This is a genomic window from Pseudaquabacterium terrae (assembly GCF_013266755.1).
Taxonomy (GTDB): domain Bacteria; phylum Pseudomonadota; class Gammaproteobacteria; order Burkholderiales; family Burkholderiaceae_C; genus Pseudaquabacterium; species Pseudaquabacterium terrae.
Map to the genome: position 1 here is coordinate 1 of NZ_JABRWJ010000021.1, position 47,423 is coordinate 47,423.

General features: G+C 65.6%; 37 protein-coding genes, 1 pseudogene and 1 other annotated feature. Of the genes and pseudogenes, 27 read left to right on the forward strand and 11 right to left on the reverse strand.

The features are described 5' to 3' along the window. Positions 1-1,168: 1,168 nt before the first annotated feature. From HLB44_RS35195 to HLB44_RS35220, 6 genes are all read right to left on the reverse strand, one after another. Entirely contained in the window at positions 1,169-3,166 is a 1,998-nt protein-coding gene (locus tag HLB44_RS35195) for a glycosyl hydrolase 53 family protein (RefSeq protein ID WP_173135117.1), read from the reverse strand. Positions 3,167-3,804: 638 nt separating this feature from the next. Beyond that, a complete protein-coding gene (locus HLB44_RS35200) occupies positions 3,805-4,035 on the reverse strand; it encodes an AbrB/MazE/SpoVT family DNA-binding domain-containing protein (RefSeq protein WP_173135120.1) in 231 nt (76 codons plus the stop codon). 101 nt (positions 4,036-4,136) lie between these two features. Next, positions 4,137-4,328 carry a hypothetical protein gene (locus tag HLB44_RS35205; protein ID WP_173135122.1) on the reverse strand — a complete coding sequence of 64 codons (192 nt, stop codon included), beginning with the start codon at positions 4,326-4,328 and terminating at the stop codon, positions 4,137-4,139. Positions 4,329-4,741: 413 nt separating this feature from the next. Continuing rightward, positions 4,742-6,430, reverse strand: a complete 1,689-nt coding sequence (locus HLB44_RS35210) for a SagB/ThcOx family dehydrogenase (protein WP_173135125.1) — start codon at positions 6,428-6,430, stop codon at positions 4,742-4,744. Between the two features lie 46 nt (positions 6,431-6,476). Beyond that, positions 6,477-6,638: a CBS domain-containing protein gene (locus tag HLB44_RS35215; RefSeq protein ID WP_173135128.1), complete on the reverse strand. Its 162-nt coding sequence runs from the start codon at positions 6,636-6,638 to the stop codon at positions 6,477-6,479. Between the two features lie 461 nt (positions 6,639-7,099). After that, positions 7,100-7,372 (reverse strand): antitoxin, encoded by a 273-nt coding sequence (locus HLB44_RS35220; RefSeq protein WP_173135131.1) that lies wholly within the window; start codon positions 7,370-7,372, stop codon positions 7,100-7,102. A 758-nt stretch (positions 7,373-8,130) separates the two neighbouring features. Between HLB44_RS35220 and HLB44_RS35225 the strand changes: the two genes are divergently transcribed. Then, positions 8,131-10,023, forward strand: coding sequence for a tyrosine-type recombinase/integrase (locus HLB44_RS35225; RefSeq protein ID WP_173135134.1), 1,893 nt, complete (start codon positions 8,131-8,133; stop codon positions 10,021-10,023). A gap of 945 nt (positions 10,024-10,968) precedes the next feature. Here HLB44_RS35225 and HLB44_RS35230 read toward each other — a convergent pair. Further along, positions 10,969-12,003 (reverse strand): ParB/RepB/Spo0J family partition protein, encoded by a 1,035-nt coding sequence (locus HLB44_RS35230; RefSeq protein WP_173135138.1) that lies wholly within the window; start codon positions 12,001-12,003, stop codon positions 10,969-10,971. Positions 12,004-12,007: 4 nt separating this feature from the next. Further along, positions 12,008-13,189 (reverse strand): AAA family ATPase, encoded by a 1,182-nt coding sequence (locus tag HLB44_RS35235; RefSeq protein ID WP_246312658.1) that lies wholly within the window; start codon positions 13,187-13,189, stop codon positions 12,008-12,010. A gap of 571 nt (positions 13,190-13,760) precedes the next feature. Between HLB44_RS35235 and HLB44_RS35240 the strand changes: the two genes are divergently transcribed. The 15 genes from HLB44_RS35240 (at position 13,761) to HLB44_RS35310 (ending at position 30,200) form a co-directional block, all read left to right on the forward strand. Next, entirely contained in the window at positions 13,761-15,215 is a 1,455-nt protein-coding gene (locus HLB44_RS35240) for a replication initiation protein (RefSeq protein WP_173135144.1), read from the forward strand. A gap of 219 nt (positions 15,216-15,434) precedes the next feature. Continuing rightward, a complete protein-coding gene (locus tag HLB44_RS35245) occupies positions 15,435-16,547 on the forward strand; it encodes a hypothetical protein (protein ID WP_173135147.1) in 1,113 nt (370 codons plus the stop codon). 3 nt (positions 16,548-16,550) lie between these two features. Continuing rightward, positions 16,551-16,910, forward strand: coding sequence for a hypothetical protein (locus HLB44_RS35250; protein ID WP_173135150.1), 360 nt, complete (start codon positions 16,551-16,553; stop codon positions 16,908-16,910). Then, positions 16,907-17,116 (forward strand): hypothetical protein, encoded by a 210-nt coding sequence (locus HLB44_RS35255; RefSeq protein WP_173135153.1) that lies wholly within the window; start codon positions 16,907-16,909, stop codon positions 17,114-17,116. The genes HLB44_RS35250 and HLB44_RS35255 overlap by 4 nt, the downstream gene beginning before the upstream one ends. Positions 17,117-17,193: 77 nt before the next feature. After that, the gene (locus tag HLB44_RS35260; RefSeq protein WP_173135156.1) at positions 17,194-19,503 is read left to right on the forward strand and encodes an N-6 DNA methylase; all 2,310 of its coding nucleotides are present in this window, start codon (positions 17,194-17,196) and stop codon (positions 19,501-19,503) included. Positions 19,504-19,589: 86 nt separating this feature from the next. After that, entirely contained in the window at positions 19,590-20,651 is a 1,062-nt protein-coding gene (locus HLB44_RS35265) for a PDDEXK nuclease domain-containing protein (RefSeq protein ID WP_173135212.1), read from the forward strand. Beyond that, the gene (locus HLB44_RS35270; protein ID WP_173135159.1) at positions 20,648-20,956 is read left to right on the forward strand and encodes a hypothetical protein; all 309 of its coding nucleotides are present in this window, start codon (positions 20,648-20,650) and stop codon (positions 20,954-20,956) included. The genes HLB44_RS35265 and HLB44_RS35270 overlap by 4 nt, the downstream gene beginning before the upstream one ends. Further along, positions 20,953-22,311: a restriction endonuclease subunit S gene (locus HLB44_RS37670; protein WP_173135162.1), complete on the forward strand. Its 1,359-nt coding sequence runs from the start codon at positions 20,953-20,955 to the stop codon at positions 22,309-22,311. The genes HLB44_RS35270 and HLB44_RS37670 overlap by 4 nt, the downstream gene beginning before the upstream one ends. Beyond that, positions 22,308-25,379 (forward strand): type I restriction endonuclease subunit R, encoded by a 3,072-nt coding sequence (locus HLB44_RS35280; RefSeq protein ID WP_173135165.1) that lies wholly within the window; start codon positions 22,308-22,310, stop codon positions 25,377-25,379. The genes HLB44_RS37670 and HLB44_RS35280 overlap by 4 nt, the downstream gene beginning before the upstream one ends. A gap of 527 nt (positions 25,380-25,906) precedes the next feature. Beyond that, the gene (locus HLB44_RS35285; RefSeq protein WP_173135167.1) at positions 25,907-26,464 is read left to right on the forward strand and encodes a site-specific integrase; all 558 of its coding nucleotides are present in this window, start codon (positions 25,907-25,909) and stop codon (positions 26,462-26,464) included. A gap of 608 nt (positions 26,465-27,072) precedes the next feature. Continuing rightward, the gene (locus HLB44_RS35290; RefSeq protein WP_173135170.1) at positions 27,073-27,345 is read left to right on the forward strand and encodes a hypothetical protein; all 273 of its coding nucleotides are present in this window, start codon (positions 27,073-27,075) and stop codon (positions 27,343-27,345) included. Beyond that, entirely contained in the window at positions 27,342-27,707 is a 366-nt protein-coding gene (locus tag HLB44_RS35295; RefSeq protein WP_173135173.1) for a helix-turn-helix domain-containing protein, read from the forward strand. The genes HLB44_RS35290 and HLB44_RS35295 overlap by 4 nt, the downstream gene beginning before the upstream one ends. Then, entirely contained in the window at positions 27,707-28,723 is a 1,017-nt protein-coding gene (locus tag HLB44_RS35300) for an ImmA/IrrE family metallo-endopeptidase (protein WP_173135175.1), read from the forward strand. The genes HLB44_RS35295 and HLB44_RS35300 overlap by 1 nt, the downstream gene beginning before the upstream one ends. Beyond that, entirely contained in the window at positions 28,723-29,358 is a 636-nt protein-coding gene (locus HLB44_RS35305; protein ID WP_173135177.1) for a C1 family peptidase, read from the forward strand. Before HLB44_RS35300 ends, HLB44_RS35305 begins: the two co-directional genes overlap by 1 nt. A gap of 2 nt (positions 29,359-29,360) precedes the next feature. Next, on the forward strand, positions 29,361-30,200 hold the full coding sequence (locus HLB44_RS35310) for a thymidylate synthase family protein (protein WP_173135179.1): 840 nt from the start codon (positions 29,361-29,363) through the stop codon (positions 30,198-30,200). Here the strand turns inward: HLB44_RS35310 and HLB44_RS35315 are convergent. Both HLB44_RS35315 and HLB44_RS35320 read right to left on the reverse strand, forming a co-directional pair. After that, entirely contained in the window at positions 30,163-30,834 is a 672-nt protein-coding gene (locus HLB44_RS35315) for a uracil-DNA glycosylase (RefSeq protein ID WP_173135181.1), read from the reverse strand. The two genes, HLB44_RS35310 and HLB44_RS35315, sit on opposite strands and share 38 nt — an antisense overlap. 19 nt (positions 30,835-30,853) lie before the next feature. Then, a complete protein-coding gene (locus tag HLB44_RS35320; RefSeq protein WP_173135184.1) occupies positions 30,854-31,183 on the reverse strand; it encodes a DUF4031 domain-containing protein in 330 nt (109 codons plus the stop codon). Between the two features lie 37 nt (positions 31,184-31,220). On the opposite strand from HLB44_RS35320, the gene HLB44_RS35325 reads away from it, so the two are divergent. The 4 genes and pseudogenes from HLB44_RS35325 to HLB44_RS35335 all read left to right on the forward strand — a co-directional run bounded on the left by HLB44_RS35325 (position 31,221) and on the right by HLB44_RS35335 (position 34,397). Further along, positions 31,221-31,550: a helix-turn-helix domain-containing protein gene (locus HLB44_RS35325; RefSeq protein ID WP_173135186.1), complete on the forward strand. Its 330-nt coding sequence runs from the start codon at positions 31,221-31,223 to the stop codon at positions 31,548-31,550. A gap of 125 nt (positions 31,551-31,675) precedes the next feature. Further along, positions 31,676-32,950 carry a nucleoside triphosphate pyrophosphohydrolase family protein gene (locus HLB44_RS36895; RefSeq protein ID WP_217283939.1) on the forward strand — a complete coding sequence of 425 codons (1,275 nt, stop codon included), beginning with the start codon at positions 31,676-31,678 and terminating at the stop codon, positions 32,948-32,950. Positions 32,951-33,146: 196 nt separating this feature from the next. Then, a pseudogene (locus tag HLB44_RS38445) lies at positions 33,147-33,536 on the forward strand (Ig-like domain-containing protein); the annotation flags it as partial. A gap of 180 nt (positions 33,537-33,716) precedes the next feature. Beyond that, positions 33,717-34,397, forward strand: coding sequence for a thermonuclease family protein (locus HLB44_RS35335; RefSeq protein ID WP_343051767.1), 681 nt, complete (start codon positions 33,717-33,719; stop codon positions 34,395-34,397). Positions 34,398-35,064: 667 nt separating this feature from the next. Here HLB44_RS35335 and HLB44_RS35340 read toward each other — a convergent pair. Next, positions 35,065-36,323, reverse strand: a protein-coding gene (locus tag HLB44_RS35340; RefSeq protein ID WP_173135192.1) for an IS3 family transposase whose coding sequence is annotated in 2 segments (ribosomal slippage) — positions 35,065-36,035 and positions 36,035-36,323 — 1,260 coding nt in all. Because the reading frame shifts where the segments join, the coding sequence is not laid out codon by codon here. Further along, positions 35,929-36,045: a sequence feature (AL1L pseudoknot), on the reverse strand. (Overlaps the previous gene by 117 nt.) A 94-nt stretch (positions 36,324-36,417) precedes the next feature. Between HLB44_RS35340 and HLB44_RS38085 the strand changes: the two genes are divergently transcribed. From HLB44_RS38085 to HLB44_RS35370, 7 genes are all read left to right on the forward strand, one after another. Then, the gene (locus HLB44_RS38085) at positions 36,418-36,543 is read left to right on the forward strand and encodes a hypothetical protein (protein WP_281375270.1); all 126 of its coding nucleotides are present in this window, start codon (positions 36,418-36,420) and stop codon (positions 36,541-36,543) included. A 156-nt stretch (positions 36,544-36,699) separates the two neighbouring features. After that, positions 36,700-37,839 (forward strand): hypothetical protein, encoded by a 1,140-nt coding sequence (locus tag HLB44_RS35345; protein ID WP_173135194.1) that lies wholly within the window; start codon positions 36,700-36,702, stop codon positions 37,837-37,839. Between the two features lie 158 nt (positions 37,840-37,997). Next, positions 37,998-40,112 carry a hypothetical protein gene (locus HLB44_RS35350; RefSeq protein ID WP_173135197.1) on the forward strand — a complete coding sequence of 705 codons (2,115 nt, stop codon included), beginning with the start codon at positions 37,998-38,000 and terminating at the stop codon, positions 40,110-40,112. Positions 40,113-40,146: 34 nt separating this feature from the next. Further along, positions 40,147-41,115: an AAA family ATPase gene (locus HLB44_RS35355; protein ID WP_173135200.1), complete on the forward strand. Its 969-nt coding sequence runs from the start codon at positions 40,147-40,149 to the stop codon at positions 41,113-41,115. Positions 41,116-41,161: 46 nt separating this feature from the next. Then, positions 41,162-45,490, forward strand: coding sequence for an SAV_2336 N-terminal domain-related protein (locus HLB44_RS35360; RefSeq protein ID WP_173135203.1), 4,329 nt, complete (start codon positions 41,162-41,164; stop codon positions 45,488-45,490). A gap of 448 nt (positions 45,491-45,938) precedes the next feature. Beyond that, positions 45,939-46,475: a hypothetical protein gene (locus HLB44_RS35365; RefSeq protein WP_173135206.1), complete on the forward strand. Its 537-nt coding sequence runs from the start codon at positions 45,939-45,941 to the stop codon at positions 46,473-46,475. A 176-nt stretch (positions 46,476-46,651) separates the two neighbouring features. Then, positions 46,652-46,834 (forward strand): hypothetical protein, encoded by a 183-nt coding sequence (locus tag HLB44_RS35370; RefSeq protein WP_173135209.1) that lies wholly within the window; start codon positions 46,652-46,654, stop codon positions 46,832-46,834. Positions 46,835-47,423 lie beyond the last annotated feature (589 nt).

The window sequence follows — 47,423 nt, forward strand, 5'->3', positions numbered from 1 at the left end:
GTAACGTCCTACCTGCATGGAGGCCGCCGGCGAGCGCCGGGGGCCTGCACCATCACGGCACGGTGGCCAGGGTGGGGGAATTTACGTGTCGATCAGTGGGGGAGTTCGGGTGTCGTTCGGGGGTAGGTCGCTGACATCCCGCGATAGGTGCGCTCGGCTTCGTCGTCCTGGTGGTCGGTTTGGGCTGCGCCCGCCCCTGCTTGTTGGTGAGCCTCGGGAGGTTCGGAGGGAACGTCCGATGTGGCATTGGTGGCGGGGCTGGTGTTGGGTGTCGATGCGTTCATAGCTGTGCTGTCCCTTTCGCTGTGGGTGTGTTGGTCGAAGAACCTGCTCGTCGGAGCCGCCTCGACGCATGGCCAGCGCTGGGATGGAGGGAGACAAGGGGCGCGCCCACAGGCCGCATGCCCGAGCGCAGCGAGGGACCGGGCGCGGAGCGCGGGCTGCAAGCCCTTGCCCCTTGGCACCGGCCAGCCCTGCGCTATGCGTCGAAGCAGAGGCGGCCCGAACGAGCAGCGACCAACCCACTCACAGCGAAGCGCACAACGAACGCAGCCGACCAGGTGTTTCCCAACACCAGCCCCGCCACCGCGCAGGCCAGGCCTGCGCCCACCGCAGCGCAGCTGCGCTGACCAGGTCACCCGCAAGTGGGACCACCCAAAGGTGGGAGACTGTTTTCGCGCCCGCGGACACGACCAAGCCCAGGCCACCGGGCCCACGCCTTCAGCCGTCAGCGACCGACGACCGCAAGCCGGCCATGTCCCGCGCCGGGCTGCGGGGTTCGATCAGCGCAGGCTGATCGAAGCGCTACCGCGCCGGCCCCTACCGGCGCACCCGGCCGTCCGCCGGACGCCCGGGCAAGGGACGATGATGGCCGTCTGCACCACCGAGCGGAGGCACCCGAAGGTGGGAATACCGGCTTTAGAGGGGAAGGTCCCCACGGACCGACAGCTCGAGTACGAGGGCGTTAGCCGAGAACTGCAGCGAAGGCGCCGACAGCCCGCGTGAGCTTCAGCGAGCCGGGTCGAGACCCCGCTAGGCGAGGAGGCTCGACGCCGCCAGGCGCAACACAGCCGGTTTTCGCGGGCGCGAAAATCGCTCAACCCTAGGACGTCAGTGCAAGCGGACCCAACGCTGAAGGACCGGGCGCGCTTAGCCAGCGCGTCCGTTCTCACTGTCCAACGAGCGGCCCGATCCCGAACTCCATCATTGCCGGTGTAGCGGTGAGGTCGGGATAGAACAGGCCGGTTTGCTGCGGAATGAGCAGCGTTCCCGGGTCATTCGGGCTCATGCCTATGAAGTAGTCGGGGTACCAATACAGGAAACCGATCATGTTGGGATTGTTGTTGGCATGGCGCAAATGCTCGCGCACCCAACCGGCCTGGCCGCTGTCGGTGAACGGGAACTCAGGCATGGGCAGGGCAGCATAGGCGCCGCTCGCGCGCGGATAGTTGCCCTCACTGATCATGGTTCGCTTGCCCAGCGTGGCGATGTAGTCCGAGGTCTCCTGGATTCGCTGCATCCAGCAGTCGGTGCTGTACTCGTCCACACGCCCGGGGTAAGTCAAGTACGGATGCGAAAGTGCCGCGTAGTCGAACGGGACACCCTGGTCCACCATGAACTTGAAGAACGCCTTGATGAAGATGTCGGAGGGCACTGGCAGGCTCAACCCTGCGATGTGCAGCACGATCTTTGCATTCGGATCAGCCGCCTTGATTCCCTCGATGCCCGCTTTCAGCAGGATCGCTTCGGTCGGCCAGACCGAGGCCCTGAGGTAGTTGACGTCCAGCGTCGAGAGACCGGCTGGCGGCAGCGCGATGCGTTCGCCTGGCCTGAAACCGAGGATGCCCAGATCGATCTCGTTGCCGACGGCATAAACCTCGACGTTGATGCCCTGCGCCTTGTAGCTCGACACCAGCGCATGGGTCTCGGTCCTCAAGCGACTGGCGGTATCGGCCACCGACAGGCCCTGCCAGGCAGCCGGTGCACTTTGCGTACCGAAGTGGGCCGGCCCTTCCGTCAAGTACAGCTGAAGGTACAGGCGCAGGCCTGCCGCCGCGGCGTTCTTGAGATCCTGAGCCACGATCTCCTTGGCGCGCCAGAACTTGTTCTGGAAGGGAATCGTGCCCCATTGCGAAGGCGGCAACGCTGCCAGCTCGGGCGCGCTGTTGAACGTGACGTCGGTGCCGTACCAGCTCATGCCGCTGGCCTTCATTGCCTGCAACGGGTTGACGTTGCCCCAGCTATTGCCCCAGATGCGGTAGTTCATCGAGTCGCCGCCGGTGCCACCCGCGATGAAGTCGGCGCGCCGCTGTTGCCGACCCCGGACGTATCTGTGCCAACTGGTGGTGCCGTCCGTGATCTTGAAGTCGGAGAAAGTGGCGGTGACCTGCCGGGCCACGCCGACCGTCGTCGTCGTCAGTTCCACATAGGCGCCTCCGCTGAGGGCTGCCAGCGTGGCGGCAGTTCTCCAGTTGCCATCGATGTTGTACGAGAGCGTGGCAGTTGCGCCCGATTGAACAACGCGCAGCTTGATTGACGTGGCGGTCACGACGATGTCCGGGAAACTCTGGAACACCGGCGCGCCGTTCACGCCGCTGCTGACGGCCAATACCCGGATGACGGATTTGTCGGCTGCCTTGGCCAAGGCGATGAAATAGCGGTTGTTGTCGTCCGCCATCAGGCCGAACGATGCGTACAACTGCGCCGTGTGGGCAATCGCCGTGTCGAAGCCTGTGGCGGCGTTGACGGTAATTTCCGCCTGCACGTCACCCTTGGTCATGTACTGCGAAACCACCCTGGCCGACGAGAACGTTCCCGCTGCGCTGGTCTGCATGCGCATCCCGTTGCCTTGCGACGTGCCCCCGCCGGACGCGCTCCAGTCGAACCAGCGGCAGGTGTCGATCGTGGGAGAAGAAAAGTCGTCGTTCTCCTCGCGCGTCGCCACAGGGCAGTCGCCAGGGGCGATGCGGCAGCGGAATTCTCCGAGTGTTCCGACATACAGGATCTGGCCGCCCGACACTGGCCCCAATACGTACACCTTGGCGCCGGCAATGCCGATGTAGTTGCCCATCGCCGGGTAGTAGCGGTACGTGTAGATGTCGTACACGCCATCCGCGAACGGCCCCGAGAAGTACTGCGGATAGGTCTGCTCTGCCCAGTTGAGCAAGGCGGGACCCTCCAGCGGCGCGCTTCGCAGCGCAACCATCCGAAGTGGTGTGGCAGACAGTGCCGCGGGTCGGGACCCGCACAGACTGCTTGCCGGGAAGGCAGCGGCTTCTCCCGCGGGCAGGCGGCACAGGTCCGTGGCCGAGGTTGTCGCCCCGCGTAAGGCGGAACCGTCGACTGCCGAAGTCCCTGACATGCCGCAAGATTGCAGGCACAGGCTCGCCAGAAGCAAGATTGCGCAACGTCGCATGCAGGAATCCTCCACCTTCATCGGCAACGGTGCCGATGCCGTCGCTCGTCCAGCCGCCAGCGAAAACCGACCTGCGGGCCAGCGCGAAATCATTGAACGGGATCATGCAGCACTGCGGCAGACAAGAGCTCCCCCCTTTTCCCTGCCACGGAGTGGACCAGCCCGTCAGTCGAGGCTGTGATTCACATGTCGGTTGGGCTGCTCAGGCTGCGACGGGTCGCGTCGCGGCCCACACGCTACGACTGAGATCTGGATGCGCTTCTCGCCGCTTGGCACGAACTTAAAGGTCGCCTTTCGTTCAGCGCCGCACGCGAGCACGTCGGCGACCTCGACGGCGCTCAGCTTGAACGCATCTTCGGGGAAGGCCTCACCGTTGTAGATACGACGTCTCAGATGGGAAGCTTCATCTGTGTCGTGCTGGCGGGAACAGGCACTTCGAGCCGGCTTGATCGCTGCCGCCTCAGCAACGCCGCGTTGCGAACCTCGGCCTTGATTTCGAAGCGACCCGGTGCGGTCTCGATGAACACCACGTCGTCGCCCGACTCGAGCTGCAGCGCCTGGCGGACGCCGGCCGGGATGGTGACCCGCCCTCGGCTCTGAACCTTCGTGACGTGTGGCATCGAGGGACCTCCAGAGATGGCTACTTCGCCAGGAAGGCGGCAAGCACCGTGCCGCCCGGCGCTTCCTGATCTTCGCGCCCGCGAAACGTCCCCAACGCGCCCTACCCTTCCCCGCCGCGGCGCATACGCGCCAGTACCGCCTCCGCGATCTCAACCTCTGGGGTCAAGCCCTGCTCGGCGATCGCCGCGAACTCGAGCAGGTCGAGTCGCTCCTCGGGGCCGGACACCTCCGCTGCCAAACGCCTGGTCCATAGCGCAAGCCGCTGCAGCGCAGCTCGGTCTTGTTCGGTCACTCACACCTCTGCAAAAGGCCCATCGGAAGTCAGCTGACGATGCGCGACGAGGAAGTCCCGCTGGGGCCATTGCTGGCCACGTTTCACGCCAAGCCGCATTTTCGCGGACGCGAAAGCCGTCCCTCATCCCCCCGCAGCCACGAACTCGTCGAGGATCTTGACCTTGTCTGCGCGCGCTGCGGCTCGGTGCCGAACTCGTAACGCCCCGACCAACTCCTTGCGTGTTGCCATGCTCATTCGCCTCGTCACGTTCCGCTTGCTCCCGCCGGCCCATGCGGCGGGTAGCAAGTTACGTGAGGCAACGGGTCAGCTCCGGTAGCGGAACTGATGAGTCGATGCGCCGGCCAAGGTAATTGTCGTCAGCCAGATCGCCGACATCGAGGCGTTGTTGAAGGCTCTGGCCTGACCTTGACCTACCCCACGATCAGCCTCGGGTCGTCGACCGGCCCGCCGACTGTGAAGTGATAGAGCGACTGGAACGCCAGGTCCTCGAGCCCGAACACCCGGTGTACCGGCTCGTCGAAGAAGCAGCCGATGCCTGTGGCCCGCAGGCCCGCCGCTTCGGCTTCGAGGTACAAGACCTGCCCGATCAGCCCGGATTCCCAGAACAGCCGCCGATAGAACCAGGCGCCGTGCGTGAAAAGCGCATCCCGGTACTCGGCAATCATCCCGAGCGAGAAGGCGCCGTCGCCGGCGATGTCCTGGTGGCAACTCAGCTGTGTCGCGAGGCGCTGCGCGTTGCCGGCTTCGAGCAGGCACAGCGTCAAGTCAGCTGGACAGCCCGGCGGCGTCGACCCCTCGAACCGGGCGTGCATCGCGCGTTTCAGCCGCTCCACCTTGGCCGGGTCACGCACCAGCAGGTACAGCCCGGGCACGATGCCCTCGACCCGGTGAACGAACAGGGCGAGGTGAACGGCCGCATCCCAGGGCAGCGTGTCCCAGGGCATCGGACGCCGGCAGGGCGGCAGGTCGCAGCGTGGCATCAGCCGCGAAAGCATGCGGTAGAAGCGTTCGGCCGCGATCGGCGTGCGGCCGTCGCACGCCAGCAGGCTGCGCCGCTGCAGGATGATCTGGCCGGCCGCAGGGCCGCCGGCGCCGGCGCGGCCGGGGCTCTCGCCCGCCGGCGTATCGAGCGCATCGAAACCTTGTTCCGCGCCGGCCAGTTTGCGCGTTGCCGCGGCGACTTGGTCGATGGCCTCCCAGTGCACCGGCGCGTCGCGGCTGAGCCGGTTGGCGGCACCCTGCCAACCCGCCCGGGTCAGCTGGCGTACCAGCTCCGGATCGAGCTGCCGGGGCACCACCCGTTGCTCGCCGGCGGGCCTGCCCCCGGCGAGCCCGGCCGGCCAGACCACCAGCACGGCCGCCGGGTGCTCGCGTTCTGCACCCGCAAAGTCCTCGGCCCGGTTCAACCCGAGCAAGTCTTCGATCGTTTCGTCGGCCAGCTTTTGCAGCAGGGCAGCGCGCCAGCCCAGGGTCGCGGCGGCGATGCGCAGTGCACCGATCGCGTGTCCCACGTCATGCTGGCAATAGCGGAACGCGCGCTCGCCGTACTTCCATGCCTCGCGCCAGTGGACCGAAGACAGCCCGACCAGGAAGGCCTGCGCCGGGAATTCGCGCATCAACGCCGTGAACAGCGCTGCGCCGCAGTCGGCGCGCCGTTCGAACGCGTGCTCGCGTGGCGCGTAGTGGTACAGGCCGGGAGCGTCTGCCAGCCCGGGCAGCGCGCCGATCAACAGGTAGCCCTCGGTCGGGTGCAGGTTGCCGCTCGACGGGTTGCAGCGCAGCGCCCAGCGCGTGGCGCCAGCCTGCTTCCAGGCGGAAATTGCCAGCGCGTACTGCAGCAGGCGCGACAGCGCGTTGAGCGTCAGCGTCGCACTCACCACCGAACCGGGACAGTAGAGGTCGTCGTAGCGCGGCGACAGCGGCTCCTCGTCGGCAGCCAGCAGCGGCAGGTGGACCAGCGGCGCGCCTTCGTAGCGGCGGAACGGATCCGGCTGGTTCGCCCAATCGAGCGCGCCAGGCCCCGGCGCATAGCGGTTGAAATGATGCTTGGTCCGCTCGTGATAGCGCATCACCGTTTCGATCTTGTCGATGTCGTGCATGACGGCGGATGCCCTTGCGTTCGACCAGCCCGCGGCTTGCAGCGCGTCAGTCGCGTTGGCCGGAGATGTGGCGTTTGAGTTGGTCGATGATGAACTGCTGTTCGGAGATGGTGGCTTTGACCAGGTCGCCGATGGAGACCAAGCCGCTCAGCTGGCCGCCGTCCATCACCGGCAAGTGGCGCAGCCGGTTTGCACTGATCAGCGCCATGCACTCTTCGTTGGCTGTTGGGGGTGCACGTACATCACCGGGCTTGACCTGATGTCAGCCAGCCGCATCTCTTTCGAGGACCGCGCCAGCAGCACGACCTTGCGGCGTAACGCGCTCCGAGAACGTGATGCATCGAGGGGCCTCCCGGAGATGGCTACTTCGCCGGGAAGGCGGCAAGCACCGTGCCGCCCGGCGCTTCCTGATCTTCGCTCCCGCGAAACGTCCCCAACGCGCCCTACCCTTCCCCGCCGCGGCGCATACGCGCCAGTGCCGCCTCTGCGATCTCAACCTCTGGGGTCAAGTCCTGTTCGGCGATCGCCGCGAACTCGAGCAGATCGAGTCGCTCTTCGGGGTCGGACACCTCCGCTGCCAAGCGCCTGGTCCACTGCGCAAGCCGCTGCAGCGCTGCTCGGTCCTGTTCAGTCACTCACACCTCTGCAACGTGTCGAGCGTGAGCAGGCTCATGCGTCGGAGCCTGCAAACGGGTCGCGCGAGCTGCCGGCCGCGTTCAGGGGCCGCTCAGACAGGAAGCCGTCTGCCTCGGTAAGGGGGCCCAACTCCGCGCGCAGCTTCATGAAGTCGCTCCAAGCTGAAGGCGGACGACTGGAGAGGATCACGTCGCCGGTGTGCGGATCGCGCCGCACGAAGACGCGATCGCCCTCGAAGCGGCAGTCCGGGGGCAGCCGGACGGCCTGGCTGCCGCCGCTGATGAAGATCGGCGCGGTCTTGGTCATCGCATTTCACTCCGGGGACCATTTTCGCGGGCGCGATCAAGGTCATGCTCTGTCCGGCTCCGAACGCCCGGTCGACCCCGGGGTTGACCGGTGCCTGTGGTCAGCAACACAGGTTGTTGAACGCTAGCGTTGACTCGTCTGCGTCGAGGTGGAGAGTTTCCGGGATGGACTCCACGGACTCCAAGAGGGGTGGGAGTTGACGTCCCGCGAAGCGGTGTAACTCCAACCAGGGCGTCGCGGTTTGCCGCGAAGCTGTGGCGGCCATCCCGCCACGGGTGGCCTTCGTGAGTCCAGATAGGTTGGTGCGAAGGCCAGGGGCGGAACCTGCGGACGTTCGGGTGTTGGAACGGTTCGGCAGCTGCGCTGGGACCACTAGAGATCCCGAAAATCCTCACGCGCCTCTGGCTGCGCACCGGCGAAGGACCCAAAAGTCATCACATCCGGACCCGGCGATCGCTTTGGGCGTCAGCCTCCATCAGACCCGGCGCAGCGTCTGTGTTGGACGGTCTAACTGCCGGGATTCATGTCCACCCCCAAGCGACCCCACTCGGGCCACCGTCGGCTATCTCCAGTTGCCGGCGGCCACATTCCGGATTAATCTCTGGGCCGATTCTTGACGTCATGATGGGGATTTCTGGAGATACCTCTCCTAAGTCCTTGAATCGGAAGGATTTTTCGGTCCGACCTCAGCGCGCGCGACCTTTCACCGTACCCAAGAACCAGTGCCCTCCCCGCCCGCACCTCCGCCGAAGCAGAGCATGCAACTCACATCGGCGCTGCCGACGGGAGCACCTGTCACCGCTCGATTGGGTGCCCATCACTTCGCATACCTACGCGCCGTGGCCGAGGGTGTTGCGCTCATCGCCGCCGCGCGCCACTACCTGCATGTCGAGCACGGCGCCCAGGCACCTCGCCTTCATCGGCTCATCGTCGAGCAGGCGCGGGCGCTGGCGCGGCGTCAAGGTGACTCGCGCTGGCGCCTGATCGGTCTGGACCTTCCCCAGGCAGGAGAGCGGCCCCAGGCCGCTTCAACCGCCCTGCCCTCCCCCCGCTCGCAGCCCGACATCGACACCTGGGCGGAGTCTCAAGGACTGGAGGGTTGGAGCCAGGCAGAGCTGCAGGCCATGTACACCGAGGCCTTCGGGTCCGATGCACCAGCCCCGGTGGCAGCCCTTGCCGAGCGGATCACAGCACAGCGGGTGCATCGCCAGCGCGAACGCAACGCCCGGCTGCGCTTGCAACGCCTTCAGCTGCTGCGCGAGCTCGAGCGCTCGGTCGCAGCTCCCGCATCGCGGTCTGACCCGATCGAAGCCTGGCTTGCGCCGCGCCAAGTCGCCGCGCTGCGCGCGTCCGGGGAAACGACCTTGGGCGACCTCGAGGCCCGAATCCAGCGCGGCGGGCGGTGGTGGATCGGAATCAGCGCCATCGGGCCGACCAAGGCGGAGCGGCTGAAGTCGCTCCTGGGACGCCTGCTGCCGACACCCGTCGCGCCCGCGTTCGACCTTCCCGCCTGGCCCCTCGAACAGGCTAAAGCGGCCCTGCTGCCGGGGGCCGGACTTTCCGGACAGTTCGGCCAGAACCGGCATCGCAGCGCCGCCTGCGAGCTACAGGCAGACGACGATCTCTCGGCGATTCGAGCCTGGGTCGTGGCCCGGGCAGCGTCACCTCACACGGCGCTGCACTACGAGCGCGAGGCCGAGCGCTTCCTGCTGTGGTGCGTACTGCTGCGGCGCAAGGCGCTCTCGGACGCCACCCTCCAGGACTGCCAGGCCTACATCGACTTCCTGGCGGACGTGCCCGCGCAGTGGATCAGCCGCCTCAAGGTGCCCCGGATGTCGCCGGGCTGGGCTCCTTTCAAAGGCCAGCTCAGTGCAGCGAGCCGGTCGCAGGCGGTGAGCGTGCTGAGCGCCCTCTGCGACTGGCTCGTGGGCGCCAGATACCTCGTCGTCAATCCTTGGGGACAGGTCGATCGCAGAGCACTCGGCGCGGCACCGGCAGCCGAACCTGCACCGCGCGCTTTCACCGAAGCGGCCTGGCAGGCGCTTGAGCAGCACTTGCACACCCTGCCCCCATCGGCGGCCGGCGCACGGCTGCGTTGGATTTGCGCGTTCGTGCATGCAACCGGCCTCCGGGCTTCGGAGCTCCTGCGCGCCCTGCGCAGCGACTTGCGGTCCATCCCCTCCGGGTATGAGTTGCACGTCGTGGGCAAGGGCGGACGACACCGCGTTGTGCCCGTTCCGGCGCATGCGGTCGACGCAACGCGTGTGTACTTTGAATCGCGAGGCCTGCCCTGGGATACGGCCGCGCCCGCCACACCCCTCCTGGGACGCCTGGATGGTCGGGACGAGCCGCTGAGCTACCCAGCGCTGTATGAGTGCTTCGCTACGTTCGTGCGCAATGCCCTGGACGCGAGTTCGCTGACGAGCGCCGAACGTTCCCGGGCGGCGCGCGCCTCGGCACGCTGGCTACGCCACACCTACGCAACGCGCTCAGCCGAGCGCCAGGTGCCTGTAGGGGTCCTTCAGCACAACCTGGGCCACGCGGATCCGCGATCGACCGCGACCTACTACCGTGCCCAGCGCGCAGCGATCGAGCCTCCACGCATGTCGCCGATCCCGCTGGCACCAACCGAAAGCGCCGAGTCCGCCTAAGGGGGTGGGACCGTCCCACCCCCTCCGCGCGGAGGCCATGGACAACTTGCGCAGGGGGCGACGGCGACGCACGGTTGAGCGGCAGTTCCGGCGCGCGACCACGTTGCGGCACCCGCGAACGACGTACGACGGCGGTCGGCTGTTTGGAGAGCATGGGGTGGGACGGTCCCACCCTGGGCGTCTTCGTGTCGTCGCAGCCCGTCTCGCACTTGCCACGGAGGGTGGGACGGTCCTACACCACAGGGCGGGCGACCCACGGGCTTCGGCGTGAGGGTGGGACCGTCCCACCCCTCGATTGATATGACGGTCCCCGCAAGCGGTTCGGTGCAGCGCGGGGTGGGACGGTCCGCCCCTCAGCTCAAGCCCGAACATTCGCGTCGCGGCATCCGGATCCTTCATCGGCCGGCCGGCATGGATCGAGCTATGGCGCCGAACGAATTGTTGGGGGTGGGACCGTCCTACCCCTACCCAGGCCGTGGGCCTTTGCCCGCTGAGCGGAGCGAATGGCCGTCGTCGATTCCGGCCAGCTGGCGCTGCCAACCGGCTGCCGCCTTCAGCCCGCCTACGTCGGCCGACAGCGCGCTGAAAGGGTCCGTGGCCGGGACGGTTCGGCTCGTTGCCGGAGTCGAACGAGACCTGCGATCAGCGGCGTCTGCGTTGGGTGCAAAAGTGCTCGCTTGCGGAGACCCAGGTGGCCATCCTCGTCGCGTCGCCGCGTGGCGTCGTGCCCGAATCCGAGCTGCCGGGCAGGGGGTGGGACCGTCCCACCCCTTGCTTCTGCACGCACTCTGGATTCCGAACGGCGGGTAGCCCAGTCCGAGACGCTTTCGCAGTAACGCTCGAATCGACGTATGTGGAGACGCGCCGTGAGTGCGCGGCCGTAGCGGGACTGCCCGGCCTGATGCACCAGCCAACGAGGGGGTGGGACCGTCCCACCCCAAAGGTTTAGGCCAGGAGCTTCCGTATCGCGACGTCCAGATCCTTCCACCGACTTGCGGGCAGGGCGCCGGGCGGCAGTTCGAGGATGGTGCGCCCTTTCGCATCGCTTCGAATTTGGGCCGTACCCGCCTTGCCAAGGTCGACCTTCACGGGGGGGTGGGACGGTCCCACCCCCTTGTTGCGCAAGCACGCCGTGAGCGCGTCAAAGACCTCGCTCGCCGCCGGCCGCTCCGGCAGACGCCCAAGCTCACGGGCCGCGGCCATGACTTTGCCTTCATGCAACGCCAACGCCCGTTCCAGGTCGGCGATCCATCGGAACTGAATGCTCGTTGGCGAAGGAAACGCTGAGATCACCTCCTGCGGCAGCTTCGCGGCGCGCAAAGCCTTGCCTACATCGCTCACATCCCGACCGATCGCCGCGGCGAGCTTCGTGTTGGAGGAGAAGAGCCCTTCCTCCATGGCGCGCAGGTACATGCGACCTTGTTCCCAGGCAGAGAGGTTTTCTCGACCGCGGTTCTCGCGATCCATCTGCACGAAGAGGGCCGGGTCGTCGAGCTCCTGAACCACGGCGAGCACCGGCAGGCCCAGCTCAAGGCATGCACGGTGCCGTCGATGGCCAAACACGACCTCGTACCGCGGGCTCTCGCCGGCGTTGTTCGCAAGCGGCCGCACCTTGATCGGCTGAACGTTTCCGCCTGCGTCTTGGATCTCGCGCTTGAACAGCTCGAACACTTCGCCCTGGAACGAGTCCTCATGCCTGTTGGCCCAACGACTCAGAGCGATCGACCGTGGATCCAACGCCTGCGCGCCGCGCTCGCCGGTGAGTTTTTCGACCGTCGAAGTCAGCTCTTCGATGCGTTGCTCAAGGCGCGCCGATTCGAAAACGCTTGCCGTGAGCAGGCCAACTCCGGTCCGCCCGCGCGGCCGCTCGACAACCTCCGCCGGTGCGGCGACCTCAACGTCAGGGGAGGGTGCCTCTTGCCGGGAGGGCGGAAGCACGAAAGCGATGCCAGATCCCTTTTTCCGCGTCTCGTTGACCATGTCTTCAGCCTCCAACCTGGCGCCGCCAGAACGTACGGACCTGTGACTCGATCAGTTCGACGAACCGGTCATAAGCCTCGAAGGCCCGCTTGAACGTCCGCGTGCTGGCGTTCTCAGGCGCTGAGTCATAGACCGTGCCGAACTCAGCGCTGGCGGTGCTCGCCGCCGCCGTCTTCGGGATCTCTACCGGCAACACCTTGTCGGTGTATGCCGCTGCAATCCACTCGCGCACAAAGCTGCTCGAGATGTCCGAGGCTTCGACCTTCGCCAGCAGGATGTCGATGAAGGCGAACTCTTTCTTCCCACCCCGGTTGCGAATCAACTGGTTCGTCAGATCCGAGAACAGGTCCCAGAACTGTGCGCTCGAGGCGAAGTCGAGCGCGCTCGGAGGCAGCGGCATGATGATGCCGTCGGACGCCATCAGCGCGTTGATCGTCGTGTACGACAGGGCAGGGGGGGTGTCGATCACGATGACGTCGTACTCGAGCCTCGCCCTGTCGATGCCGAAGTTCAAGACGTTCCAGAACTCAAAGTTCGAGTCCTTGCTTTGCTTGGCCGGAAGAATGAACTCAGCCGAGAACAGGAAGGAGGCGGCGGCCACCAGGTCGATGCCATCCCAATAGGTCGGACGGATCGCATACGCAATCTCGGTCTGCTCGCCCGAAAACAGCGGCAGCACGGTCTCGTCCATCGACACTTCGGAGTCCGGCAACAAGCCGAACAAGGTCGTGAGGCTGCCCTGCGGATCGCAATCGATCACGAGCACCTTGTGTCCTCGCAGACTCAGCCCTTGGGCCAGCGTCAGGGCTGTCGTCGTCTTGGTGACCCCACCCTTGAAGTTGCCCACCGTGATGGTGATGGCCTCGGCCCCTTCCGGGCGCAATTCCGCCGCCCGCACGTCCTTGACCCAGGTCCGGACCTCAGCCAACGTGAACTCCCTGCGGTATCCGGTCTTGTTCAGGCGCCCCGAGGGCAGTTCACCCTTTCGAAGGCGATAGTCGACCTGGGCTTTGTCGAGACCGGTCAGGGCCATCAGCTGGGCCGAGCTGAACATCGGAGCCTTCTTGCGCGCGTTCGGTGCCAGCATCTGCCCGCGAACCTGCTCCACAATCGCCTTAACGCGGTCTGCCTGATCCACCAGGGCATCCAGCGTGATCGGACGCGACGCGTTGACCAGAGTATCCAAGCCGTCCTCCATTACGCAGCATTCACCGAATGCGCCGGATTCTAGCGATAGACGCAGGTTACGCAGAACCAAACGAGACTCGCGTCCTCGCAAAGCACTTGCGATGGAATTCCGGACGGTTTGGCTCTTCGATCGACCTCTGGGTGTCGAGTCTTCCAACAGTTTCAGCGGTTTCAAGACTTTGACGCCGAGAAAAATCATATAAATCAACGGCTTAGGTCAACAAGTGTCCGGCTAAGGCCGCGCACCCGTCCGGGTTTGTCGTGATGCCCGTCCGGGAAGACCAAGCTCTCTGTCCTGCTTTGGTCCGTCGCGTCCGGGAATGCCGGCTTGTGGGGAGCTTCGAGCCTGCGCTCTCTCCGATCGCGAGCCCGCCAGCGCAGTTGTCCGGGATTTCCGGCGTCCGAACTACCACGCCGAGCGGCGCCGGGGCCATGATCTGTCCGGGAAGGCCGGCCCTGCGCGTGTCCTGACTGTCCGGAAATCCATGGACAAGCGCCACGGCGAGTCGGGATGAACACTAAGTGCGGCTCCCGTACCGTCCAGGGTCCCTTGGACATATACTTTTTGGATGGAGAGGACCTCGTCACGGAAGAAGCTCGACGCAGCGCCGCCGGCCATCCTGAACAAGCCGGTGGTTGCGCTGGCGATCGTTCCTCTCAACCGAAGCCTTACGGTCACCGCACGCAAGGCCTACAACGTCATGCTGCACATTGCGCAGCGTGAGGGCGACACCGGCGACGCCGGCTTCAGCGCTCCCCTGAACGCGATCCTTCGAGGCTTCGGGTCGGGGAACAACATTTCGACCGATGCCAAGCGGTACATCGATCAGATGATGTCGACAAAGATCGAGTGGCGACCGCTCTCGGAAGGGGAGCAATTCCTGCTGCCCCTCGAAGAACCTGCCACGTCGGGCGGCTCGTCCCCGAAGCTGGACGGTCCGACCGACGAGATCCGATCGTTCCACATGCTCTCGGAGGTGCGCCTGTACAAGCGGGCAGGGGAGAACTGGGTGACCTGGTTCTACCCACCGACGATCAAGGAACAGATGCTGGGCCCGAACCGTTGGGCGAAGCTGGAGCTCGAGATGATTGCCCGGCTCAGCACCTACACGTCGGTCGCCCTCTACGAAATTTGCGCCCGTTATCGCGACAACCCCGGGGGCGTCACGTCGAAGCACCCATGCGACTGGTGGGTTCAGGTGCTCAAGGGATCCGAGGGCAACAAGCAGCGCGAGTGGCGCAAGTTCAAGAACGAGTTTGTTAACCCGGCGATCAAGGAGATCAACGAGGTCAGCGACATCGAGGTTGAGCTGCTCGAATACAAACAGGGCAGGGCGATCGCCGATGTGCAGTTCGGCGTCAGAAAGAAGGCCGCCAGTGCCATGCCCCACAAGCCGCAGCCCCCCGACGTCACGAACCTGCTGCACGCAGCGAGGCTCGGTGTACGCGAGGCCGATGTGGAAACCTTCACCGAGAAATACGGAGAGTCGGCGCTCACTTTGGCGCTTGCCGCCATGGAGCGGTTTGTTCAGGCCAATCCGAACAAGCCCATCGCGAATCCCGGTGCCTACCTCAAGGCGGTGCTCGCTGATCGCGATCGAGAGGGCGCGAAGGTGCCAGGGCAGGGTGGTTCGTCGGCCGCTCCGCCTGCAACTCCGCTGTCGGTCGGGCAGACCCTGAAGTCGCTAGTGGATGCCGGCTCGGAGCCAGTGCCCCAGGCGGGCAATCGGGCAGGGCGCCTGACGAGCGAGGCGGACGATCGCCAGGCCAAGAACCTGATCGCGGCACGTCGGATATTCGAAGCATTGGATCCGGCAGAGCAGGGGGTCTGGGTCAGGCGCTTGGCCGAGCATGCCTCCGGCAGCGGCTGGGCGACGCTCAACATCATGCGACGGCTGCAGGCCGGTCAGTGGCAATCGCCGCTCGTGACGGCCATGTTGATGCGCTTCTATGCCGAACAGACCTTCGGACCCAACTGGGCTTCAATGGACCTGGAGACAGAGCCCGTACCGCAGCCCTCGTAGTTGCGCCCCTCCCATGAGAGGCGATGACATCGCCAGCCGACCGAGCCGGGCGTGCGGGGCCTTCGTCTTGCCGCAGGGGGAGCGCGGGGGGAGGCCCAGGCGGCTCAGGCGAGCAAAGCGTTGGGCTAGGCCCGGGTGACCTTGCCTTAGCTGATCAGCTAATCAAGGCATTTATATCGTAAAGCGTTAGAATTTGCCGCACAGCTAATCAAGCTATTTATGAACGAGATCGTCGTCGATCAGCTCGCGGCTGCGCTGGCCAAGTGGAGTCCGCGCCTGCGTGTCGTCCGCTCGAGCTTCGAGGTGCCGGCGGCGACCACGGACCGGCGCGTCGATGCCCTGCTCGACTTGGAAGGCGGCTGGTGCCTCGCGGTCGAAGCGATCGGCGAGGGCTACCCCCGCGATGTCAGCGCGGCAGCCGACCACCTGGCGAACCTGCTGCCCGCGCTGCCAGAAGGCCCCGTCGAGCCCATCCCCCTCGTCGCGGCGCGATACATGACGGAGCCCTCGCGAGCCCTCCTGCGCGAGCGGGGCTTCGGCTACTTCGACTCGAGCAGCGGCAGCTTGCATCTGCAGCGCGGCGACCTGGTCGTCCATGTCGACCGGCCTGCACAGAAGCCTGCCAAGCGCGGTCGACCAGTGGACCCCTTCCTCGGCGCGCGCGAGCAAGTCGTCCTCGCGCTGCTGCTGTCCGACCAGGCCTGGACGACCGGGCAGGAGCTTGCCGCCACCAGCAGCACCTCCACCTTCACCGTCTCCACAACCCTAGACGAGTTGGAACGCCAGGACTGGATCGAGAGCAAGGGCACCGGCAAGCTCATGCAGCGGCGACTCGCCCGCCCAGGAGCCCTGCTGGATGCCTGGTCCGAGGCGTGGCGCGAGCGCATCGCCAAGGGGCGGGTGCCCCAGCGTCGCTACTACAAGTTCTCAAACCCGGTGTCGAAGCTCATGCAATGGGCGGCGGACAACCTCGAGGTGCTGGGCCTGGCCGACCGGACGGAGCGCCTGCCCTGGGCGTTCACCGGACCCGCCGCGGCGAACCTTGTCGCGCCCCACCTGACGGCCGTGAATGTCGTGGACATCATCGTGCCCCCCAAGACACTGGATCTGGTCGAGACTGCCCTCGAGCTCGAGCCGGTCGACCAAGGGCCCAACCTCGCGATCTCCGAGCGCGGCGGGGCGGCCTTGATGGCGCGTGGGCGCAGTCCGTCGCCGCAGCTCCACGTCGGCTGGATCGCCAACCCCTTCGTCCTCTACCTCGACTTGCAGGATGGTCGTGGCCGCAACAAGGAACTCGGCCAGCACCTGCGCGAAACCGTGCTGCACATTTGAGCCATGAGCGACAAACCCTCGACTGCTGAAGGCTACTCGCCGGCAACCACGCTGGCCTGCGAGCGCGCGCTCGTGACCTTGCTGCGCGGCCTCGGCACGCTGAAGCCTCACCTGCGGCTGATCGGCGGGCTCGTCCCGAGGTACCTGACTCCGGCTCGACCGCCCGACATACCGGAGCACGAGCGCCACGTCGACGTCCATCGTGCCGGCGGCGCGGCTCGATGCGCAACGCGCCAGGCTCACTACCCGGTGAGCTACAGCGTTCGGCCGCTCCAGCCGCCCAAGAGCACCTACTCGGTCTTCTTGACTTCCCTCTCGAGCGCGCCCAGACCCCCGAGGACCTGGATCTGGCCTAGGACGTGATCAAGGCGCTGCGCAAGGCCATCTACGGGCAGCTGGCGGTGACGCCGTGGAGCCTTGGAAAGACAGGAGATGGCAGTGGCTCCACCCGGCGGGCGTTGATCGCGCTGGCGAGCGCTACGGGATACTTCGCAGTGTTCGAGATCGGCGGGCCTACCAGCGTGCTGGTGCTGGCTGTGCGGCGCCAGCTTGAGCCTGACTGTCACTGACGCAGCACGGCGGCTGGGAGCTTGGGCGACCGTCCGAATGCAGCAGACTTCAGACCCCACACGAGAGAACCTGGGCCGTGGACCAAGCAACGCACAACAAGATCGTTTCCTTCATCTGGGGGATCGCCGACGATGTCCTGCGTGACCTGTTTCGTCGCGGCAAGTACCCCGACGTCATCCTGCCGATGTGTGTGCTGCGGCGCATGGATGCCGTGCTGGAGCCGACCAAGCAGGCCGTACTCGACACCAAGCAGATGCTGGACGATGCGCGCATCACCGAGCAGCGCGCCGCGCTGGCTGGCGCAGCTGGACAGGCCTTCTACAACACCTCGCGCTTTACGCTGCGAGACCTGAAGTCGCGTGGCAACCACCAGCAGTTGCTCGCCGACTTTGAGGACTACCTCGACGGCTTTTCACCCAACGTCCAGGACATTCTCGAGAACTTCAAGTTCCGCAACCAGCTGCCCACGTTGTCAAAGGCCGACGCGCTGGCCACGCTGATCAACAAGTTCCTCGATCCCGACATTGATCTCTCGCCGGCCGGCATCGACAACCACGCGATGGGCACGGTGTTCGAAGAGCTGGTGCGCAAGTTCAACGAGGACAACAACGAAGAGGCCGGCGAACACTGGACACCACGTGACGCCGTGCGGCTGATGGCGAATCTGGTGTTCCTGCCGGTCGAAGAGAAGCTCAAGTCCGGCACCTACCTGTTGTACGACGATGCCTGCGGCACCGGCGGCATGCTCACCGTGGCCGAGGAAACCCTCATAGCCATCGGCAACAAGCGCGGCCTGGACATCAAGTGCGGCCTCTACGGTCAGGAGATCAACCCCGAGACCTACGCGATCTGTAAGGCCGACATGCTGATCAAAGGGGAAGGCGAGAACGCCGACCACATCGTCGGCGGCGCCGAGTGGTCCACGCTAGCGCACGACGCGTTCCCAGGCCAGGAATTCGACTTCATGGTCGCCAACCCGCCCTACGGCAAGAGTTGGAAGAAAGACCTGGAGGCGATGGGCGGCAAGGACGGCATGCGCGACCCCCGCTTCAAGGTCATGCACGAAGGTGAGGAGCTGTCGCTCGTCACCCGCTCCAGCGATGGCCAGATGCTCTTCCTCGTCAACATGGCGTCGAAGATGAACCACAGCTCGGCCCTGGGCAGCCGCATCGCCGAGGTGCACAACGGGTCGTCGTTGTTCACTGGCGACGCCGGCCAGGGCGAGAGCAACATCCGCCGCTGGCTGATCGAGAACGACTGGGTCGAGGCCCTTGTCGCGCTGCCGCTCAACCTCTTCTACAACACCGGCATCGCCACCTACGTTTGGGTGCTGAGCAACCGCAAGCCGGCGCACCGCAAAGGGCAGGTTCAGCTGATCGACGCTAGCCAGTGGTTCAAGCCGCTGCGCAAGAACCTGGGCAAGAAAAACTGCGAGCTGGGCCCGGACGACATCGAGCGCATCTGCCGCACCTTCCTCAATTTCAAGGAAACGCCCGAGTCGAAGATCTTCCCCAACGCAGCCTTCGGATACTGGAAGGTCACGGTCGAGCGCCCGCTTCGGCTGCACAGCCAACTGTCATTGAAGGCCATCGAGACACTGCGCTTTGCCTCGGGCGATGAAGACCTTCGGGCCGCGCTTTTCGAGGAGTTCGGCGACGCGCTCTTCAACGATTTCGACGCAGTAGCGGACGCGCTCGACAAGCGCCTGGCCGACTGGGGCAGCGACGACGAAGGCGGCGACGACGAAGAGGATGCCGACACCAAGAAGAAGGGCCTGCCCGAGAAGAAGCGCAAGAAGCTACTCGACGCCAAGACCTGGGAGCGCGACGGCCGCCTTGTCGACGTGGCCTCCGCGCTGCGCGCATCGCTGGGCGACACGCTGTTCGAGGACCACAACGTCTTTCGCGATCTTGTCGACGGCGCGCTTAAGAAGGGCGGCACCAAACTGCCGGCCGCTGAGCTGAAACTCATCCTGAAGGCCGTGAGCTGGCGCGTCGAGACGGCGCCGCCCGTGATCGCCAAGGTGCACAAGCCAGGCAAGACGGCGGCCGACCCTATGCTCGGCCTGTATGACGCCGTGGTCGCCGGCAAGGCCTGCGTGGTCGAGTACGAGCCCGACAGCGACCTGCGCGACACCGAACAGGTGCCGCTGATGGAAGACGGCGGCATCGAAGCCTTCGTCCGGCGCGAGGTGTTGCCCTACACACGCGATGCTTGGGTCAACAACGACGCCACCAAGATCGGCTACGAGGTCAGCTTCACCCGCCACTTCTACAAGCCGCAGCCACTGCGCACGTTGGCGCAGATCAGCGCCGACATCTTGGCTGTCGAGAAGGAAGCCGAGGGACTGCTGGACGGGCTCCTGATGACGGATCCGACTCCGTGAAGAGGGACAAGCTCGCCATCAGCAAGCCAGGCGGGGCCGTGGCGCACAAGAGGCGCCAACGTACGTCGACGGCGGCAGCGGCGCCCGTGCTGGCAACAGACCTTACCGCCATCGATGAATCGGCCTTGCTCGCCGACTTGCGCGCCCTCATTGGGTCCGCACGGCAGCGCATCGCGACCGCAGCCTTCGCCACCCAGACCCTGCTGTGCTGGCACCTGGGGCGGCGGCTCTTGAGCGAGAACCTGCAAGGCGCGCGCGCTGAATACGGCAAGCAGATTCTCGTGACGGTGTCACGAGATTTGGCGGCGGAGTACGGCCGCGGTTTCAGCTACGCCGAACTGGCCCGCATGGTGCAGTTCGCCCAGGCGTTCCCCGACGAAGCGATTGTCGTGACGCTGTCACAACAATTGAGCTGGTCGCACTTTCATGCGCTGCTGCCGATCAAGGACCCGCTGGCACGCGACTTCTATGCAGAGATGTGCCGCATCGAGCGCTGGAACGTGCGCACCCTGCGCCAGAAGATCAGCGGCCTGCTGTTCGAGCGCACGGCACTGTCGAAGAAGCCGCCGGCCACGGTGGCCACCGAGATCGCCAGGCTGCGCGATGGGCAGATGAGCCCTGACCTGGTGTTCCGTGACCCCTACCTGCTCGACCTGCTGGGCCTGAAGGGCGCCTACAGCGAGCGCGACCTGGAAAGCGCCATCCTGCGAGAACTCGAAGGCGTGCTTCTTGAGCTGGGCGCCGGCTTCACCTTCGTGGCACGCCAAAAGCGCATGAGCGTCGGCAAGGACGACTTCCACCTCGACCTGCTGTTTTTCCACCGCCACCTGCGCTGCTTGGTCGCCGTCGAGCTGAAACTGGAGTCGTTCCAGCCCGCGCACGTCGGCCAGATGGAGTTCTACCTGCGCTGGCTGGACAAGCATGAACGCGCGCCAGGCGAAGCGGCACCCATTGGCCTGATCTTGTGCGCATCGGCCGACGCCGAGCAGGTGGAGTTGCTGCAGCTCGACGCCAAGTCGATCCGCGTCAGCGAATACCTCACCGACCTGCCGCCGCTGCCGCTGTTGCGCGAGCGCCTGCACCACGCCATCGAGCATGCGCGCGAAAGCGCGGCCCGCCGACTGTTCACCGACGAGGACCAATCATGAGCGATGGCGACGCAATCGCCGGCGGGCTGGATGCCCTGGTCGGGCAACTGCAGCGGCTGCAGCTACAGGCCGCAGAGCAATACCAGCCGGTGGTGGATGCGCTTGTGCGCGCCGGCAGCCGTGACGTGCAGCAGATCGAGCACACGCTTGATGGCCTGCTCGACTTTTGTGGTCACGAGCCGGTGCTGGAGATGTACAGGCGCTTGTGCCGCCACTACTGGGACATCGATCCGACAGCGACGGCCGACTACGTCAAGGCCTATCGCGAACGCTGGGATAGCGAGGAAGACGGAGGACAAGCGTGATCGCCGGGCTCAAGCCCTATGCCGAGTACAGTGACTCGTGTTCGCCGTGGCTTGGGCAAGTGCCGGCCCATTGGCGCACGGTTCGCAATGGCAGCCTGTTTGGCCAACGCAGCCAGACGGGTTTTGCTCAACTGCCGATCCTGGAGGTGTCACTGAAGACGGGCGTGCAAGTGCGCGCGTTCGGCAGCGCCAAGCGCAAGCAGGTCATGGCGGACCTCGCAAAGTACAAGCGTGCGGCGAAAGGCGACTTGGTCTACAACACGATGCGCATGTGGCAGGGCGCCCTGGGTGTATGCCCGGTCGATGGCTTGGTTAGCCCGGCGTATGTGGTGGCGCGGCCGTACGCGGGTGTCGAGCCGCAGTACTTCGCAGCGCTGTTTCGCACCGGCGATTACATGGCAGAAATCGACGCCGCGTCGCGCGGCATCGTAAAGGACCGAAACCGCCTCTACTGGGACCAGTTCAAGCAGATGCAATCGCCTTGCCCGCCGCCGGGAGAGCAGGTGGCCATCGTGCGATTTCTGGATTGGGCGAGCGGCCGGCTGGAGCGGGCGATCCGGGCAAAGCGCAAAGTGATCGCGCTGCTGACCGAGCAGAAGAAGGGGATCATCAAGCAGGCCGTCACGCTGGGCCTCGATGAAAATGTTGAACTCAAGTCAACGGGCATACCTTGGCTCGGAGACATTCCGAAGCACTGGGAAGTCTCAAGGGTCAAGAGTGAGTTCCGCTGCCTCAACACAATGCGCGCGCCACTCAATTCAGTAGAGCGAGGGCGGATGAGGTCGCGAACCTATGACTACTATGGCGCGTCCGGAGCAATCGACAAAGTTGACGATTTTTTGTTCGACGATGAACTACTACTGATCGCAGAAGATGGCGCCAATCTGGTGCTTCGCAATCTACCGCTGGCGATCATCGCCAGCGGAAAATTTTGGGTCAACAATCATGCTCACATCCTCAAGCCGCGACGCGGCAGCATTCGCTACTTGGCGCATTTGCTTGAGACTTTGAACTTCTGCCCTTGGATCACCGGAGCAGCGCAGCCAAAACTCACGCAGGATCGGCTACTAGCAATATCGATTGCGGTGCCACCGGGCGAAGAACAAATGGCGATAACGGCCGCTGCGGAGTTGCGCTGTCAGCCGCTCAATGATGCGCTCGCACGACTCGCACGCGAAGTCGAGTTGTTGCGTGAATACCGTACCCGCATCGTCGCCGACGTGGTGACCGGCAAGCTTGACGTGCGCGAAGCCGCAGCGACTCTGCCCGAGGCCGTAACAGCTGGCATCGAGGCCGAGCCTACTGACGAAGCTGACGACTCCGAACTCATCGACGAAGAGGCCACTGAAGCATGAACACTGACATCAGCGAGAAGGGACTCGAATCGCTGATCGTCCGGCACATGACTGGCGCCGATGGTCTTGCTGTCTTGGCCAACTCGGCGGCCAACACCGTGGCCGAGCCGCCCGCACCCTCCGGCGGCACCGGCTACTTCGCCGGCAGCCCCAAGGATTTCGACCGTGCCCACGCGCTGGACGTGGCCCAGCTCTTCGCCTTTCTGCGCGCCACGCAGCCAGAGGCCTTCAAGAAGCTGGGCATGGCCGATGCCAACGACGCCAAGGACATCAACCGCCTGAAGTTCCTGACCCGGCTGTCGGCCGAACTGGGCAAGCGCGGTGCCATCGATGTGCTGCGCAAAGGCATCGATCACCACCCGGCCGGCCACTTCGATCTGTTCTACGGCACGCCGTCCGAAGGCAATGCCAAGGCGGCCGCGCTGCATGCGCAAAACCGCTTCTCCATCACGCGCCAGCTGGCCTACAGCATGGACGAGACACGCCGGGCCCTGGACTTGGGCTTGTTCATCAACGGCCTGCCCATCGCCACATTCGAGCTGAAGAACAGCCTCACCAAGCAGACCGTTGAAGACGCGGTGGAGCAGTACCGGCGCGACCGCAACCCCCGCGAGCGGCTGTTCGAGTTCGGCCGCTGCGTCGTGCACTTTGCTGTGGACGATGCCGAGGTGCGCATGTGCACCGAGCTGAAAGGCAAGGCCTCGTGGTTCTTGCCCTTCAACAAGGGCCATGAAGACGGCGCCGGCAACCCGCCCAACCCGAACGGCCTGAAGACCGACTACCTCTGGAGGGAGATGCTCACGCCGGCCGGCCTAACCGACATCCTGGAGAACTACGCCCAGATTGTCGAGGTCAAGCACCCCAAGACCGGGAAGAAGAAGCGCACCCAGGTCTTCCCACGCTACCACCAGCTCGGCGTGGTGCGGCAGGCGCTGGCCGATGTGCGCGTGCACGGCGTGGGCCGGCGCTACTTGATCCAGCACTCGGCCGGCAGCGGCAAGTCGAACTCCATCGCCTGGCTGGCTCACCAACTCATCGGCGTGAAGACCGGTGGTGAAGAGGTCTTCGACTCGGTCATCGTCATCACGGACCGGCGCATCCTGGACGACCAGATCCAGAAGACGATCAAGCAGTTCATGCAGGTGGGCGCGACAGTGGGCCACGCCGAACGCTCCGGCGACTTGCGGCGCTTCATCGAGCAGGGAAAGAAGATCATCGTCACCACGGTGCAGAAGTTTCCGTGGGTGCTGGACGAGATCAGCGCCGTCGGCGACAAGCACTTCGCCATCGTCATCGACGAGGCGCATTCAGGGCAGGGCGGAAAGACGTCGGCGGCGATGGGCAAGGCGCTGGGGGAGGGCGTTGACACCGAAGCCGCCGGCGACGACGAGGAATGCGACGCTGAAGACGTGGTGAATGCAGCGCTGGAAGTGCGCATGGCCGCGCGCAAGATGTTGATGAACGCCAGCTACTTCGCCTTCACCGCCACGCCGAAAAACAAGACGCTGGAGATGTTCGGCGAGCCGCTGCCGGCCGACGCCGAAGGCAAGGTCAAGCATCGACCCTTCCACAACTACAGCATGAAGCAGGCGGTGCAGGAGCGCTTCATCCTGGACGTGCTGGAACACTACGTGCCGGTCGACAGCTACTACAAGCTGATCAAGAAGATCGAGGACGACCCGGAGTTCGACACCAAGAAGGCGAAGAAAAAGCTGCGCCGGTACGTGGAAAGCCACGACCACGCGATCCGCCTGAAGTCCGAGATCATGGTGGACCACTTCCACGAGCAGGTGCTGGCGGCCGGCAAGATTGGTGGGCAGGCGAGGGCGATGGTCGTGACCAGCGGCATCGAGCGCGCCATCCAGTACTTCCACGCGATGAAGGCCTACCTGGTGGAGCGCAAGAGCCCGTACCGGGCCACCGTTGCGTTCTCGGGCGAGCACGAGTACGACGGCGTCAAGGTCAGCGAGGCGTCGCTCAATGGCTTCCCAAGCAAAGACATCGCCGACAAGATTCAGGACGATCCTTACCGCTTCTTGATCTGCGCTGACAAGTTCCAGACCGGCTATGACGAGCCGCTGTTGCACACGATGTACGTGGACAAGGCGCTGTCCGGCGTGAAGGCCGTCCAGACGCTGTCGCGCTTGAATCGGGCGCATCCGCAGAAGCATGACTGCTTCGTGCTGGACTTCCAGAACAACAGCGAGACCATTACGCTCGCCTTTCAGGACTACTACCGCGCCACGCTGCTGGCTGAGGAAACCGACCCGAACAAGCTGCACGACTTGAAGGCTGCGCTGGACGGTGCGCAGGTGTACTCGCCCGACCAAGTGCAAGAGTTCGCTGCCCTTTTCCTGGCCGGCGCCGAGCGCGACCAGCTTGACCCAATCCTGGACTCGTGTGTGGCGGCGTACAAGGGCGCACTCGATGAAGACCAGCAAGTGGATTTCAAGGGCAAGGCCAAGGTGTTCTGCCGGACCTACGACTTCCTGGCCTCGGTGATGCCCGGTACCAACGTCGAATGGGAGAAGCTGTCGATCCTGCTGAACTTGTTGGTTTCCAAGCTGCCGGCGCCGAAGGAAGAAGACTTGGCCAAGGGCATCCTCGAAGCCATCGACATGGACAGCTACCGTGTCGAAAAGAAGGCACAGATGAAGATCGCTTTGGCCGATGCTGATGCCGAGATCGCGCCGGTGCCCACTGAAGGCGGCGGGCGGAAGCCCGAGCCTGAGTTGGACCGGTTGAGCAACATCCTCAAGACCTTCAACGACAACTTCGGCACGCTGTTCGCCGACACTGACCGCGTGGCCAAGCGCATCAGGGACGACATCGCGCCGAAGGTGGCTGCCGACAAGGCCTTCCAGAACGCCAGGGACAACACGCCCCACACCGCGCGCATGGCCCACGACCAGGCGCTGGGCAAGGTGATGCAGATCCTGTTGAAGGACGACACGCAGGTCTACAAGCAGTTCGTCGAGAACGAATCGTTCAGGCGGTTTGTCGGGGACATGGTGTACCAATTGACGAACCAAGGGCCATCGCAGCCTGGGAGTTCTCCAGCGGTCTGATGTCGTAGCGGGTCCCCTATCGGTCAGTTCGGCGTCGCACGCGAGCCACGCCATCGCCACGGGCATGGTTGCATGGGTCCACCTCGACATGGTGGACGCCATCGTGCTCAATCGCGGCGCTCAACTCAACAGGGTACTGAGGCCAACTGAGGCCACGCTTACGGCGTACGACCCGGTCAGCTTCATGAAGAAGCCAGCGCCGGTAAGGGCTCCACCGAAGAAGTGAGTGGGCCTGGAGCAGGCGCTATGGCGCTATCTAGAGGCAGTCGCATGCGCACTCAAAAGCGGGTCCAATTCAGCATCGTCCCCCCGTTGTCAGCGGCCACGCCCAATGGATCTCTACTGCTTTTGCCCAGCCGGCTCCGCCGCGTGGAGCATGGCGCGCGCCGTCAGTGCCATATCGAGCGACTGAATTGCCCCGCTTCGGGCGCCGGCACCCTCTACGAGCATGCGAGCAATGGCACCATAGGCTGTCGACTCAGCGGCCGTTCGAGGGGCCCCTGAAACCCTCGGCGCAGCGCCAGGCGGTGTCGATCCTGGCCAACTTGTACGCCTTCCTGGTCGAGCAGAACTACTTGATGGGCAACCCGTGGCGGGCGGTGACGCCGCCGCGCGTGGCCGGGCCCAGCATCGACGTCGGGCGCAGCCTCACGCAGGCGCAGTGGCAGTTTGCGGAAGAGCTGGCGGCCGAGGATGCGGCTGACGCGCTGGATGACGCGTCACAGCTCGCGGGGGAGGGCGGGGCGCTGGGGCCGCAAGCGCTGCTGGCGCTGCGGCTGCAGTTCACGCTGGAGCTGCTGTACGCGACCGGGCTGCGGCGCGAGGAGGCGGTGGCGGCCAGGGTCGATGACCTGCGGTACGTGAGGTTTCCGGTGGCCGAGGGTGAGCCGGTCCAGGGGTGGGTGTTGCACGTGCTGGGAAAGGGCCAGAAGCTGCGGGAGGTGCCGGTGCCGGTGCCGGTGCCGGACCCGGTGGTCGAGCGGCTGAAAGCGTACCTGGCGGCCCGCGGGCTGCATCCGGAGCCGGACGACGTGGGCAACCGGGGAGCGTACCTGCTGGGCAGGCACGAGGACCTGGTGGGTTAGGCTGGTGGGCAGGTGGCCGAGCGCGCCGTCGGCTTGAGCGTCGCGGTGCGGCAGGCGCGGCCGGCGGACCCGCGGGACCCGCGGGAAGGGATCGGCGCCGAGGCGCTGTACGCGCACCTGAAGCGGTTCTTCGAGCGCTGCGCGAGGAAGCTGCGGCGGTCCGACGATGTGCAAGGTGCGGAGCGGTTCGCGAAGGCCAGCACCCCCTGGCTGCGGCACACCCACGCGAGCCATGCCATCGCCACGGGCATGCCGCTGGAGATCGCGCATGCAGCGGCAGCTCGAGGCGCTGAAGCACTGTGCCACCGCGGGCCGGCGCTGACGGCAGACGTGAAATGCGCGCGTGGCCGCTCAGCGCGTTCTCGGTGTGAGAACGTCAGATTTTTGACATCGGTCGGCGATCGATTGTCGGGTTTCGATCTTCTGTTCCGTTTTAGCTTTACAGCAGGCCAACTTCCGGGGCGAAAGCCATCGGGCGGCCGAGCTGGACTTCGCTTCAACCAGGGAGGTGGGTGGTCGAGATAGAAAATACTGTATTGACATACAGTATCGTTGGTACGATATTCGTACCATCGCTGTTCGAGCATCGAACCATAGAGGCCCTGATGATGGAAGAAAAACGCGAACAGATCATTGCAGCGCTCGAGGCATTCTGGGCTGGGCAGACGCTGTGCGCCGAAGGCGGTGACACCGTTGACGACCTGGTTGCAGCGATGGACTCGTTCACCGCCTCGGATGCACTGGAAGAAGTTGAGGACATCGTCGACATGGAACTGCCCACCGGCGAGGTGATCCGGCGCGGTGGCTACGAGAGCAAGGACCAGTTCGTCAACGAGCTAACTCAAAGCGTCCTGGACTACGTCGCGGAGCACCGGAAATGAACGCCGACGACACCGATGCGCGGCGTGCGGAGATGGGGAAACGGTTGCGCGAAGCGCGCGAGTACCTGAACTTTTCACAAGACGAGGTCGCTACTGCGCTAGGACTCTCGCGGCCGTCGGTTACCAACATGGAGTCAGGCAGCCGCAAGGTCGACTCGCTCGAACTGGACAAGCTGGCGCGCCTCTACGGTCGCAGCGTCAACTACCTTCTCACCGGCGAAGAGGAATTCAAAGCTAATGAGAAGGTCGCGTTCGCTGCCCGCGCCCTTCGCGGCCTGAGCGGGCGCGATCTCGAAGAGGTCACGAAGTTCGCCAACTACCTGCGCAACTCCGGCAGGCCGAACACGAGAAAGGGCAGGTGATGGCGAACCTCAGGCAGCGGCTGTTGGACGCCTCGAAGAAGGCTACGCAAGTGCTCAGCGACGCGGGGACGGCCGCTCGCATCCAGAGCGGCTTCTCGCGGATTGATCCGATGCTTCTGGCTCAGGAACAAGATGTTCCAGTCATGCTGACGGAGCAGTTCGACAAATTGCTCGGAGCATTCCTGCGTGAAGGGCGCGCCGGCATCATCGTGAATTCAGATCGTCCTATCGGGATGATGCACATGACGTGTGCGCACGAGCTTGGCCACTATTTCCTTGGCCACGTGTCCACCCACGACGAGCACATCGACTACGGCGACATGGACTCCGTTACGGAGCAGGAGGCGAATCAGTTCGCCTATCAGCTGATGGCGCCGATGTGGCTGGTGGTGCGCACCGTCAAAGCCAAGGGTTGGGGAAAGACGAATCTGCTTCAGCCTGCAGTCGTCTATCAACTTTCGCTCCGGCTCGGCATCAGCTTTACGGCGATGGCCTGGGCGCTCGCCCGGCTCAAGCTGGTCACGCCTGCGCAGGCCAGCACGCTCTGCGTGGCCAAGCCTAAGGCGCTCAAGAACGATATGTTGCCGCCAGGCGTCGCTCTCGGGAAGAACGCCGACGTCTGGGTGCTGGACTCGCGCGACAAGGACTGGATCATCGAGCCGCGTAGTACCGATCGCTTCCTGTTGAACTTGCCGAGCCACGCGACAGCGGGCTACCTCTGGTCTGCGGACGAACTGGCTGGAGAAGGATTCACGCTCAGCCCTATTCTTGTGGACGCGCGCGAGCAAAAGCGCGAGGGCCCGCCGTTGGTGGGCGGCGGCGGCGAAGACAGCTACTTCTTGGCTGGTCCCGCGGTTGAGCAGCAGGGTGGAAGTGTCTCTGAGTTTCACCTCCGCGAGACGCGCCCGTGGGTCGCCAACGACGAAGCGGCAACGGAGCTCGCGCTGAAGATGCAGTTCGAAACGGTTGAAGAAGGTCTGAGCGACAGCACCCGCCTCCGGGAGATTCAGCCGTAATGATCTCCTCCGTCATCGACCTCTCCGTCACCTTGGGTGCTGCACGGCACCAGGGGCAGCGACTGACCTGCTTGGCATTCGCGGTGTCCGATGTGAACCGTCGGCTAGCGCCGGCGCCCGACGAACTTAGCGCTGAATTCCTTTATCAGCACGCTGGCGCAATCACTCCCGGATGGGCGGCTGGTGGCGCGCTCTACTTGTCGCCAACACTGACGGTCGCTGGCAAGCCGGGTCAACCACTCGAGGCAGACTTCCCCTATCAGGCGGCGAGCAACGCAACGGTGGCTGTGCCAGCCCAACCTGCGGGCGCGAAGATGTACAGCAGCGGTGTGCGCGAGATCAAGCGGACGTCGGACGTGGTGGCTGCCGAGCTTCAGGCCGGACACGTGGTTGGCTTGATCATCGAGAGCACGGCTACCTTGATGGCGCCCGTCAACGGCATCGTTGCGTTCACGCCAATGATCCTTCCTGGTCGAGCGCACGCTGTAGTGGCGGTAGGGCTTGGCGAGACTGCCGGCGGTGCCCAGTACGTGCGTGTGCGAAACAGTTGGGGAGCGAAGTGGGGCGACCAAGGCCACGCTTGGTTGCCTATCGAATACATCGACCTGCACACTCTGCAGGCATTCGGGAGGTAGAGATGGGGAAAGTGTTCGCTGAAGACCGCATCGTGCCGACGTGGCTTGCTGCGGCCAGGTACCTGCTGGAGAACGGCCGGCGCGCACGCAACCTCGTTCTCGAGATCGAACATCCGCGCTTGCTCACCGACGAAGACAGGCGTGCGATTGCTTCCGTGGATGGGGCACTCCGTCAGAACTGCGACCTGAGCGTCTTGACGGTGGCGGGCACCCTCTTTCCGCAGGGGCTGTATCGCAAGCATGGAGCCGATGGTCTCGCCGAGCGCTATCTGAAAATCATGGAGCGCGCGAAGAAGAAGGGAACGTGGGGCACGTATGCGATGCGCATGATGGAGCGGCGCGGCCGCAAGCCAGGCATCACATTCAACCCACTTGAGCAGGTCATCTTCAAGCTTCGGCGGGCCTCAGCCCAAGGTGACGGAAACGCGTACGAGTCCGTCTACGAGATGGGCGTGCATGTGGCTGAGGATCTCGACGGCGAGCCGTTGCTCGCGGCATGCGAGCTACCGACCTTCGATTCGGCGCTCGATGGGGGCAAGGTCTCCAACATGCCTTGTTTGAGCCACCTGACCTTCAAGCTCACTGATGCGAAGTCAGTCGATCTGACGGCGATCTATCGCTCGCACTACTACGCGCAACGCGCGCTCGGCAACCTGATCGGCCTCACGCATCTGCTGACCTTCGTCGCGGAGCAGGCCGGTATCGAAGCCGGCCGCCTGACCTGCATCTCGACGGACGCGAACCTCGACTTTGAGAATTGGGGCGGCGCACCCGCCGGAAGAGCGCTCTTGAGCGAGCTCGAGCCTAGAACAACAGCGGCTGCGACGCCAAGCGCGGTGTGATCTTCGTCAGGTTGTAGAGACGGCAGACTCCCGCGCGGAACTCGGTGGTACCGCCGTAGCTGGGGTGGCGCACGCACTCGACGCGCGCACCGAACTGCGTGGCGTAGCCAGCTGCGTCCTGGCCGATCGCAATGATTCGGTCGATGTGCAGCATCTGCACAAGCTCGCTGTTGAGCTCATCGACCGTGCACCGCTCCTTGCTGGTGAACTTGCGATTCGTAAACGGCTGGTCCGGCTCGTGCGGATGAAACGGGAAGACATTCCAAAGCAGCGGAGGAATGTCCAACTGTGACAGTGCGCCCCAAATCTCTGCGGCCGTCCGTTCAGCCACGACCTCGCCGCGAGTCGTCTTCGTCACGTCTGTGCCTGGGTAGAAGCGCGAGAAGAGCGGTAGATGCGCCTCGTCGGTGAGCGCCAGGCCCGTACGCCGGCCACCACGGTAACCGAGGTCGCGCCCCATCCAGATCGTCTCCGACCCGAGAGCCATGATGGCCTCAAGGTACGTGCGCAGCGCGCGGCGGCGCAGGGCCGGCGCGTTGGCGCGATCGTGAACGTCGCACTGATCGGCGTAAGGATTGAAGACGTTGGGCAGGCGAATCGTCGCCATGGCCTGGGCGAAGGATGCGGGCGTCATGCGTGTCGAGCTTGCAGTTTTAGAAGAGCGAGAGGGTCTGGCTCGAGAGCTGGGGAGCAACGTCGGGTACGTGGGGCTGGGAAGCGTCGCCTGCCATCTCGGCTTTGAGCTTGCGCGCCGCGATCAGCATCTGGGTCTTCCGCGATGCGACGGCGCCGGCGACCAAGGCGCGCTCGCGCATATCGGTCGTGACGTCGTAGTGCGGGTACGAGGCGCGATCCTGGAACCAGCTGCGGCGAAGCCCGATGCGCGCAGCGAAGGCGTGCAACTCCTCGAGCGAGTCTGCCACCACGTGGCACCACAGCTTGCCGCGCCACCTGATTCGTTCGTTGTCCACGTACACAGCCATTGTGCCTCCTGACTCAAAATAGCACATAATGTGCAAAATGGCAAGGAAGATCAAGCCTGAATTCGCACAAGAGCTTGGCTCCAGACTGAGGGGCGCGCGGCTCGGTCTGGGCATGACTCTTACTCAGGTGGCTGCAGCCTGTGGAGGTGACCATACACGGGTGTCGAAAATCGAGCGCGGCCAGTTCGCCACAGTGAACACATATGTGCAAGCGATTTGCAAAGAAGTGCATGTCGACCCCGACTGTACTGACGACGCCAGCCCGCAAGCGCTCCACGCCAAACTGGAGCAGCTGATACGTCGAAAGCCCTCAACCGCACCAGCCCTTCGCGCCGTTTTCGACGCGCTCGATCGCATGGCGAACTAGCAGCATCGGCGCCGCGATTGCCGCTCGCATTCCCGGCCCATTCCATTCAGAATGGGCTCTGCAGCCCGGTAGACGGAGACATCACGCAACGGGCAGCGCACGCCACTTTGAACAGGGAGGAGCTCATGGCGCAAGCCACTCAGGTCAATGACAGGCCGCACACGCCGCTTGTGTCCTATGCGGTAAAGGCGCTCAAGACGAACCAGCTGGATGGCGAACACGCTCGAGACCAGCTGCGATTCGGGCTGTTCGGCGAAATCGGCGGCTTGCTCTCGCTGGTGAAGAAGGAGCATCGCGATCTCGAGCCAGCTGAGCACAACGCGATCACCGAGGAAATCGGCGATGCGCTTTGGTATTTGGCCAACGTCGCCCATCAGTACGGCACAAGCCTGCAGGAGGCTGGCATTGCGGCGATGCACGAGCTTCAGCGAGACCTGAGCATCCAACGCGAGGTGCCGGAGGAAGTCGCGTTCGAAGAATTCGACGCGCTGCTACAGCTCTCGAAGGTCAAGCTCACGGAGCCGAACAAGCTGACTTGCATGCGGCAGCTTGCGGCGCACGCGGGTCAACTGCTCAGTTCCGCGTCGAGCGAGACGGACTTGCTCTCCGAGGCGCCGCAACGCTTGCTTGGGAGACTGCTAGCCGATCTGGCGATGGTGGCTGCTCATTTTGGGCAGCAACTGAAGGACATCGCGGACTCGAACATAAGGAAGATCCAGTCGCGCTGGCCCGAAGAGGGCGCAATGCACCTGCCACTGTTCGATGAAGGGGGCATGGAGATCGAGCAATTCCCACGCGAGTTCGACATGCACTACACCGAGGTGGTTCCAAGCAACGGTGGGGACCCCTACGCCATCCAGCGTCTGCGTGGAATCAATATCGGCGATCGGCTCACCGACAATCGCGCCGATCCTGACGGGTACCGTTTCCACGACGTATTCCATCTGGCGTACATGACGCACTTGGGATGGTCGCCGGTGATGCGCTCCCTCTTCAAGGTCAAGCGCAAGAGCAACCCGAAGACGGATCAGAACGAAGATGGCGCTCGCGCCGGCATCATCGAGGAGGCCATCTCGACGCTGATCTTCAACCATGCGCGAGCGCGTAGCTTCTTCGCGGACAAAAAGCCGGGCCGCCTGAACTACGACCTCCTCAAGGAGGTGCACAACATGGTCAGTGGCTACGAGGTCGAACGTTGTCCATTGTGGCAGTGGGAGTTGGCAATCCTGGATGGGTTCGCTGTGTTCCGCGAGCTGAGAAAGCATGGCGGTGGCATCGTCAGCGTCAACCTCAAGACGCGGAAGCTGACGTTCGCCCAGGGCGAGCGGATCTTCGAGCCGTCGCCGCCGCCGGTGGCCCGGGAGCCGTTCGTTGGCGCGCTGCCGCCGCCTGGTCTGTAAGCTCGGCTCCGAGCAGTCTGCAGATGCGCGCCGGTATGCGCTTCAAGTGGGCATCTTGCTGAGCGGTCCCGGGTGTCGACCTCGCGGCCACTCGGGTGCAGTTGGCCAACCAGCTGCGCAGCCTGCTGCAACGTTCTGGCCGGGCGCCGCGGTAGCTCCAGCGTGTATCCTGTCGTAACACATGAAGGGGCGGGCAATGGACAAGCGGCTAACGATTCTGTGGTCACTCGTTGCCGTGACGCCCCTGGCCGCCGCGCACTCGGGCGGCACTGACAAGAACGGGTGCCACACCAACAGGTCGACGGGCCAGTTCCACTGCCACACCCCGCCACCGCCACCGCCACCCCCGCCTCCGCCCCCGCCGGCTCCGGCTCCGGCTCCAAACAAGCCGCCGAGCGTGCAACTCACGAGCCCGGTGACGGGATCGCACTTCCCTTCCTCTGGTGAGATTTCGGTTGCGGTGAGTGCCTCAGACCCGGACGGATACGTCACGCGGATCACGTTCTACCGCGGCACCACGATGCTCGGAGACGACACCACATCCCCGTTCTCGTTCGTGTGGCGCAATCCGGCCGCCGGAACGCACAGTCTGACCGCTGTGGCCACGGACAACGCGGGCGCGACGACAAGATCGTCAGCGGTCTCGGTCACAGTCGCTGCGCCACCAGCTCCGCCCCCGCCGCCTGCTCCCCCGCCACCTCCAGCAGGCCCCCCTGAAGTGGCTGTGAAGCCACCTGCCCCTTCGTCTGCGTGCTCGACAGTGAGCGTGGTCTCGGTGGTCGACGGGGACACGCTTCGCGTCCGATCAGGAGGTGGTCAGATCGAGAGCGTCCGGCTCAATCAGGTCGATGCCCCAGAACGCAGCCAGACTTTCGGACCTGAAGCAGCGGCATGTCTGGCGCGCTTGGTGGCGATTGGGCCGATCTCGATCTGTCGCGATGGGCGCGACAAGTACGGCCGCACGGTTGCGAGCGTGACGGCCTATGGCAACAACGTGGCCGAGCGGATGATCGCCGAGGGGTGCGCTTGGGCATATACCAAGTACCTGGAGGCGAACAGCTTTCTCCCGTCCCTAGAGCAGGCCGCGAGGCAAGCGCGTCGCGGCCTATGGGCCCTGGACGCGGTGGAGCCCTGGCTATACAGATCAGGCAGGGCTCCTGTCACGTACAGCCCCACGACGAACCAGTGGGCGGTCGCAATCCACGCGTCAAACCGAGGGACGGTCTTTGATCGCGTCTTTGACTGGGCCGAACACCAGTACCCTGACCTGCTGGTGGGTGGGACCACGAATCAGGCGCTTGGCGACGGAACCATCTATCGGTGCTACGCGAACAACTTCTGCATCGGCTATCGAGATGGCATCTTCCTAACCTACGATGGGCGCGTCATGAGCCAAGTCGGCACCGAAGCGCAGTTGCTACCGCAGGCTGAGGCCCAGGGCTTTTAGCTGGTCCCCGACAAGGCTCGTCTCCACCTTTGAGGGATTCTCACTGGTGCGCTCGCGTGGGGATCCGGCTTGGATCCTCAAGTGAGTGGCTTGAGGCTAGGCGCACTCGATAGAAAGTCGCTCCGTGGGTCCGCATTGACTCCGGTGTTCAGCATCGACGCCAGTCCATTGACGTCGGCGATGGTGAGCATAGGTTCCGAACTCGCTGAAGACCGCGCGGCGTCCAGAGCCGCCGCCTTGGTCCCGGAGTTCAGTCATGTGAGGGACAAGCCGGCGGACAACCGGCAGGGCAACGCGCGCAGCGAGCAACGGCGCGAGCTATGACGGAGGCTGGCTCCGCCAACAGACATTTAACGCTCACGTTGTGGGGTATGCGAACCGCCGGGGGGATACTTGCCATGGAAAGACTCACGCGATGTGGTCATGGCCCGCCAACCCTTGCCAAACGGTGGGTGGCAACCCCAAGGCGAGTTGGCGAACCGGCCACAAGGAGCCGGCTGGCCCGAAGAACTGAACCACACCGGCTTTCGAGGAGGCCTGTTGGCTTGAGTCAAACCGTGTTGGCCTGACCGTCAAGATGGCTGTTTGGCTGTTGGGGGATTCTCCTTCTATCAGCCCCCCGCAGGGGCCGCCGGAGGCCCCCCCGGTTGGGCCATGTACTCATGGTTCAACCCTCCCGCGATGTGGCCATCTGGCGTGGCGGGTTCGTCGCCCGGGCCTGGCCTTGTTGCCGCCAGTAGTTCGCCTCGGCCTCGGCCGGCGGGATGTAGCCGATGGGCTCGAGCAGGCGATGGTGGTTGAACCACGAGACCCACTCCAGCGTGGCCAGTTCGACCGCCTCGCGCGTCTTCCAGGGCCCGCGCCGATGGATGATCTCGGCCTTGTACAGCCCGTTGATGGTCTCGGCCAGCGCGTTGTCGTAGCTGTCGCCAGTGCTGCCAACGGAGGGCTCGATGCCGGCCTCCGACAGCCGCTCACTATAGCGAATAGACACGTATTGCGAGCCGCGGTCGCTGTGGTGCACCAGGGCGCCTTCACGCTCGTGCCGACGCGCGTACAAGGCTTGCTCCAGGGCATCGAGCACGAAGTCGGTTTGCATCGAACTGCTGACCCGCCAGCCCACGATGTATCGCGCGAAGACATCGATGACGAAGGCGACGTAGACGAAGCCCTGCCAGGTCGAGACATAGGTGAAGTCCGCCACCCACAGCTGGTTGGGGCGATCCGCCTTGAACTGCCGGTTCACCCGATCCAGCGGACACGCCGCCTTGGCATCCGGCACGGTGGTGCGCACCGCCTTGCCTCGGCGCGCACCACGCAGCCCGCGCAGCCGCATCAGCCGTTCGACGGTGCAGCGCGCCACGGCCATGCCGTCGCGCCGCAGCTGGCGCCAGACCTTGTCGGCGCCGTAGACCTGCAGGTTTTGGTCGTACACCCGCTGCACCTGGGGAAGCAGTTGAGCATCGCGCTGGGCTCGCTCGGGCAGCAGCGCGGGATCGCGTTGGCGCGCCGCATGACGCCGATACGCCGACGGGGCGACCTGCAGCGCGCGGCAGATCGGCTCAACCCCGCAACGAGCGCGGTGCTCGTCGATGAAGGCGTTCACTTCTTGAACTGGCGGTCGAGCTCCGCCTGGGCGAAATACGCGCTGGCCAGCTTCAGGATCTCGTTGGTCTTGCGCAGCTCGCGGACCTCGCGCTCCAGATCCCTGATGCGCTGCTGCTCGGCCGTCGTCGCGCCGGGCCGTACACCGCTGTCACGCTCGCCTTGCCGGACCCATTTGCGCAGCGTCTCGGCCGTGCAGCCGATCTTGCCGGCGATCGACTCGATCGCCGCCCACTGCGACGGGTACTGGTCCTTGGCGTCGAAGACCATGCGCACCGCGCGCTCGATCACCTCGGGGGAAAACTTCGGGGACTTCCTCATGTTGGCTCCATTCTCTAGCGAAGGAGCCTCCTCAAAATCCGGGGCGGTTCAAACTCCCGCCCGACACTCGCCCGTCCCGAGGAAGGGGAACATCATGGACACGCCCGAGTCAGCGCTGCAGGTCGTAGCGCGAGATCCCATCATCTGGCGGGATCAGCTCCAGTTGGTGCTCGGCGTGAGTGGCAACACGGTGCGGCGCTGGCTCATCGCGAACAAGTAGCCCAAGCCTGACATCTATCCGACGCGGCAGACGAAGGCGCGCGAGGCGAAATCCGGGTGCCTCCGCAGACACGCCTCACACTTCCAAGGGTTGACATTTCTGATTTCGCACGGAAGCATCCGTCGCCGCCGGCCTCCATGCCGGCTGGGGATCACGATGGCTTCAACCCTGTTGTTTGTCCACGGCACCGGCGTTCGGGGAACGGCGCTTGCGGCAACGCTTGACCTGTTGCGCAAACAGGCAGCGGAGTTCCTGCCCGGCTGGAAGATCGAGGCCTGCAACTGGGGAGATGCCTTCGGTGCCGCGCCCAACCGTCGGGGCGCGTCGGTCCACGGTTATGCGGCAAGCGGCGACCCGTCGGCGCGACTCGCCGCGCAGGAAAGGGCGCGCTGGATCCTCCTCGCGGACGACCCGCTGATCGAGTTGAGGCTGGCGCCCGCGCCGAACTTCATAGGCCCCAAGCCCGGTCTGAAGGTCTGGGATCGCCTGCCAGCGCTGCGCGACCATCCCGATGTGCTGGCGCTGCTCGCGGACGTGGTGCCGCCTGGCCAGTGGCAGGTGCTGGTTGACGAGATCCTCGGCGACGCGGCCTGGCAACTGGTGATTCAGGGACTGACATTGACGCCGCCGGCGGCAAGTCCGCTGGTGGCGCGAGCCCTGGTGGTTGCGCTGCAGGTGGCGCTGCGGGAGCAAGGCCTGCCAGCGATCGGCGTGACCGTGCGCGACAAGCTCGCCGCGCTGCTGCAGTCGCCTCTCGGAGGACCGCCGGCACCGGGTGTCGTCGACTGGCTCTTGGGGCGCCTCACCGCATATGGGCGGGAGCATCGCGGCCAGATCACTGATGTCACGAGCCCGGCCGTCGGCGACATCCTGCGCTACCAGGCGCGGGGCGAGTCGGTGCGGGGGCTCATCGGTCATCGGGTGAAGGAGACCGGGGCGCGTGTGGTGCTGGCGCACAGCCTGGGCGGGATCGCTGCCGTCGACTGGCTCGCGATGGATGCCCGTCCGGTGGACGCTCTCGTGACGGTCGGTTCGCAGTCCGCGTACTTCTACGAAATCGACGCGCTGGCCTCGCTGCCGCTTGGCACGCCCATGCCAGGGTACTTTCCGCAGCGGTGGCTCAATGTCTACGATCCGAGCGACCTGCTGGGCTACCCGGCCGGCGGGATCTTCAGGGGAGCGGTCGAGGACCTCGTCGTCGACAACGGTGAGCCGTTCCCGGAGTCTCACAGCGCGTACTTCCGCAACCGCCACCAGTTCTGGCCGGCGTTGGCCGATTTCCTGAAGCAGGTCTGAACAACCGTGATGGGATTCAGTGCTCACGGTGACTGTGGCGTAGCGGCACGCTTGCGCGCGTGCGGACCGCTGCCCTTTGCACCGATCACCTCGGTGCATGGGTATGAATGTGGATACGGGCCGGGTCCGGTGCGCCGTTCCCGTTCCGGGGGCTGAGCGTGCCCGGCGTCCTGGCCTGGATCGTCGCTGTCGAGCGTCACTACTCACGCCTCGACAGAGAGGGCAGGAGGATCCCGAACCCGCTCGACTTCGAGGCGCCCATTTCGAGGCGCGCCCTGGATTGGGTGGAGTGGCTCGTGGCGGAGCGGCCCGGGACGCAGCTGGTACTCAACCTGGCACTCGATGAGGGCAGCGCGGAGCGCGAGCGCCTGGAGAAGCTTCGCGGGCGCGTGCTCAATGCCGCCAGTGCGCACCTGGCCGACGCGAGTGCACTGGACGACGCCGTCGACTGCATCGAGGCGGCTGCACCTGACACCTTGCTGATCGTGTGGCGCGGCCATGGTGTCATTCACGGTCGCGAACGTTACCTGCTTCACGCTGGGTCGCGCGGCTACGAAGGCCCGCGGACCTGGGATCTCGACTCACTGCTGAAGCGGCTGCGCAGCGGCCAGGCACCGACGCTGCAGATCGGATTCATCGACGCCTGCGCCGACGTCGTTGCCCAGGCACCGCAGACCGAGACGCTTGCAGGGACTGGCGACGCCACCTGCGACCAGTTCTACTACTTCGCTGCCAGCGTGGCCGCGCAGGCGTCGATGAGCGACGAACTGCCGACACTCACCTCAGTAGCGCTCGAGGCGATGATGCCGCTGGCCTGGGACCCGGCGCGTGGGCCGAGCCGCGACGAGTTGCATGCCAGGCTCATGCCCCTCATGAAAGCGCTGGACTCGCGGCCAGTTGCATGGCACTGGACGCAAGGATCCGGTGAGAGTTGGTCAGGTGCCGCCGTCGATGCGCTTTCGGTGGCGGATCTGCGGCGCTGCCTTCGTCGCACCGGGTTGCCGGGAGCCTTCTTCGAGCGCCTCTGGCACGACTTTCGGCCGATCGGCCTGACCTCGACAAAGCTCGCGACCGCGATCCTCAACGGCACCCTTCCGACGCTCGTCGATGACTGGCGCGCTCGTGCCCCTGACCACGCCGATCTCTTCCAGGAGTCATGGAACGATGTCAGCCGCGTCATGCCCTGGGTCGCACCGCTGTACCGGCTCGGGCTCGGGCTGACGCACTGGGCCGGGATTGCGCAGGTGCTTGCGGCCGAGCGAGCCAGCGGTGCGACGCCAAGGTTCACCGATCTGGCCGAGTTGCTGCTGTGGGTCGTTGAGGGCATGTACGGTCCTGGCGCTGATGGCATGCCGCGCGCCGAGCGCGCCCTGCTCACGTTGATGGTGCTGGCCCTCAAGGAGGCCCGTCGCCTGGGGGGTGGGACGGGCGCGGACGCACTGGAAGGTGCCTTGCGCGCCGATGCTGCGTTGGGGCCGCGCCTGGCAGCGATTGGGCCGCAGGCCGCGCTGCCACCGCGACCGCCGGTACTGATCGTGATGCTGCGTGGCGGCGAGTCGACCAGGGAACCCTCCATCGAGCGCTGGTGGGTGCAAAGCAACGGGGTGCTTGAGCCCGGCACCTACATGCCCGCTCCCGGACGGCTCGGCCAGTCGCTTGCGAGACTCATCGAGAGTGTGCAGAAGGGGCAAGTTCGATTACTGCGGGTCGAGCTGTTGGCGCCGAGACCGTTGCTGTGGGGCCGCTTCGATTGGCGCGGCTATCAACTGGGCGGGACGCCGAAGGTCTGGGTGGCGCTCGACAAGCGCTATCCGATGTACTGGCGCTGGAGCGAGCGGCTGCATGAACGGCAGGCCGAGGAACTGCAGGCAGGGTACTGGCGCGTCAAGTCGAGAGAGGTGCTCGATCGCGCGCGCAGCGGCGGGACGCTCGAATGCCGCTTCGACGACGATGCCCCGCTGACTGTGGCAGCGCCGCCCGCCCATGTGCTGGCGCTCGCCTATCCACCCCAGGTGCCGGCCAATCGCGGGCGCTTCGTTCAGGCGCTCCTCGAGGGCCATCCGTACATGCTGTGGCCCAGCACCGCGCCGGGTGAGGGCGAGCCCTTCCGGGCAGCGCTGCGTGACTGGCTCGCCCGGCAACGCCTTGACGAGTTGCCGGAGGCGCTGTGTCTGGCGCTCAAGGGGGACAGGCTGCTGCCACCCCTCGTGCTGCTGCTTGATGATCCCGGAAGCAACCCGCTGGAGGGCACCGGCTACAAGTCGATGAATTGAGGCGCGCCGGCTGGCGCGAACACCGAGAAAACCTATGGACAAGCACCCCTGGAAGATCTACGACCCCGCCGTCAAACCGAGCAAGGCCAAGGTGAAGCTGCCACCGCCGCCGCCCTGGCGTCAGCCGGGCGCGGCAGGTCGCGCGGTCATCGCCAAGACCTTCCAGGCAGCACCCGAGATCGTCAACGCTGTCAACGTCGCGCTGCACTTGCGACGGCCGCTGCTCGTGACCGGAGAGCCCGGGACCGGCAAGAGCTCGCTCGTGTATTCGGTGGCGCAACGCCTCGGCCTGGGCGAGGTGCTGGTGTGGGCGATCAATTCGCGCTCGACATTGTCCGACGCGCTGTATCGCTACGACGCCCTCGCGCGGCTGCAGCAGATCCAGGCGCGCAACGTCGCGGGAACGAAGCGAGGCGAGCCTGTGGTCGACGAGGGCACGGAGCTCGGCCAGTTCATTACGCTGGGGCCGCTCGGCAGTGCGCTTGCTGCTGCCGATGCCCCGCGCGCCCTGCTCATCGATGAAATCGACAAGAGCGACGTCGACCTGCCCAATGACTTGCTGTCGGTGCTCGATACCGGCTCGTTCCCGATCGCCGAGTTGCAACGTGTTGCCGATCGATTCCAGGACGTGACGGTGCGCAGCGCGGTCGGGCAGGTGAGGGTGGCCGAGGGCGAAGTCTCCTTCACCGAGTACCCGTTCATCGTGATGACCAGCAACGGCGAACGCGACTTCCCTGCCGCATTCCTTCGCCGTTGCGTCCAGTGCCGCATGCCGGACCCCGACAACGAGCTCTTCGACATCGTCCGCGCCCACTTGCCCAAGCTTGCCAAGGATCCCAAGCTCGGCGAGCTGATCGAGACCTTCAAGAGCGGGCGCGAACAGGGTGGCCTGGCGACTGACCAGCTTCTCAATGCGCAGTACCTGGCGCCGCTGCGGGAAAGCCTGACGAAGGACGAGCGGGACGACATGCTCGCGGTGCTGTTCAAGAGCCTGACCGGCTGAGCCGCCTGCCGAGGGGCTCCATCCATATCCACCGACAAGCATCGCGATGCCGACGCCGCCTCCGCCTTCTCCGCCCACGCCGCCGCCTGCGCCCAGGCCGTCGACCGCCGCCGAGCAGGAGATCGCGCGCTGGCGGCAACGCGTGCACGAAGCACTCCGACTTCTCGACGTCGATGCCTCCGCCTCCGACCCGCTGACTCGGGCCGACGCGCTCTGGCTGGCGCGCGTGCTGCCTGACACCGAGGTTCAGGCGACTGGGCCGATCGTTGCGGGATCAACGGGATCGAAGAAGGAGACGGCTGCTTCACGTCGACGCAACTCGCAAGCGGTATCCGGCGCGGTCTCGCGGAAGGGCGCCGCCATGGCTGCGGTGGAAGCTCCGGTCCCGCCAAGCACGGTCGATCTCTTCGTCCAGCAACCCGCCGTCGATGGCGGGCCCGGCCTCGCGGCCCGCCGGCTTCTCGTCCCTGCGGCTGACGCGCTGCCCGGACGATCCGCCATCGAGCGCGCATTGCGGCCCCTGCTGCGACGGCGACCTTCGTCGCAACGCCTTGTGCTCGATACCGAAGCGACCGCTCTGGCGAGTGCTCGCGCCAGCGCGGATCTGCTCGCTGCTGCTCGGCCCGGGACGCGCGCGCAGGCGCTGGTGCCGGTGCTGCGACCGATGCGCGAGCGCTGGTTCGATGTCGCGCTGCTCGCCGAGCAGGACCCCGGGATGCTTCCGTTCGAGGACACGCTGCATGCCCTGCGTGACCTCATGGCGCGCCATGGCGCGTTTGGGCGTGTGCGGCTGTGGCGTTGGTCGGTGCAGGGCGACAAGGTCGCGGTTCGCACGCCATCAGGGCAGCCGGCGGGGCGGCGCGCGATGGTGCAGGTACAGCGGCCGCAGATCGTTCTTGTCGTCACCCATGGTGTGTCGGGCCACTGGGGCAGGTTGCCGCTTCGCGAGTTCATGCACGAACTGGGGCGCCAGGCGGTGCTGGGCCTCGTCCAGGTCCTGCCTGCGCCAGCATGGGGATTCACGGCGCTGGGTGCGGCCGACGAGCGCGTCCGCAATCGCGAGCGTGGAGGGCCTAATCGGCTGCTGCAGCGGTTGGACCCCTGGAGCGGCCTGTGGCGCAACCGCGCCGGGCTCAGCGCCGTTCCGGTGCTCGAGCTCGAAGCGAACTCGCTTGCCCGCTGGGCACGCTGGGTGATGGCGCCGCGGCTGCTGGAGCACGCGGCGGCTGCGATTGGGCGTCCATTTTCACCAGAGCCTTCTCCGGGGAGCGCCCCACTGGCTGCCTCGGCCGCCACGCAGACACCGCCTCCGCCACCCCCGCCGCCGTCTCCGTCCGATCCGGTCGAAGCCGAGGCAGCGCTGCGCAAGCGCGTGCTGCAGTTCCGGGCGATTGCCTCACCCCAGGCGTTCGCGCTGTTGCGCCTGCTCGCGGGGGCCTGGATCACGCTGCCGGTGATGCGGCTGCTGCTGGCGTCCCTGCCAGGTCCACCGTCGGCTGCGCCGCTGGCCGAGGTCCTGCTGTCCGGACTGTTGCGACGCACGCCACCTGCGCCGGACGCTCAGCCGACGGATCCATTGGTCTTTGAGTTCGAGCCCGGTGTGCGGGACTGGCTGCATGGATCGCTATCGCGCGAAGAACGCGCCATCGCCGAGCGCACGATGGCCGCTTCGCGCGAACAGATTCGACGCTTCGTCGAGCAGGTCACGAAGACCCGGATCGAGAGCTTCGCCGCGCTGTTGCTCGACCCGTCCGGGGATGAGCGACTGCCGGCCTCGGCGCGCTCGTTCGTCGAGGTCTCGCGCCGGTTGCGTGCGTTGCGCGGCGCTGGCGGGCCGACAGGCGCCACGCTGACAGGTGACCAGCCAACGGGGCCGGGCCCCAGGCCCGGTAGCGCGGCGCTGGGCGCCCTTCACGGCTTCCCACTGCAGTTGCGCGAACTCGTGGGCCGACCCACGCTGGAGGCTTCGCTGCGTTCGATGCTGCTTGCGCTGCGCGAAGGTGCCACGCTCGCGCTGACGGCGCGGCCCGGTGCCGGAGCGCGGACTATGCTCGCGGAGCTCCTGCGGGAGCGGTCAGTGCGCGAGCGCTATCCCGGGGGCATCTGGTTCGGCACGGAGCCGCCCGCTCGCAGCAGCGGTGATCCGGCGGGAGCACGACTCGCGGTCCGCCTGGGCGGCAAGGCACGAGGTGGCGACGCCAGTGTCGAGTTGCGCTGGTATCGCGAAGGCGAGGTTCACATCGATCTCCTGAGCACCGAGGAGGTCAACGCGTACCTTGGCCGGCAGAACATCTCGTCCGTCCAATTGCGCATCGGCCAGCAGCGCGTCCACCGCGGCGTTCCATCGCTCATCGGTGTGTTCAGTGTCGGTACCCGACTTGGGACGACGCAGTGGCCGCGCACGAGCGGCGCGCAGCCGGAGCGCAACTGGGCCGTGATCACCCAGCGCATGCTGTCGAAGCTTCCCGACAGCTTACGGATGATGCTGATTCGCATGGGGGTGCGACAGGGCGGCTATTTCGGTGCCGACGAATCGGGTGCAGAGCTGGCGATGCAGCTTGGCTGGCGGGTCGTTGAGCCTGGTGCCGCGGGCGGCACGCTGGCTCCTTCGATCGGCAAGGCGCTCGGGACCTGGTATCCCGATGAGACCGTGCTGTCGCATGCTTCACTGCTCAATGACCTCATGGCCGGCCCTGATGACGAAGCGCGCGCGCAGTACGCGAGCAGGCATCTCCTTTTCCATGGTGCTGGTGCTGGTGGGCGCGAAGGGGTGACGCGAGTCCTGGCAGACCGCGTGCTGCTGGGCCTTGCGCTGAAGGGAGGCATTGACGGGCTGCTCGCGCAATTGGAGGTTCGCGCGAAGCGAAACAAGGTCCTGGACGAGGTGCGACGCGAACTGCTCGGAGGGCCGAACGCGGATGTTCCCCTCGTGGACCGAGCACGTTCGCCCTTGATGCCGGACACGGGCGAGGTGTTGCGCGACTGGCTTGGTGCCGGGCGGGTCCCGGGTGCCGACGGCCGAGGCATTCGCGTCGCGCTGCTGTCGACCGGCGTCGATGCAACCCATCCGGAGTTGCAGCATGTGCCGATCACAGGTGCGACGACCGATCCGGACGGTCACGGCACCGGGGTGGCGAGCCTGATCGTTGGCCGCTTTGCCGGTGTAGCGCCTGGCGCAAGCCTGCAGTCCCTGGCGCTGCGCGGTGCTTTGAAGGCTGGGCCAACGATCATTCAGGCGCTCGAGATGCTTCTCGCGATGCCAGAGACAGAGCGCGCGCATATCGTTTGCCTGCCTTTCGGGTGGGATCAGCAGTTCTTGGTCATTGAGATGATGCTGAAGGATTTGCTTAAAGCCGGAATCGTCGTGATCGCGGCTGCTGGCAATTATGGCGCCGGGAGCCGGCTATCGTTCCCGGCATCAATGGCAGGAGTGCTCGGCGTGGGCGCGCTCGATGCAGAAGGCTCACCGGCTCTGTTCAGCAGCCGCGCGGAGGGCTCCGTCGGGCAAGATCCGGAGCTCTGGGCGCCCGGCGCCGGCATCTTGGCAGCGCAGCCGGGTTTGCCGAAGGCTGGCCGATGGCCAGCACGCTACCAGACGCAAAACGGCACCTCGCAGGCCTGTGCGATTGTGGTTGGCTTGGCCGCCATTTACGCGCAGGTGACCGGACGCCGGGGTTCGGCGCTTCGGGAGGTGTTGCTGCAGACAGCGCTCGATGGCAAGGCGAGGTTTCGAGCTCTCCTGGAACCGCATGGGCGCGATGAGGAAGGCCAGGGCGATTCATCTGCAACTGATGTTGCTGCCAACACTGGCGGTGGCACCGGGTCTGTGGCGGTGCCTAACGTCTCGCCCGAGGAAGACGGGCGAGAAGCTTTGCATGCCCGGCCGAGCCGGGCGAGACCCAGCAAGCGGTCCAGGCCGCTTTCTGACGGACAAGCGGGAGGCGAGATGGCAGACGATCTCCTCATGCCAGCCGAGGCTAGCGACGTGACCACCCGCGAAGACCTGGCGTGGGTGAGGAAGTGGCTCACCGAGTTGGCCGATGGCCTGACGCCCCTTCTCACCGAGGCTGACGACGCAACACGAAACGAGATCCTCGACACCCAGATTGCGGTCTCGTTGGCAGCTGGGGACCTCAACATTGCCAGCATCAAGCTCGCGATCGACGAGGCGAAGATCAGCGCCGAACGCATCACTGCGGCCGTTGTCGAGGCGGACAGGGTCATCAAGCGCGTTGCCAGTATCAAGTCGAAGCTAGAGTTGATCGGCTCCGTCTTGGACTTCTTCGCCGCCGTCCTCACGGGTAGCGGAACCAGGATCTTGGATGGGGCGGTGAAGCTGGCCAGGGATCTAAAGAAGAAGGACGAACCAGCCTAAGCCGTGCGAGCACATGCCGGTCGACGCTACCGGGGCTGCCTCCGGCGTATCCTGCCTCGATGGACATTGCTACGTGGGTTTACGCCTTCATCACCGAGCTGCAGCTCCTGCGGCCGCACCTGCGCCCGAGGAATGGCTTCGCCTCGCGCTATGTGCAGACGCTGGCCGCCAGGCCTACTCGTCCGCGGAGGACCCAGTGGCCGCCGCCCGCGCGGCGCACGAGCGCATTGGGCCGCCGCCGAAGTGATCGGGCACGGTGCCTGCCGAGCACCCAGCATGGCCAGCAAGCCCACCAAGCCAGCCCGCGGCCGCCGTCAGCCGTCGCCAGCCAGCGGCGCGCGCATGAAGAGCCCGGCGCGGGATGCAGTTCTGCGCGAGTTGGCCGCGGCGCCCAGGAAGCCGGCTCGCCGCCTCGGCCGGTGAGCTACCCCCCTGCTACGGTGAGCCCGTGGACCTCGCCTTCATCCTCACCTGCTACCGCTGCCGCAGCGAGTTCCTGCACCCCGACCGTGGGTCGGCGTACTGTATGCACTGCGCAGCCCCGCCGCTCGGCATCCGCGGCGATGGACAGGTGGTGCAGCACCAGGCGCGGCCGGTGCCGCGGCACTACGTCGAGGCCACGCCGCGCGCTCCGCAGCTTTTGGTGCAAGCCACGCACGCCCAGCGCGACGAAGACGGCATGCTCCGGATCTACCGGTGGCGCCTGACCAGCTCGACGACCGGGAAGCAGTACGTCACGAAGCGCCGGCTCAGCGCCGAGGCTGCGCGCGGCATCGACCCGAACGCCCAACCCGTGGGCGCGCCCGAGACCATCCGCGGCTACGGTCAGGCCAGCACCAGCGCCTACATGGGCGCGTGGGGGCCGGAGCAGACCGCTGCCGGAGGCGAGGTGACGCGACCGCAAGAAGGTCCGCTGCCCGGCTGGCGCGATGGGCAGCAGCATCAGTGGAGCCGAGACCCCGGCCGCGGGCGGTGCTACCGCTGAACGGCTCCCCCTTTCGGGTGATACCCCCATCGGGGCGAAGCGCTGGCCGCCCGCCGGCGGCACATTGCATCCCGGGCCGCCGCAGTGGCAGCCGAGCAATCGGCGCGCTGGCCGCACGGGGTTGCAGACCTGGCGCGATCGTGCCGGCCCACCAACGAACACAGCGGGAGGGCCCCATGGCCAAGGACGACAAGCAGCGGCGCGACGAGAGAGCCGCCGCCCGAGATGTGCTGCTCAGGATGGCCCGGATCAGCTTCTACGCCGCCGGCGGCACGCTGGCCCAGGCGCATGCCGTGTGCGAGGCCGTCGACCGCGCGATCAGGCTGGCAATGCCGGCGCGCCGGGTCGCAACCGATTGAAGGCGCGGCGGCGATTCCGCCTCGGGAGCCTCAACGGTCGCGCTGTGGATCGTGTCGGTCCCCGAGTCCCTCGTGATCGCCTGTAGGGGTGACGTGGCGCGGCCGACCGTCAGCAAGCCTTCGCAGTGCGCCGGCGGACGCCTGGCGCTTCATGTTGGAAGCGCTGCGCGGCGAACTGGTGGTGCCGCAGCCGACGGCTCGCGGACCGCGGCGCATCGTGGTCGGCGAGGGCGACGACTACCCGCACCGAACGACGAGCTGGTGCTGCTGCGCGAGGTGCTGGCGGCGGTGCACGAGCAGCGCGCGCTGGCGGGCATGGCGCAGATGGTCAGCGCGCTGGTGGTGCTGGTGGGGTGGAGGTGGGGGTGGGTGCAGGGCTGAGCGACACCGGTCATCGGCGAGTGGCTGGCCAGCACCTTGCGGCGAAACGGCGACGGATGATTGGCCCGCCGCCTTGACCTCTAAACCGAAGTTCCTCCCATCCACGTAGTCATCATGCGGGCGCAAGTCCGCGTGATTGCTGAACATTGGCGCCCTTGAGGCGCTTTTGTTTTCTCGATTTTGTAGTCACTAAATTGGCTTGACTTCG

Coding starts and splice junctions, on each gene's coding strand:
- HLB44_RS35280 (WP_173135165.1), top strand. CDS start 22,308: ATGAACACTGACATCAGCGAGAAGGGACTCGAATCGCTGATCGTCCGG.
- HLB44_RS35220 (WP_173135131.1), bottom strand. CDS start 7,372: ATGACCAAGACCGCGCCGATCTTCATCAGCGGCGGCAGCCAGGCCGTC.
- HLB44_RS38085 (WP_281375270.1), top strand. CDS start 36,418: ATGGACACGCCCGAGTCAGCGCTGCAGGTCGTAGCGCGAGATCCCATC.
- HLB44_RS35315 (WP_173135181.1), bottom strand. CDS start 30,834: ATGACGCCCGCATCCTTCGCCCAGGCCATGGCGACGATTCGCCTGCCC.
- HLB44_RS35230 (WP_173135138.1), bottom strand. CDS start 12,003: ATGGTCAACGAGACGCGGAAAAAGGGATCTGGCATCGCTTTCGTGCTT.
- HLB44_RS35305 (WP_173135177.1), top strand. CDS start 28,723: ATGATCTCCTCCGTCATCGACCTCTCCGTCACCTTGGGTGCTGCACGG.
- HLB44_RS35355 (WP_173135200.1), top strand. CDS start 40,147: ATGGACAAGCACCCCTGGAAGATCTACGACCCCGCCGTCAAACCGAGC.
- HLB44_RS35240 (WP_173135144.1), top strand. CDS start 13,761: ATGGAGAGGACCTCGTCACGGAAGAAGCTCGACGCAGCGCCGCCGGCC.
- HLB44_RS35250 (WP_173135150.1), top strand. CDS start 16,551: ATGAGCGACAAACCCTCGACTGCTGAAGGCTACTCGCCGGCAACCACG.
- HLB44_RS35360 (WP_173135203.1), top strand. CDS start 41,162: ATGCCGACGCCGCCTCCGCCTTCTCCGCCCACGCCGCCGCCTGCGCCC.
- HLB44_RS35300 (WP_173135175.1), top strand. CDS start 27,707: ATGGCGAACCTCAGGCAGCGGCTGTTGGACGCCTCGAAGAAGGCTACG.
- HLB44_RS35225 (WP_173135134.1), top strand. CDS start 8,131: ATGCAACTCACATCGGCGCTGCCGACGGGAGCACCTGTCACCGCTCGA.
- HLB44_RS35200 (WP_173135120.1), bottom strand. CDS start 4,035: ATGCCACACGTCACGAAGGTTCAGAGCCGAGGGCGGGTCACCATCCCG.
- HLB44_RS35215 (WP_173135128.1), bottom strand. CDS start 6,638: ATGGCGCTGATCAGTGCAAACCGGCTGCGCCACTTGCCGGTGATGGAC.
- HLB44_RS35295 (WP_173135173.1), top strand. CDS start 27,342: ATGAACGCCGACGACACCGATGCGCGGCGTGCGGAGATGGGGAAACGG.
- HLB44_RS35290 (WP_173135170.1), top strand. CDS start 27,073: ATGGAAGAAAAACGCGAACAGATCATTGCAGCGCTCGAGGCATTCTGG.
- HLB44_RS35270 (WP_173135159.1), top strand. CDS start 20,648: ATGAGCGATGGCGACGCAATCGCCGGCGGGCTGGATGCCCTGGTCGGG.
- HLB44_RS35345 (WP_173135194.1), top strand. CDS start 36,700: ATGGCTTCAACCCTGTTGTTTGTCCACGGCACCGGCGTTCGGGGAACG.
- HLB44_RS35370 (WP_173135209.1), top strand. CDS start 46,652: ATGGCCAAGGACGACAAGCAGCGGCGCGACGAGAGAGCCGCCGCCCGA.
- HLB44_RS35245 (WP_173135147.1), top strand. CDS start 15,435: ATGAACGAGATCGTCGTCGATCAGCTCGCGGCTGCGCTGGCCAAGTGG.
- HLB44_RS35210 (WP_173135125.1), bottom strand. CDS start 6,430: ATGCACGACATCGACAAGATCGAAACGGTGATGCGCTATCACGAGCGG.
- HLB44_RS36895 (WP_217283939.1), top strand. CDS start 31,676: ATGGCGCAAGCCACTCAGGTCAATGACAGGCCGCACACGCCGCTTGTG.
- HLB44_RS35310 (WP_173135179.1), top strand. CDS start 29,361: ATGGGGAAAGTGTTCGCTGAAGACCGCATCGTGCCGACGTGGCTTGCT.
- HLB44_RS35320 (WP_173135184.1), bottom strand. CDS start 31,183: ATGGCTGTGTACGTGGACAACGAACGAATCAGGTGGCGCGGCAAGCTG.
- HLB44_RS35325 (WP_173135186.1), top strand. CDS start 31,221: ATGGCAAGGAAGATCAAGCCTGAATTCGCACAAGAGCTTGGCTCCAGA.